The 57671-nt window shown below is 70.1% G+C and carries 47 protein-coding genes, 4 pseudogenes and 2 riboswitches (2 of these 53 only partly in view); of the genes and pseudogenes, 32 read left to right on the top strand and 19 right to left on the bottom strand.

Annotated elements, in window-relative coordinates:
• Both nadA and AC1VNH_RS04540 read right to left on the bottom strand, forming a co-directional pair.
• Positions 1–897, bottom strand: partial view of a quinolinate synthase NadA gene (gene nadA, locus AC1VNH_RS04545; RefSeq protein WP_483110103.1) — the 5' portion only. The gene continues 429 nt to the left of window position 1, outside the view; the window shows 897 of its 1326 coding nt (coding positions 1–897); it begins with the start codon at positions 895–897; its stop codon lies off the left edge, out of view.
• Positions 894–1652, bottom strand: a complete 759-nt coding sequence (locus tag AC1VNH_RS04540) for an NUDIX hydrolase (protein WP_483110102.1) — start codon at positions 1650–1652, stop codon at positions 894–896. Before AC1VNH_RS04540 ends, nadA begins: the two co-directional genes overlap by 4 nt.
• 110 nt (positions 1653–1762) lie before the next feature.
• On the opposite strand from AC1VNH_RS04540, the gene AC1VNH_RS04535 reads away from it, so the two are divergent.
• From AC1VNH_RS04535 to gcvP, 4 genes and pseudogenes are all read left to right on the top strand, one after another.
• Entirely contained in the window at positions 1763–2947 is a 1185-nt protein-coding gene (locus AC1VNH_RS04535) for a MarP family serine protease (RefSeq protein ID WP_483110101.1), read from the top strand.
• Positions 2948–3002: 55 nt separating this feature from the next.
• Positions 3003–3097, top strand: a riboswitch (glycine riboswitch).
• Positions 3098–3191, top strand: a riboswitch (glycine riboswitch).
• A gap of 39 nt (positions 3192–3230) precedes the next feature.
• Entirely contained in the window at positions 3231–4427 is a 1197-nt protein-coding gene (locus AC1VNH_RS04530) for a glycine cleavage system aminomethyltransferase GcvT (protein WP_483110100.1), read from the top strand.
• A complete protein-coding gene (gene gcvH / locus AC1VNH_RS04525; protein ID WP_137417423.1) occupies positions 4424–4804 on the top strand; it encodes a glycine cleavage system protein GcvH in 381 nt (126 codons plus the stop codon). Before AC1VNH_RS04530 ends, gcvH begins: the two co-directional genes overlap by 4 nt.
• A 53-nt stretch (positions 4805–4857) precedes the next feature.
• Positions 4858–7670: pseudogene (gene gcvP / locus AC1VNH_RS04520) on the top strand (aminomethyl-transferring glycine dehydrogenase).
• A gap of 63 nt (positions 7671–7733) precedes the next feature.
• Here gcvP and AC1VNH_RS04515 read toward each other — a convergent pair.
• Positions 7734–8744 (bottom strand): hypothetical protein, encoded by a 1011-nt coding sequence (locus tag AC1VNH_RS04515; RefSeq protein ID WP_483110099.1) that lies wholly within the window; start codon positions 8742–8744, stop codon positions 7734–7736.
• 288 nt (positions 8745–9032) lie between these two features.
• Complete coding sequence (locus AC1VNH_RS04510) at positions 9033–9863, bottom strand: CPBP family intramembrane glutamic endopeptidase (protein ID WP_483110098.1); 831 nt, start codon at positions 9861–9863, stop codon at positions 9033–9035.
• Positions 9864–9994: 131 nt separating this feature from the next.
• On the opposite strand from AC1VNH_RS04510, the gene AC1VNH_RS04505 reads away from it, so the two are divergent.
• The 8 genes and pseudogenes from AC1VNH_RS04505 (at position 9995) to typA (ending at position 19789) form a co-directional block, all read left to right on the top strand.
• Positions 9995–11746: an ABC transporter substrate-binding protein gene (locus AC1VNH_RS04505; protein ID WP_483110097.1), complete on the top strand. Its 1752-nt coding sequence runs from the start codon at positions 9995–9997 to the stop codon at positions 11744–11746.
• A gap of 195 nt (positions 11747–11941) precedes the next feature.
• The gene (locus AC1VNH_RS04500) at positions 11942–13558 is read left to right on the top strand and encodes a peptide ABC transporter substrate-binding protein (protein ID WP_460740584.1); all 1617 of its coding nucleotides are present in this window, start codon (positions 11942–11944) and stop codon (positions 13556–13558) included.
• A 164-nt stretch (positions 13559–13722) separates the two neighbouring features.
• Positions 13723–14652, top strand: coding sequence for an ABC transporter permease (locus tag AC1VNH_RS04495; protein ID WP_243227489.1), 930 nt, complete (start codon positions 13723–13725; stop codon positions 14650–14652).
• Positions 14642–14806: pseudogene (locus AC1VNH_RS04490) on the top strand (ABC transporter permease); the annotation flags it as partial. The gene AC1VNH_RS04495 and the pseudogene AC1VNH_RS04490, both read left to right, overlap by 11 nt.
• Before the next feature lie 151 nt (positions 14807–14957).
• Positions 14958–15590: an ABC transporter permease gene (locus AC1VNH_RS04485; RefSeq protein ID WP_483112690.1), complete on the top strand. Its 633-nt coding sequence runs from the start codon at positions 14958–14960 to the stop codon at positions 15588–15590.
• Positions 15587–17257, top strand: coding sequence for a dipeptide ABC transporter ATP-binding protein (locus tag AC1VNH_RS04480; protein ID WP_483112689.1), 1671 nt, complete (start codon positions 15587–15589; stop codon positions 17255–17257). Before AC1VNH_RS04485 ends, AC1VNH_RS04480 begins: the two co-directional genes overlap by 4 nt.
• A 101-nt stretch (positions 17258–17358) precedes the next feature.
• Positions 17359–17799 (top strand): PH domain-containing protein, encoded by a 441-nt coding sequence (locus AC1VNH_RS04475; protein ID WP_483110096.1) that lies wholly within the window; start codon positions 17359–17361, stop codon positions 17797–17799.
• A gap of 76 nt (positions 17800–17875) precedes the next feature.
• A complete protein-coding gene (gene typA, locus AC1VNH_RS04470; protein WP_243227493.1) occupies positions 17876–19789 on the top strand; it encodes a translational GTPase TypA in 1914 nt (637 codons plus the stop codon).
• A 7-nt stretch (positions 19790–19796) separates the two neighbouring features.
• Here typA and AC1VNH_RS04465 read toward each other — a convergent pair whose 3' ends face one another.
• Entirely contained in the window at positions 19797–20345 is a 549-nt protein-coding gene (locus tag AC1VNH_RS04465) for a helix-turn-helix domain-containing protein (protein ID WP_483110095.1), read from the bottom strand.
• 65 nt (positions 20346–20410) lie between these two features.
• Between AC1VNH_RS04465 and AC1VNH_RS04460 the strand changes: the two genes are divergently transcribed.
• The 7 genes from AC1VNH_RS04460 (at position 20411) to ddaH (ending at position 25513) form a co-directional block, all read left to right on the top strand.
• The gene (locus AC1VNH_RS04460; protein WP_483112688.1) at positions 20411–21109 is read left to right on the top strand and encodes an AzlC family ABC transporter permease; all 699 of its coding nucleotides are present in this window, start codon (positions 20411–20413) and stop codon (positions 21107–21109) included.
• A complete protein-coding gene (locus AC1VNH_RS04455) occupies positions 21106–21420 on the top strand; it encodes an AzlD domain-containing protein (protein WP_483110094.1) in 315 nt (104 codons plus the stop codon). The genes AC1VNH_RS04460 and AC1VNH_RS04455 overlap by 4 nt, the downstream gene beginning before the upstream one ends.
• A 34-nt stretch (positions 21421–21454) precedes the next feature.
• Complete coding sequence (locus AC1VNH_RS04450; RefSeq protein ID WP_483110093.1) at positions 21455–21832, top strand: histidinol dehydrogenase; 378 nt, start codon at positions 21455–21457, stop codon at positions 21830–21832.
• Between the two features lie 9 nt (positions 21833–21841).
• Positions 21842–22162 carry a ferredoxin gene (gene fdxA / locus AC1VNH_RS04445; RefSeq protein ID WP_137417408.1) on the top strand — a complete coding sequence of 107 codons (321 nt, stop codon included), beginning with the start codon at positions 21842–21844 and terminating at the stop codon, positions 22160–22162.
• Between the two features lie 8 nt (positions 22163–22170).
• Positions 22171–23283 (top strand): succinyldiaminopimelate transaminase, encoded by a 1113-nt coding sequence (gene dapC / locus AC1VNH_RS04440; RefSeq protein WP_483110092.1) that lies wholly within the window; start codon positions 22171–22173, stop codon positions 23281–23283.
• 167 nt (positions 23284–23450) lie between these two features.
• Complete coding sequence (locus AC1VNH_RS04435; RefSeq protein WP_483110091.1) at positions 23451–24749, top strand: citrate synthase; 1299 nt, start codon at positions 23451–23453, stop codon at positions 24747–24749.
• A 2-nt stretch (positions 24750–24751) separates the two neighbouring features.
• Positions 24752–25513, top strand: a complete 762-nt coding sequence (ddaH, locus tag AC1VNH_RS04430) for a dimethylargininase (protein WP_483110090.1) — start codon at positions 24752–24754, stop codon at positions 25511–25513.
• A gap of 5 nt (positions 25514–25518) precedes the next feature.
• Here ddaH and ppk2 read toward each other — a convergent pair whose 3' ends face one another.
• Positions 25519–26319 carry a polyphosphate kinase 2 gene (ppk2, locus tag AC1VNH_RS04425; RefSeq protein WP_483110089.1) on the bottom strand — a complete coding sequence of 267 codons (801 nt, stop codon included), beginning with the start codon at positions 26317–26319 and terminating at the stop codon, positions 25519–25521.
• On the bottom strand, positions 26316–27254 hold the full coding sequence (dapD, locus tag AC1VNH_RS04420) for a 2,3,4,5-tetrahydropyridine-2,6-dicarboxylate N-succinyltransferase (RefSeq protein WP_483110088.1): 939 nt from the start codon (positions 27252–27254) through the stop codon (positions 26316–26318). The genes ppk2 and dapD overlap by 4 nt, the downstream gene beginning before the upstream one ends.
• Positions 27255–27297: 43 nt before the next feature.
• Between dapD and dapE the strand changes: the two genes are divergently transcribed.
• From dapE to AC1VNH_RS04405, 3 genes and pseudogenes are all read left to right on the top strand, one after another.
• The gene (dapE, locus tag AC1VNH_RS04415) at positions 27298–28371 is read left to right on the top strand and encodes a succinyl-diaminopimelate desuccinylase (protein ID WP_483110087.1); all 1074 of its coding nucleotides are present in this window, start codon (positions 27298–27300) and stop codon (positions 28369–28371) included.
• Positions 28356–29561, top strand: coding sequence for a hypothetical protein (locus AC1VNH_RS04410; RefSeq protein WP_483110086.1), 1206 nt, complete (start codon positions 28356–28358; stop codon positions 29559–29561). The genes dapE and AC1VNH_RS04410 overlap by 16 nt, the downstream gene beginning before the upstream one ends.
• A gap of 68 nt (positions 29562–29629) precedes the next feature.
• Positions 29630–29797, top strand: a pseudogene (locus AC1VNH_RS04405) (DUF3117 domain-containing protein); the annotation flags it as partial.
• Positions 29798–29857: 60 nt separating this feature from the next.
• On the opposite strand, the gene AC1VNH_RS04400 reads toward AC1VNH_RS04405, so the two are convergent.
• Positions 29858–30496: an O-methyltransferase gene (locus tag AC1VNH_RS04400; RefSeq protein ID WP_243227505.1), complete on the bottom strand. Its 639-nt coding sequence runs from the start codon at positions 30494–30496 to the stop codon at positions 29858–29860.
• Between the two features lie 71 nt (positions 30497–30567).
• On the opposite strand from AC1VNH_RS04400, the gene AC1VNH_RS04395 reads away from it, so the two are divergent.
• Complete coding sequence (locus AC1VNH_RS04395) at positions 30568–30948, top strand: twin-arginine translocase TatA/TatE family subunit (RefSeq protein WP_243227506.1); 381 nt, start codon at positions 30568–30570, stop codon at positions 30946–30948.
• A 12-nt stretch (positions 30949–30960) separates the two neighbouring features.
• On the opposite strand, the gene AC1VNH_RS04390 is transcribed toward AC1VNH_RS04395, so the two are convergent.
• From AC1VNH_RS04390 to AC1VNH_RS04380, 3 genes are read right to left on the bottom strand one after another with little or no spacing between them, the layout of a single operon-like run.
• Positions 30961–32112, bottom strand: coding sequence for an Mrp/NBP35 family ATP-binding protein (locus AC1VNH_RS04390; protein WP_483110085.1), 1152 nt, complete (start codon positions 32110–32112; stop codon positions 30961–30963).
• Positions 32102–32701, bottom strand: a complete 600-nt coding sequence (locus AC1VNH_RS04385) for a DUF1003 domain-containing protein (protein ID WP_137419144.1) — start codon at positions 32699–32701, stop codon at positions 32102–32104. Before AC1VNH_RS04385 ends, AC1VNH_RS04390 begins: the two co-directional genes overlap by 11 nt.
• Positions 32701–33951, bottom strand: coding sequence for a magnesium transporter MgtE N-terminal domain-containing protein (locus tag AC1VNH_RS04380; protein WP_243227508.1), 1251 nt, complete (start codon positions 33949–33951; stop codon positions 32701–32703). The genes AC1VNH_RS04385 and AC1VNH_RS04380 overlap by 1 nt, the downstream gene beginning before the upstream one ends.
• Before the next feature lie 70 nt (positions 33952–34021).
• On the opposite strand from AC1VNH_RS04380, the gene AC1VNH_RS04375 reads away from it, so the two are divergent.
• Positions 34022–34648, top strand: coding sequence for a YflT domain-containing protein (locus AC1VNH_RS04375; protein WP_483110084.1), 627 nt, complete (start codon positions 34022–34024; stop codon positions 34646–34648).
• Positions 34649–34678: 30 nt separating this feature from the next.
• On the opposite strand, the gene AC1VNH_RS04370 is transcribed toward AC1VNH_RS04375, so the two are convergent.
• Positions 34679–36088, bottom strand: a complete 1410-nt coding sequence (locus AC1VNH_RS04370; RefSeq protein ID WP_483110083.1) for an aminopeptidase P family protein — start codon at positions 36086–36088, stop codon at positions 34679–34681.
• 33 nt (positions 36089–36121) lie between these two features.
• Positions 36122–37132 (bottom strand): endonuclease/exonuclease/phosphatase family protein, encoded by a 1011-nt coding sequence (locus tag AC1VNH_RS04365; protein ID WP_483110082.1) that lies wholly within the window; start codon positions 37130–37132, stop codon positions 36122–36124.
• 77 nt (positions 37133–37209) lie between these two features.
• On the opposite strand from AC1VNH_RS04365, the gene AC1VNH_RS04360 reads away from it, so the two are divergent.
• Complete coding sequence (locus AC1VNH_RS04360) at positions 37210–38079, top strand: PHP domain-containing protein (protein ID WP_483110081.1); 870 nt, start codon at positions 37210–37212, stop codon at positions 38077–38079.
• 24 nt (positions 38080–38103) lie between these two features.
• Here the strand turns inward: AC1VNH_RS04360 and AC1VNH_RS04355 are convergent, their stop codons facing one another.
• Positions 38104–39552 (bottom strand): DEAD/DEAH box helicase, encoded by a 1449-nt coding sequence (locus AC1VNH_RS04355; protein ID WP_483110080.1) that lies wholly within the window; start codon positions 39550–39552, stop codon positions 38104–38106.
• 175 nt (positions 39553–39727) lie between these two features.
• Between AC1VNH_RS04355 and AC1VNH_RS04350 the strand changes: the two genes are divergently transcribed.
• A complete protein-coding gene (locus tag AC1VNH_RS04350) occupies positions 39728–40444 on the top strand; it encodes a ferritin-like fold-containing protein (RefSeq protein ID WP_460740563.1) in 717 nt (238 codons plus the stop codon).
• A gap of 18 nt (positions 40445–40462) precedes the next feature.
• On the opposite strand, the gene AC1VNH_RS04345 is transcribed toward AC1VNH_RS04350, so the two are convergent.
• The 3 genes from AC1VNH_RS04345 to AC1VNH_RS04335 are packed head-to-tail and all read right to left on the bottom strand — an operon-like array spanning position 40463 to position 41396.
• Positions 40463–40873: a RidA family protein gene (locus AC1VNH_RS04345; protein ID WP_483110079.1), complete on the bottom strand. Its 411-nt coding sequence runs from the start codon at positions 40871–40873 to the stop codon at positions 40463–40465.
• 4 nt (positions 40874–40877) lie between these two features.
• On the bottom strand, positions 40878–41168 hold the full coding sequence (locus AC1VNH_RS04340) for a GlsB/YeaQ/YmgE family stress response membrane protein (protein ID WP_483110078.1): 291 nt from the start codon (positions 41166–41168) through the stop codon (positions 40878–40880).
• A gap of 3 nt (positions 41169–41171) precedes the next feature.
• Positions 41172–41396 (bottom strand): DUF3107 domain-containing protein, encoded by a 225-nt coding sequence (locus tag AC1VNH_RS04335; protein WP_137417388.1) that lies wholly within the window; start codon positions 41394–41396, stop codon positions 41172–41174.
• A 149-nt stretch (positions 41397–41545) separates the two neighbouring features.
• Here AC1VNH_RS04335 and AC1VNH_RS04330 point away from each other — a divergent pair, with 149 nt between their 5' ends.
• The gene (locus AC1VNH_RS04330; protein WP_483110077.1) at positions 41546–44677 is read left to right on the top strand and encodes an ATP-dependent helicase; all 3132 of its coding nucleotides are present in this window, start codon (positions 41546–41548) and stop codon (positions 44675–44677) included.
• Positions 44674–47940, top strand: a complete 3267-nt coding sequence (locus AC1VNH_RS04325; RefSeq protein WP_483110076.1) for a UvrD-helicase domain-containing protein — start codon at positions 44674–44676, stop codon at positions 47938–47940. Before AC1VNH_RS04330 ends, AC1VNH_RS04325 begins: the two co-directional genes overlap by 4 nt.
• Before the next feature lie 18 nt (positions 47941–47958).
• On the opposite strand, the gene AC1VNH_RS04320 is transcribed toward AC1VNH_RS04325, so the two are convergent.
• The gene (locus tag AC1VNH_RS04320; protein ID WP_483110075.1) at positions 47959–49209 is read right to left on the bottom strand and encodes a phosphotransferase; all 1251 of its coding nucleotides are present in this window, start codon (positions 49207–49209) and stop codon (positions 47959–47961) included.
• A 63-nt stretch (positions 49210–49272) separates the two neighbouring features.
• On the opposite strand from AC1VNH_RS04320, the gene nudC reads away from it, so the two are divergent.
• Both nudC and AC1VNH_RS04310 read left to right on the top strand, forming a co-directional pair.
• Positions 49273–50163, top strand: a complete 891-nt coding sequence (nudC, locus tag AC1VNH_RS04315) for an NAD(+) diphosphatase (RefSeq protein ID WP_483110074.1) — start codon at positions 49273–49275, stop codon at positions 50161–50163.
• Positions 50160–51920 (top strand): ATP-dependent helicase, encoded by a 1761-nt coding sequence (locus AC1VNH_RS04310; RefSeq protein WP_483110073.1) that lies wholly within the window; start codon positions 50160–50162, stop codon positions 51918–51920. Before nudC ends, AC1VNH_RS04310 begins: the two co-directional genes overlap by 4 nt.
• A gap of 720 nt (positions 51921–52640) precedes the next feature.
• Here AC1VNH_RS04310 and AC1VNH_RS04305 read toward each other — a convergent pair.
• A pseudogene (locus AC1VNH_RS04305) lies at positions 52641–53997 on the bottom strand (zinc-dependent metalloprotease).
• A 123-nt stretch (positions 53998–54120) separates the two neighbouring features.
• Between AC1VNH_RS04305 and AC1VNH_RS04300 the strand changes: the two are divergent.
• A complete protein-coding gene (locus AC1VNH_RS04300; RefSeq protein WP_483110072.1) occupies positions 54121–55242 on the top strand; it encodes a YlbL family protein in 1122 nt (373 codons plus the stop codon).
• Positions 55243–55305: 63 nt separating this feature from the next.
• On the top strand, positions 55306–57671 hold the 5' portion of the coding sequence (locus tag AC1VNH_RS04295) for a UPF0182 family membrane protein (RefSeq protein WP_483110071.1). 535 nt of this gene lie beyond the right edge of the window; 2366 of the gene's 2901 nt are visible here — the first part of the coding sequence; its start codon is at positions 55306–55308; its stop codon lies beyond the right edge, outside the window.

The raw sequence follows: 57671 nt of genomic DNA, 5'->3' as shown, positions 1-57671 counted from the left end.
CACCGAGCAGAAGCCGTGCCAGAGGATGACGCGGGCGTCGGCGAGCGTCTGCTCGTCGCTGCCGCCGAGCGGCTTCGTCGGGTTCCACATCGGCATCTGCTCGAGCGGCACGCCCATGGCCTTCGCGGTGTTGCGCCCGAGGTGCTGGTCGGGGAAGAACAGCACCCGACGGCCCCGCGCGAACGCCCACTCGAGTACCGTGCGCGCGTTCGAGGAGGTGCAGACGATGCCGCCGTGGCGTCCGACGAAGCCTTTGATCGCCGCGGACGAGTTCATGTAGGTCACCGGCACGACCGGCACGAGGCCATCGGCGTCGGGGGTGTCCATGTCGCCGTAGAGCTCCTCCAGCTGCTCCCAGCATTCCTCGACCTGGTCGATGTCGGCCATGTCGGCCATGGAACATCCGGCGGCGAGGTTCGGCAGGATGACGGCCTGATCGGGCTGTGAGAGGAGGTCGGCGGTCTCGGCCATGAAGTGCACGCCGCAGAAGACGATCGCCTCGGCGTCGGGGTGCTCGAGCGCGGCGTTGGCGAGCTGGAACGAGTCGCCCACGTAGTCGGCGTGACGCACGACCTCCTCGCGCTGGTAGAAGTGCCCGAGCACGACCACGCGGTCGCCCAGGGTCTCCTTCGCGCGGCGGATGCGGGCGTCGAGTTCGTCGTCGCTCGCGTCGCGGTATGCCTGAGGGAGCATGCCCTGGCGCGGGGAGCCGGTGGGGATCACATCGCCCATCGAGGCGCCGGGCCCGTATCCGGGGCGCGTATCGAAATCCCACGGGCCCGCCGCGAGGTCGGTGTTGCAGGTGGACCCCGACCCGGCGCCCGCGACGATCGCCTGGATCTCGTGATCGACGGACGGATCGATGGGTCGCGGCTGGATGGTCAGCGTCGTGCTCATGTCGTGCTCGATTCGTGACTTCGCGGGCGGCCGAGGGGGCCGCGATCGGCCAGCTCGACGTCCTGGTTGTAGCGGTACAGCCGTGCCGGCCGGTGGCTTCCGGTGCGGAACGACTCGGTGGGGATCAGGGTGTTGCTGTTCTCGACCTGCCGCCGGAAGTTGGCCGGGTCGAGCTTGCGGTCCAGGATCGCCTCGTTGACCTCGCGCAGATCGGCGAGGGTGAAGGCGTCCGGGAGAAGGCCGTGTGCGATGCGGCTATAGCCGACCTTGTTGCGCAGTCGCCACAGGGCGTAATCGACGATCGCGTTGTGGTCGAAGGCGAGGCCCGGAAGATCGGTCGCCGTGAACCAGTCGACGTTCTCGGGCGCGTCTCCCGCTGCGGCGTGCGCGGCGCTCTGCGCATCGACCTCGTCGGAGCGCAGCAGCGCCCAGTACACGATCGAGACGACGCGACTCGGCGAGCGGCCGATGTCGCCGAACGCGTAGAGCTGCTCGAGGTAGCTCGCGCTGAGACCGGTCGTCTCGGCGAGTGTGCGCGAGGCCGCCTCATCGAGGTTCTCCGAAGCATCCAGCCAGCCGCCCGGCAAGGCCCAGAGACCCTCGTGCGGATCGCGGGTGCGTTTGACGAGGGGGAGGACGAGCCGCGGATCCTCGTCGCCGTCACGCCGCAGGCTGAAGATCACGGTCGAGACCGCCACGCGCGTCTCGGGGGACTCGGCGTCGGCGGTGTCGGGAGAGGGGTTAGTTCGTGTCATGGTGACCTTAACTCGCCACGATCTTAATGTCATCGCGACCAGAAGCCAAATCCGTCGCCGGCTCAGGCGTCTCGCGGCGCCCTGTCAGCGCGGCCGCCTACGCTGACCGCATGCCGCCGATCGTGATCGACATCCTGCTGGTCGTGGTGCTGCTGATCGTGCTGATCCAGGGATGGCGGCGGGGCCTGCTGGCGAGCATCGGGACGATCGCCGGACTCGTGGTCGGAGCGGTCGCCGCGTGGTGGCTCGTGCCGGTGGTGTCCCGCTGGGTCCCCGATCCCGCCTGGCGCGGCTGGGCGGCGCTGGCCGTGGGGGTGGGGCTGCTCGTGCTGGGTGCCTCGCTCGGCGGAGCCCTCGGTCGGGCGCTGCGCCGGGGGGCGACGCGCATCCGCCTGCGAGGAATCGATCGGGTGCTGGGAGCCGGGGCCATGACGGTCGTCGCGGCCCTCGTGCTCTCGCTGGTCGGGCAGAGCGTCGCCGCCCTCGGCATCCCCTTCGTGTCCTCCGCCCTCGCATCCTCCGCCGTCCTGCGCACGATCGACACGATCACGCCGCGGCCCGTCGACGAGGCGTTGGCGCAGGTGCGCTCGGCCGTGCTCGACGACGGGCTGCCGCAGCTGGGTGCGCTGTTCGGAGAGCTGACCGCACCCACCGACGTGGCGCCGCCCGTGGACCTCGACGATCCCGCCCTCAGCACCGCGGCACAGTCGGTGGCGCGCATCGCCGGAACGGCGTACTCCTGCGGACGCAACCTCACCGGGAGCGGCTTCGTGGTGGCTCCCGATCGCGTCGTGACCAACGCGCACGTGATCGCGGGCGTCGAGCGTCCGATGGTGGAACTGCCGGGGCGCGCGGCGCGCGAGGGACGTGTCGTGTACGTCGATGCCACGGCGGATCTCGCCCTGATCGCGGTGGACGATCTGGATGCGGCCGCGTTGCCGATCGGCGCCGATCTCGGCCCCGGCGCCGCCGCCGTCGTGCAGGGCTACCCCTACGGCGGACCGTTCACGATGGGAACCGCCACGGTGCAGACGGTCGGCGTCGTCTCGGTGCCCGACATCTACGACCAGGGACGCGATCAGCGCGACGTCTACGCGCTGGCGGCCACGGTCCGCCCCGGTAACTCCGGTGGCCCGGTGCTGAACGCCGCGGGGGAAGCCGTGGGCATCGTGTTCGCGCGCGCCGACGACGGCTCCGAGATCGGGTACGCGTCGACCGCGACCGAGCTCGCCCCGCTCGTGCAGGCAGCGCCCACCCTGACGGATGCCGTCGGCTCCGGCGCCTGCGTGCCCTGATCGCTCGCGCGGGTGCGGCGGGCTATGCTGGCCCGACAACGTGAATATCGGCCCCACGACCGGTGCGGGAGAGCCTCGGAGATCTTGTCCGAGCACCGAAGGAGCAAGCCTCCCCGCCAATCTCTCAGGTACGCGTACCGCCCCGGTCGGGCGACTCTGAAAAGCGATCCTCGCGGATCCGCCGACGGTGAAAGATCGCGCTCCGCGTGTTCGAAACTCTCAGGCCCATGACAGAGGGGGAGTTCTCAGGCCCTCGCCTACCCGCACCCACCCGGGAGAACTCATGACCGATCCACGCTCCACCCCCCTCCGAGACCGCCACGAGGCGGCCGGAGCCGCCTTCACCGACTTCGGCGGATGGCTCATGCCCGTGCGCTACGGGTCCGATCTCGCCGAGCACCGCGCCGTGCGCGAGGCCGCGGGGCTCTTCGACATCTCGCACATGGCGGAGTTCCTCGTGACGGGCGCGCACGCGGGAGCCTTCCTCGACTACGCGCTCGCCGCCCGCCACTCGGGCATGCGGCTCGGAAAGGCGAAGTACTCGCTCGTGCTCGCCCCCGACGGCGGCATCGTCGACGACGTCATCGTCTACCGCCTGGCCGACGACTGGTTCATCGTCATCGCCAACGCGGGCAACCACGATGCGGTGGCGGAGGCGCTCGCCGACGCGCGCGCATCATTCACGCCGCCCGCTCCCGCCGTGAGCGCGGACGGATCGTTCGGATTCATCGCCGGGGTCCACGTCACGGTCGAGGATGTGTCCGACGGCTCGGCGCTGCTGGCCCTGCAGGGCCCGGCGGCGATCGCGGTGCTCGAGGCGCTGCCCGGTCTGGAACTCGCAGAACCCGCGCGTCGTCAGGGCGATGCCCCGACGCCGTGGAGCTTCGACGACCTCGGCTACTACAGTGTGCGCGCCGCGGACTTCGCCGGGCAGTCGGTGCTGATCCTGCGCACCGGGTACACGGGGGAGGACGGCGTCGAGATTCTCGTGCGACCGGATGCGGCAGCCGAGCTGTGGGACGCCCTCTTGGCGGCGGGGGAGCCGTTCGGCCTCGTCCCCGCGGGTCTCGCGGCACGCGACACCCTGCGCCTCGAGGCGGGGATGCCTCTTTACGGGCACGAGCTGAACCGCGATGTGCGGCCGGCGCAGGCCGGGCTCGCACGCGTGGTCGCCGACGACAAGGACACCTTCATCGGCAAGGGGGCGACCGAGCCCGCATCCGATGCGCGCGTCCTGGTCGCCCTCGTCTCGGAGGGCAAGCGCGCAGGGCGTGCGGGCTATGCCGTCCTCGACGCCGAGGGCACCGTGGTCGGCGAGATCACGAGCGGTGCGCTCAGCCCCACCCTCGGACATCCGATCGCGTTCGCCTACGTCGACGGCGACCGAAGCCCGATCGGCACAGACCTGTTCATCGATGTACGCGGCTCGCGAATCCCCGCGACCGTGACCGAACCGCCCTTCTACCGGAGGAAGAAATGACCGTCGATCCGACCACGCTGTCCTACACCGCCGAGCACGAGTGGGTGCTCATCGAGGGCGGCGTCGCCACCTTCGGCATCACGGACTACGCCGCCGAACAGCTCGGCGACGTCGTGTTCGTCGACCTTCCCGCAATCGATGCCCCGGTCGTCGCCGGGCAGGTGTGCGGCGAGATCGAGTCGACGAAGTCGGTGGGCGAGCTCTACGCCCCGCTCAGCGGACGCGTCATCCAGGTCAACGGGGAGGTCGACTCCGACCCCTCGCTCGTGAACGCCGACCCGTACGGCGCGTGGCTCGTGCGCATCGAGCTCGACGGCGAGAGCGCGCCTCTGCTCGACCGCGCCGGGTACGAGGCGCTCATCGAGGGCGCCGCGTGAGCGTTCCGTTCACCGAGCGTCACATCGGCACGGATGCGGCCGCGCAGCGGCACATGCTCGACACGCTGGGGTACGCGAGCGTCGACGAGCTCGTGCGCACCGCGGTCCCCGCATCCATCCATGCCGCCGCGCGGGCCACGAGCAGCATCCCGGACGCCGCCACCGAGGCGGAGGCGCTGACGGAGCTGCGCGCGCTCGCCGACGCGAACCGTCCGGCACGGCCGATGATCGGCCTGGGGTACTACGACACGTTCACGCCCGCCGTGATCGCCCGCAACGTCTTCGAGAACCCGTCCTGGTACACCGCCTACACGCCCTACCAGCCCGAGATCTCGCAGGGCCGACTCGAGGCGCTCATCAACTTCCAGACGATGGTGACCGACCTCACGGGCCTGGCGACCGCGGGCGCCTCCATGCTGGACGAGGCGACGGCCGTCGTCGAAGGGATGCTGGTCGCCCGCCGCGCCTCGAAGTCCGCGTCCGACGTCTTCCTGGTCGACGCGGACGCCCTCCCGCAGACCAAGGCGCTGCTGCACCACCGCGCCGCCGCGGTCGGCATTCGGATCCGCGAGATCGACACGCGCACCTGGGAGCCGGGCACCGCATCCGACGCCGTGTTCGGAGCGCTCGTGCAGTACCCGGCGGCGAGTGGCCGCGTGTGGGATCCCACCGAGCTCGTCGCCGCCGTCCAGGCACAGGGCGGGCTCGTGGTGGTCGCCGCCGACCTGCTCGCGCTCACCCTCCTGCGCTCGCCCGGCTCGTTCGGCGCCGACATCGCCGCGGGGACCACGCAGCGCTTCGGCGTCCCGCTCGGCTTCGGCGGACCCCACGCCGGGTACCTCGCCGTGCGCGCGGGACTCGAGCGTCAGCTTCCCGGACGCCTCGTCGGCGTCTCGCAGGATGCGGCGGGCCACCCCGCCTACCGCCTCGCGCTGCAGACGCGCGAGCAGCACATCCGTCGCGAGAAGGCCACATCCAACATCTGCACCGCGCAGGTGCTGCTCGCCGTGATGGCCGCGATGTACGCCGTCTACCACGGTCCCGAAGGCCTGCGCGCGATCGCGACGGATGTGGCCCGCAAGGCGCAGGCGCTCGCGGAGACGCTGCGTGCCGGCGGGCTCGACGTCGTGCACGACGCGTTCTTCGACACGGTGCGCGTGGTCGTTCCCGGCACCGCCGAGCGCGTGATCGAGCGCGCACGGCGCCGGGGCTACCAGCTCTTCTTCGCGGATGAGGCGACGGTGGGGATCTCGGTCGACGAGACGACCACGGCCGTCGACCTCGCTGCCGTGGCGGCCGCCTTCGGACTGCCCGACGAGACGGCGATCGACGTCGAGGGCGCAGCGCCCCTGGCCGGCGTCGCGGCCGGTCTCCACCGCCGTGACGAGTTCCTCACGCATCCGGTCTTCCACGCGCACCGCTCGGAGACGGCCATGATGCGCTACCTGAAGACCCTGGCCGACCGCGACTACGCGCTCGATCGCGGGATGATCCCTCTCGGCTCGTGCACCATGAAGCTGAACGCCGCCACAGAGATGGCCGCGGTCTCGTGGCCCGAGTTCTCGCGTGTGCACCCCTTCGCGCCGGAGGCAGATGTGCGAGGGACCCTCGCGCTCATCGAGCAGCTGGAGACCTGGCTCGCCGAGGTCACCGGCTACGACGCGGTCTCGCTGCAGCCCAACGCCGGCTCACAGGGGAGCTGGCGGGGCTGCTCGCGATCCGGGGCTACCACCTCGCGAACGACGACGCCCAGCGCACCGTGTGCCTCATCCCGTCGTCCGCGCACGGCACGAACGCCGCATCCGCCGTGCTCGCGGGGATGCGGGTGGTCGTGGTCGCGTGCGACGAGGCGGGAAACGTCGACCTCGACGACCTGCACGCCAAGATCGCGCAGCACGCGGCGGAGCTCGGTGCCCTCATGATCACCTATCCATCCACGCACGGCGTGTACGAGCACGAGGTGCTCGCCATCACGCAGGCCGTGCACGACGCGGGCGGACAGGTCTACATCGACGGCGCGAACCTCAATGCGCTGCTCGGCTTCGCCCGTTTCGGCGACCTGGGTGGCGACGTCTCGCACCTGAACCTGCACAAGACGTTCGCGATCCCGCACGGCGGGGGAGGCCCGGGTGTCGGACCCGTCGCCGCCAAGGCGCACCTCGCGCCCTATCTCCCGTCGCATCCGTTGGCACAGCGCGCCGACCACGCGGGCGGCTTCGTTTTCGAGGGCGGTCCGGTCTCGGCCGCGCCGTACGGCTCGGCGTCCATCCTGCCGATCTCGTGGGCGTACGTGCGGATGATGGGCGCGGCGGGCCTGGGCGAGGCGACCGGTGCCGCCGTGCTCTCGGCGAACTACATCGCCCACCGCCTGAAGGCGCACTTCCCGGTGCTGTACACCGGCGAGGCGGGGCTGGTGGCGCACGAGTGCATCCTGGATCTCCGCCCGCTGCGCGAGCGGACCGGGATCACGGTCGACGACGTCGCCAAGCGGCTGATCGACTATGGTTTCCACGCCCCGACGATGTCGTTCCCCGTCGCGGGCACCCTCATGGTGGAGCCCACGGAGTCCGAGGACCTCGGCGAGATCGAGCGCTTCATCGAGGCGATGATCCGGATCGCCGCCGAAGCGGAGCAGGTCGGTGCCGGGCACTGGCCGGCGGCGGACAACCCGCTCGTCAATGCACCGCACACCGCGCAGTCGGTCATCGGCGGCGAGTGGACGCATCCGTACTCGCGCGAGGAGGCGGTCTATCCCGTTCCGGCTCTCGTGCGCACGAAGTACTGGCCGCCCGTGCGTCGTATCGATAACGCCTACGGCGACCGCAACCTCGTGTGCGCCTGCCCGCCGCCGGAGGCCTTCGCCTGACCCGCCGCCCCACACCCTCCTCTTGAACCGCGAGACTGCATTTCGAGCACGAGATCACTGGGTTTACCCGTGATCTCGTGATGAAGATGCAGTCTCGCGGTGCGGTGAGCGCAGGGCGCGGGCGAGGGCATGGAGCGCCAGCGCGTCGGGCGCGCGTTCGCGGCGCACACCTGCCGCATCCAGGATCGCGCCGAGGCGTTCCGGCTCGCGGACGTCTGCCCATCCCCACCGCGCGAAGCCGTGGACGCGACGACGGATGCGGTCCTCCCGCCGCTTCTCGTCCTGCAGCGCGCGCACCGGGTCGCCGAAGCGGCCGTCGTACTTCAGCAGGCCGTCGGCCTCTCCCACGGCGCCGACCTCCGGCCAGGCGAAGTCGGCGCGGTCAGCGGCGACACCGCCGCCGTGCACGAGCCACTGCAGTTCGGGCGTCGCGAAGCCCAGCCACTCGATGGCGGCCCGGCTGAGCGATTCGAGCGTCGTCTCGGCGCGCGGATCCGCGCGATGCAGTGCCCACCGCGCGAGCCGACGGCCACGGCTCGAGGGTGCGAGCTCGTTGTGCGCCACGAGGATCTCCGTCGTCAGGTCCGGATGCGCGCGCAGGGCGGCGTCGGCGACGTTGAGCGCGAGGGCGGGGTTACGCGCCCGCGCCAGTGCGACAGCGGTCTCGATGGGCCCGGTCGTGAGGATGCCGCCTTCATCCGTGACCTCGACGCCGCCCCGGCACGTGTGGACGCGCACCCCTTCGGCATGCCGTGACGTGCCGTCCGCCGGCCTGAGGATGTGCACCTCCGCGGCTTCGCCCACGAGCGGGATGCCGCGCAGCGCCGCCGCCGACTCGAGTGCGAACACCGCATCCGGGATCAGAAGCGCCACGGCGTGCACGCGGGCGAGGTAGCGATCCCAGGGTGCGAGGGTGCTCCACGCCAGCGCCGGGGCGTACACGCCGCGGTGCACGCGCACGATGTCACCGCGGCGCAGCGCGAGGTCGGGGCGGTGCATGTCGTGCGCGCGCAGCAACGGCGCGGGAGAGGGGAGCAGCTGCGCTCCGGTGCGCAAGGGAATGGGCTGGGTCATCGCCCCACGCTGCGCGCATCGGCTGCTCCCGCGCGGGGATGATCCCGCATCCGTGCGCGACACCCCGGCCCCGAGCGGCTGTGCAGGCCCGGTCCCGGGCCTCGGTCCGCGCCTGCAGCCGCGCCCCCACCGTCCTTTGACCCCGCGAGACTGCATCTTCGGCACGAGATCACTGTCATTACCCGTGATCTCGTGCGGGAGATGCAGTCTCGCGGGAGAGAGCTGGCGGGAGAGGGGAGGCGGGATGAGAAGGGAGGAAGGTGCGGGAAGAGGGGGGAGGGGAGGCGGCTAGAAGATGCCGGGCCAGAGGGATGCCACGAGGGGGTAGCCCACGAAGGCGAACACATCGATGAGGGTGTGAGCGATGACGAGCGGCATCACCCGGCCCCAGCGCCGGTAGCACCAGCCGAACACGACGCCCATCGCGAAGTTGCCGACGACGGATCCGACGCCCTGGTACGCGTGGTACGCCCCACGCAGCGCCGCCGTGGCGAGGATGATCGACCACCAGCCCCAACCGAGCCGGCGCAGTCGGTCGAAGAGGTAGCCGAGGAAGATGACCTCCTCGGTGAGGCCTGCGCGCGCGGCGGAGAGCAGCAGCAGCGGCACGGTGTACCAGGCCGCATCCAGCGGCGAGGCGACGACGCCGACCGTGATGCCCGCGAGGCGCCCGGCGACGTAGAGGGCGATCCCGGGGATTCCGATGATCGCGATCAGGGCGACACCGAGTCCGAGGTCGCCGCCGAAGCGGCGGAAGTCGAGGCCGATCCGCCTGAGCGCGCTCGTCCCCGGCTCCCAGAGCAGGTAGACCACGAGGGCGACGAGCGCGAGAGAGAAGAAGATGTCGAGCAGCTGATAGAGCGCGTCCCACAGCGCTTCGGCGTCGCGCGCGGGGTTCAGCTGCGTCTGCTGCGAGGAGATCGCCTGATTCTCCTGCAGCGAGCGCTGCAGCGTGCGGATGAAGGAGAGCACCGAGTACAGCGCGGATTTCCCGACGGTCACGGCGAGCACGAGCCAGATCTCCCACCGCACGCGCGAACGCTCGAACCCTGCGGCACGCGGCGGATCGAAGGCCCTCACGGTGCGCCAGAACGGTTCGCGCGCGGGCAGGGTCGTCATCCGCTCAGCTTGGCATAGCGGATGCGGACCGAGCTCGCTTTCGAAAGCGCTCAGATTGCGCGCATAGGGTGTGTGCGGCTTACGCACACGACCGCGGCGGGCTGCCCTGCCGCCGCGGAGAAGGAGGACGGATGCGGCGTCGCGCGCTCGTGACCACCCTGGCCGTGATCGCTCTGCTGGCGGGCGTGGTGGTCGGCTGCGCGCCCGAAGGTAACCGAGTCCGCCCCGGCTCGTCCCTGACCGTCGCCACAGCCGCGCCCGCGACCTCGCTCAACCCGCTCGTGCAGGGGCAGGACACCGCCGCGGATCGCGATCTCTCCGCGTTGACGTCGGGCAGCTTCTGGCAGCGGGAAGCCGACGGCACCCGCTCGGCGAACGAACGTTTCGGCACCGTCCGGGTGCTCTCCGGCGACCCGGTCACCGTCCGCTACACGCTCGACGGCTCGGCGAAATGGTCCGACGGAGCAGCGGTCGACGCCGCGGACCTGCTGCTCGTGTGGGCTGCGCGCACGACGCACCGCACGGATCCCGCGGGCGAGACGCACTGGGATGCGGGCGCCGGAGACGGTCAGGGTCTCGACCTCGTCTCCCAGGTACCCCGGATCGGCGACGGCGGACGCAGCCTGACCCTGGTCTACGACACGCCCTATGCGGACTGGCAGGTCGCCTTCGACGCGCCGCCGGTCGCCGCCCACGTGCTGGTCGAGCTCGCCTACCCGGGGCGCTACGAGGATGCGGCGGCAGCCAAGACGGCGTTCACGGATGCCGTCGAGGCAGGGGATATGGACTGGCTCGCGCCCGTCTCGCGCGCCTTCCGTGAGGACTTCCGCCTCGACGGCGACCTCCCGGATGCGGCCCGGGTCACGGCGGGCGCCTATGACATCGCGCGCATCGCCGATGATGGCGCAACGATCGATCTCGTCGCCACCGATCGGCCGAGTGCCGCGCGCATCGAACGCGTGCGGGTGCACGCGATCCCGGACCCTGCCGAACGCGTTGCGGCCGTCGCCGGCGGCGCGGCGGATCTGGCCGCGGCGGCGGCGGCGGCGGAGGAGGACCTCGTCCACGCGGCGGCCGCAGCAGACGGCTCGCGTGTGGCGCCGGGGGAGGCGTACGACCATCTCGATCTGCAGACCGCGGGAGGCGGAGCGTTCGACCCCGCCTCCTATGGCGGGGATGCGGAGCGCGCGCACCGTGCCCGCGCCGCGTTCCTGGCGACTGTTCCGCGCGAAGAGATGCTGGGGGAGCTCATCCACCCCTTGCTCGCCGACGAGCCGCTGCGGTGGGGCATGATCGAGGCCGCGGAGCCGGAGCCCGCCCCGACGCCCTCGTCGACTTCGGGCGGTGCGGACACGGAAGCGACGGATGCGGCCGGGCTGACCGTCCGCGTGCTGTACCCGGCGGGCGACGCGCGCCGCGCGGCGGAGTTCGCGCTCATGTCCCAGTCGGCCTCACAGGCGGGCGTCACCCTCGTCGACGTGTCCTCGCCGGACTGGGAACGGATCCTCCGTGAGCAGCCGGACGCCTATGACGCGGCCCTGTTCGCGTGGAGCCCCGACCCCGCGGCCACCGTGGCGGCGGCGACGGTGTTCCACACCGCGGCGGCGCAGAACGCGTACGGCTGGAGCGACGAGTCCATCGACGCGCTCGTCGTCGATGCCTCCTCCACCCTGGACGCCACACAGCGCGACCAGCTTCTGTCCCAGCTGGATGAGGCAGTATCCAGCGAGGCATGGGCATTGCCGCTGTTCGCCGTGCCGCAGCTCACGGTGTGGTCGCACGCACTCGAGGCTCCTCCGGCCGAGGTGTCGGCCAACCGCATCCTCTCCATGTTCGCGATGTGGCAACCCTCACCCGACCCGCCGACACCGAGGGCGGAGTAATTCCGGCCCGCGTGGCTGGCTGCGCTCGGCGGGCTTGAGCAATCTGCTCGGTTCGTGCGGGGGTTCGTTAAGGGTGTGTAACTATTCGCGCGGTCGTTTTGACCAAGCCGGGGGACGTGCTTAATGTTTCGGTATCCGCGGCTCGATGTTCACACAGCTCGTCGTGCCCGCATCATCCCTTTCACAGGAGGAACAGTGAAGCGCAGCAAGATCGCTCTCGCGAGCGTGGCGCTGGCCGGCATCGGGGCTCTCGCCCTGGCCGGCTGCGCGAGCGGCGGCGGCTCGACCGAGCCGACCGGCGGCTCGAGCGACGCCATCGTCAGCACCAACGGGTCCGAGCCGGAAAACCCGCTCTTCCCGGCGAACACGAACGAGACCGGTGGTGGCAAGATCATCGACTCGATCTTCGCCGGCCTGGTCTACTACGACGCCGACGGCAACCCGGTCAACGACATGGCCGACTCGATCACGGTCGATGACCCCCAGAACCTCACGGTGAAGATCAAGGAGGGTCAGAAGTTCACCAACGGTGAGGAGGTGAACGCCGACAGCTTCATCAACGCCTGGAACTACGGCGCCAAGCTCTCCAACAACCAGAAGAACTCGTACTTCTTCGAGGACATCGAGGGCTTCAGCTACGACGAGGACACCGAGCTGACGGGTCTGAAGAAGGTCGACGACCTCACCTTCACGATCGCGCTCAACAAGCCGGCCTCCGACTTCGCGCTGCGCCTGGGCTACTCGGCGTACTTCCCGCTGCCCCAGGCCGCGTTCGACGACCCGACCGCCTTCGGTGAGAACCCGATCGGCAACGGCCCGTACAAGCTCGCCGGCGACGGCGCGTGGCAGCACGACGTCGAGATCAACCTCGTCAAGAACGACGACTACACCGGTGGCCGTCAGGCCCAGAACGGTGGCCTCGACATCGTCTTCTACGCTTCGCAGGATGCGGCCTACGCCGACCTCCTCGCGGGCAACCTCGACGTGCTCGATGCGATCCCGGCCGCCTCGCTGGCGACCTACGAGTCGGACCTGGGCGAGCGTGCGGTCAACCAGCCCGCCGCGATCTTCCAGTCCTTCACCATCCCGGAGAAGCTCGAGCACTTCTCGGGCGAAGAGGGCAAGCTGCGTCGTCAGGCGATCTCGATGGCGATCAACCGTCCCGAGATCACCAAGACGATCTTCCAGGACACCCGCACGCCGGCCAGCGACTTCACCTCGCCGGTCATCGCCGGCTGGTCGGACTCGCTCGAGGGCGCTGACGTGCTCGAGTACAACGCCGACAAGGCCAAGGAGCTGTGGGCCGAGGCCGACAAGATCTCGCCCTGGTCCGGCACGTTCCAGATCGCGTACAACTCGGACGGCGGCCACCAGGAGTGGGTCGACGCCGTGAGCAACTCGATCAAGAACACGCTCGGCATCGACGCGTCCGGCGCTCCGTTCGTCGACTTCGCCTCGCTGCGCACCGAGGTCACGAACCGCACCATCACCACCGCGTTCCGTACCGGTTGGCAGGCGGACTACCCGGGTCTGTACAACTTCCTGGGCCCGCTCTACGCGACCAACGCGTCGTCGAACGACGGAGACTACTCGAACCCCGAGTTCGACAAGCTCCTGCAGGACGGCATCTCCAACACCGACCCTGAGGCGGCGAACGAGGACTACCAGAAGGCACAGGAGATCCTGCTGCAGGACCTCCCGTCCGTTCCGCTCTGGTACTCGAACGTGAACGGCGGCTACGCTGACACGGTTCAGAACGTCCAGTTCGGTTGGAACTCGGTTCCGCTGTACTACGCGATCACCAAGGGCTGAGCCCGAAGGATCGCAACCGCGAGGCGGTGACGATCTCGTCACCGCCTCGCGGCCTGTCCAGACACCCACCCGCTCACACCCGCGGGGTGGTGGTCTCTACGGGCGAGCCGATCAGCGCACCGACCGTGCGAGGATCGTCTCGGCCATTTTTCGGAGGGAGAGGGATGCTCGCTTACATCCTCAGACGCATCCTGCAGGTGATCCCCGTGTTCATCGGATCCACCCTGCTCATCTATTTCCTGGTCTTCGCGATGCCGGGCAACCCGATCCTCGCGCTGTTCGGCGACAAGACGCCGAACCAGGCCGTCATCGACGCGCTCGAGGCTCAGTACCACCTGAACGAGCCGTTCATCGTCCAGTACTTCTACTACCTCCTGGGCATCTTCCAGGGGGATCTCGGCACCACGTTCTCGGGCCAATCGGTCAACGACGTCCTCGCCCGGACGCTGCCTGTCACCGGCCGCCTCGCGGTCATGGCGATCGCCATCGAGTTCTCTCTGGCCATCCTCATCGGCACGATCTCGGCACTGCGCAAGGGCAAGATCTTCGACAACGTCGCGCTGGTCATCTCGCTCATCTTCGTCGCCATCCCGATCTTCGTGCTGGCCTTCGTCGCGCAGTACTTCCTCGCGATCCAGCTCGGCTGGTTCAAGCCGACGGTCGGGTCGCAGAACGACTGGGGTGATCTGTGGCTCCCCGCCCTCGTGCTCGGCTTCAGCCTGTTCGCGACCAGCATGCGCCTGATGCGCGGCTCGGTCATCGACACGCTCAACCAGGACTGGGTGCGCACCGCCTACAGCAAGGGTCTTCCGCGCCGGCGCGTCATTCCTGTCCACGTGCTGCGCAACTCCCTCATCCCCGTCATCACCAACTCGGCGACCAACTTCGGCGTCCTGCTGGTGGGTGCCACCGTCACCGAGGCGATCTTCAACGTCCCCGGCGTCGGCAACACGCTCTTCCAGGCGACGCTGCGTCACGAGGGCCCCACGATCGTGTCGTTCGTGACGGTCTTCGTGATCATCTACGTCCTGGTCAACCTGGTGATCGACCTGTTGTACGGTCTGCTCGACCCGAGGATCCGCTATGTCAAGTAACTCCGATCTGCCGACGCACTTCGTCGCAGAGGTCAAGGAGACGGCCATCACCGTCGACGCCGTGCGCGTCGACGAGAAGCCGTCCAGTCTCTGGCGCGACGCCTGGCGCGACCTGCGCAAGCGTCCCACCTTCTGGATCTCGCTCCTGGTGGTCGCCGTGGTGCTGCTGATGGCCATCTGGCCGACGCTCTTCACCCAGACGCCGCCGAACGACAACTGCCAGCTTCTCCAACAGCAACGGCGGGCCGCAGGCCGGTCACCCGCTGGGCTTCACCTTCCAGGGCTGCGACATCTACGCACGCATCGTGTGGGGCTCGCGCACCTCGCTGTCGGTGGGTCTGATCTCGACCATCATCGGTTCGACCATCGGCCTCGTCATGGGCGCTCTCGCCGGCTTCTACGGCGGATGGCTCGACTCGCTGCTCTCGCGCGTGGGCGACATGTTCTTCGCGATCCCTTACATCCTGGCCGCTGTGGTCGTCATGAGCGTGTTCGCGGACTACCGCAACGTCTTCACCCTCTCGCTCGCCATCGGCGGTTTCGCCTGGGCCTCGACGGCGCGCGTGGTTCGCGCCGAGGTGCTCAGGGTGCGCCAGGCGGACTTCGTGACCGCCTCGAGAGCCCTCGGACAGAACCGGTTCCAGGTGCTCGTCTCGCATGTCGTGCCCAACGCCATCGCGCCGCTGCTGGTGATCTCCACCCTCAGCCTCGCCGCGGCCATCGTCGCCGAGGCGACCCTGTCGTTCCTCGGTGTCGGACTCGGCTCGAGCGTCATGTCGTGGGGCGCGGACATCAGCGGGGCGCAGTCCTCGCTGCGTGTCGCCCCGATGGCGCTCATCTACCCGTCGATCGCGCTGACGGTCACCGTTCTCGCGTTCATCCTGCTGGGCGAGCTCATCCGCGACGCCCTCGACCCGAGAGCGAGGGCCCGCCGATGAGCGACACCGCCGCCACCCCGTTGCTCAGCATCCGCAACCTCCGCGTCGCCTTCGACACGCAGTCGGGAAGCCGCGAGGTCCTGCACGACGTCAGCCTCGACGTCTTCCCCGGCGAGACCGTCGCCATCGTCGGCGAGTCCGGCTCGGGCAAGTCCACGACCGCCTCCGCCGTCGTGAACCTGCTGCCGGGCACGGGGCACGTCACCCAGGGCAGCATCACCCTGGACGGTCGCGAGCTCACCACGCTGAGCCGCACGCAGCTGGAGCGTCTGCGCGGTCGCGAGATCGGGTACGTCCCGCAGGACCCGATGTCGAACCTCAACCCGGTGTGGTCGATCGGCTTCCAGGTCAAGGAGGCGATCCGTGCGAACGGTATCGCGACCAGCCGCAAGGAGATCACCGAGCGCGCGATCGAGGTCCTCCAGCAGGCAGGACTGGCGGATGCGGCCAAGCGTCTGCATCAGTATCCGCACCAGTTCTCCGGCGGCATGCGTCAGCGCGCCCTCATCGGCATCGGTCTCGCCGCCGACCCGAAGCTGCTGATCGCCGACGAGCCCACCTCCGCGCTGGATGTGACCGTGCAGCGGGTGATTCTCGACCACATGGCCTCCCTCACGCGGGAGAAGGGCACGTCGGTGCTGCTGATCACGCACGACCTGGGCCTCGCGGCCGAGCGTGCGGAGAAGATCATCGTCATGCAGAACGGCGAGATCGTCGAGTCCGGTCCCAGCCGCGAGATCCTGCAGAACCCCATCCACCCGTACACGCAGCGCCTCGTCGCCGCCGCTCCCTCGCTCGCGTCGCAGCGCATCCAAGCCGTCGCCGAGCGACGCGGCATCGAGACGACCGAGGACATCCAGGACCTCACGCCCGCGATCCGGGTGACGGACCTGACCAAGGAGTACAAGATCCGCCAGGGCGGCTTCCGCAGCGAAGCCTTCCGTGCCGTCGACGGGGTCTCGTTCGAGATCCCGCGCGGCAAGACGCTGGCCCTGGTCGGCGAATCCGGCTCCGGCAAGTCGACCGTCGCGAAGATGGTGCTCAAGCTCGAAGAGCCCACCGCGGGATCGATCGAGATCGACGGCACCAACATCGAGAAGCTCTCGAACCGGCAGGCCTTCGCGCTGCGCCGCCGGATGCAGCCGGTGTTCCAGGACCCGTACGGCTCGCTCGACCCGCTGCGCAACATCGGCAACACGATCGCGGAGCCGATGGAGATCCACAAGGTCGGCGACAGCGCCTCCCGTCGCACGCGCGTCCGGGAGCTGCTCGACCAGGTCTCGCTCCCGCAGGAGCTGGCGACCCGGTATCCGAACGAGCTCTCCGGCGGTCAGCGTCAGCGCGTGGCCATCGCCCGTGCGCTCGCGCTGAAGCCCGACATCGTCGTCCTCGACGAGGCGGTCTCGGCCCTCGACGTGCTGGTGCAGGACCAGATCCTGCAGCTGCTCGCCGAGCTCCAGTCAGAGCTCGAGCTGACCTACCTCTTCATCACCCATGACCTCGCCGTCGTGCGCGTAGCCGCCGACATGGTCGCGGTCATGGAGAAGGGGCGGATCGTGGAGCAGGGCACGGTCGACGAGATCTTCGCCAACCCGGCCGAGGAGTACACCCGTCGCCTCCTGGATGCCATCCCCGGCGCGACCATCCCCCTCGGAGGCGGCAACTGAACCGCACCGTCTACCGGTCGACGTCGGCGACCGTCGGGATCATCATCTCGGCGGTCGCCGCCGCCTTCCTCCTCGGCGACGCTCTGATCCGCGCCGGAATCGTGAGCGCGCTCCTGCTCGCCCCGTGGATCCTGCTCGCGCTGTGGGCGATCTACGTCGGCGTCTTCGCGTCGAGCGTGACCAGCTCCGCCGACGGCTTGCGCGTACAGAACTTCCTGCGCATCACCCGCATCCCCTTCTCCGCTGTCGCCGACATCCGCATGCGCTATCAGCTCGTGATCGAGACGACCGAGGGGCGCACGATCACCTGCTACGGGGGACCGGTGTCCGCCCGCAGCGGCTCACGCCGTTCCTCGAGCGACGATCGTCCCGCAACCGGTTCGCGAGACGCCGAGCGCATCATCGACGACTGGCAATCGGCCCTCGAACCCACGGCGGTCCCCGCCCCAGTCCGGCGGATGTGGGACGTCCCGGCACTCGTCTCGTTCATCGCCCTCGTGGTCTGGGCGGGCATCGCCGTGGCGGTCGCGGGGGCCGGCTGACCGCGGTGCAGCCTCCTGCGGTAGACTGAAGGGCCCGGAGTCCCGGGTCACCCTCCCTCACTGCAAGGAAACCTGTATGGCGCGCGCCCTCCGCTCCGATCTGCGTAATGTCGCGATCGTCGCCCACGTCGACCACGGCAAGACGACTCTCGTCGATGCCATGCTCCGTCAGACGGGCTCGTTCGGTGAACACGCGCACGTCGAAGAGCGCGCGATGGACTCCAACGATCTGGAACGTGAGAAGGGCATCACGATCCTCGCCAAGAACACGGCGATCACGTACAACGGCATCCACACCGACACCCCGATCACGATCAACGTGATCGACACCCCGGGTCACGCCGACTTCGGCGGCGAGGTCGAGCGCGGCCTGTCGATGGTCGATGGCGTGGTGCTGCTCGTCGACGCGTCCGAGGGTCCGCTGCCCCAGACCCGCTTCGTGCTGCGCAAGGCGCTCGAGGCGAAGCTTCCGGTCATCCTGCTCGTGAACAAGACCGACCGCCCCGACGCGCGCATCGCCGAGGTCGAAGAAGAGGCTCACGACCTTCTGCTGGGTCTGGCCTCCGACCTGCAGGACGACGTGCCCGACCTCGACGTGGACGCTCTGCTGGACGTCCCCGTGGTCTACGCGTCCGGTCGGGCCGGTGCCGCGTCGCGCACGCGCCCCGAGAACGGGTCGCTTCCCGACAACGAAGACCTCGAGCCGCTGTTCGAGGCGATCCTCGAGCACGTGCCGGCGCCGTCCTACGACGACGAGGCGCCGCTGCAGGCGTGGGTCACCAACCTCGACTCCAGCCCGTTCCTCGGACGCCTGGCTCTCCTGCGCGTCTTCAACGGCACCCTCAAGAAGGGTCAGACCGTCGCCTGGGTCCGCCACGACGGTTCGCACTCGAACGCGCGCGTGACCGAGCTGCTCAAGACGAAGGCTCTCGAGCGCTTCCCGGCCGAGTCCGCCGGCCCCGGCGACATCGTCGCCATCGCCGGCTTCGAAGACATCACGATCGGTGAGACCATCGCCGACCCCGAGGACGTCCGCCCGCTGCCGGCCATCACGGTCGACGACCCGGCGATCTCGATGACGATCGGCACGAACACCTCGCCGCTCATGGGCAAGGTCAAGGGTCACAAGCTCACGGCTCGCATGGTGAAGGACCGTCTCGACCGGGAGCTCATCGGAAACGTCTCGCTCAAGGTCGTCGACATCGGCCGCCCCGACGCCTGGGAGGTGCAGGGGCGCGGCGAGCTGGCGCTGGCGATCCTGGTCGAGAACATGCGCCGCGAAGGCTTCGAGCTCACCGTCGGCAAGCCCCAGGTCGTCACCAAGCGCGGCGAGGACGGCAAGCTCAAGGAGCCGTTCGAGCACCTCACCATCGACGCCCCCGAGGAGCACCTCGGCGCGATCACGCAGCTCATGGCCGCTCGCAAGGGCCGCATGGACAACATGACGAACCACGGCACCGGCTGGGTGCGCATGGAGTTCGTCGTGCCCTCGCGCGGACTCATCGGCTTCCGCAGCGAGTTCCTCACCATCACGCGCGGCACGGGTATCGCCAACGCGATCTCCCACGGCTACGACGACTGGGCCGGCTCCATCACGACGCGTCAGAACGGCTCGATCGTCGCCGACCGCCAGGGTGTCGTCACCCCCTTCGCGATGATCGCGCTGCAGGAGCGGATGAGCTTCTTCGTGCAGCCGACCGAAGAGGTCTACGAGGGCATGGTCATCGGCGAGAACTCGCGCGCCGACGACATGGACGTCAACATCACGAAGGAGAAGAAGCTGACGAACATGCGTTCGTCGACCTCGGACTCCTTCGAGTCGATGACGCCGCCGCGTGTGCTGACCCTCGAGGAGTCGCTCGAGTTCGCCCGCGACGACGAATGCGTCGAGGTCACTCCTGAGAAGGTGCGTATCCGCAAGGTCGTGCTCGACGCGACCGAGCGCGGCCGCGCCGCATCGCGCCTGAAGCGCCAGGACGCCAACGCCTGAGCGTGACCTAGCGGACCTCGGAGACGAGGACCGCGCTGGTGTCGCGGGTGAGCGCCTCGAAGATGTGAGGCGCATCCCCGCGATACCGCAGGTAGTCGCCCGGCGAGAGCTCGACGGGGGAGTCCGCCGGTCCGGCGGCGGCGCGTCCGGTGATCAGCACGACGTGCTCGATGGTCCCTGCGGCATGCGGCAGCGACCGCCGCGGTTCTCCCGGATCGGCGCGCAGCAGGTAGAGGTCGCTGCGCGAATGCGGCGACCCGGCCGCGAGCAGCAGTGCACTGTACGGGGAGTCGGCCGCGCGGATGCCGTCGTCCGAACGCGCGCGGATGAGGCGCGGGGTGTCGTCGGGGTCTTCGACGAACACCGCGAACGGTACGCCGAGCGCGGTCGCGATGGCCCAGAGCGTCTCCACGCTGGGGTTGCCGGAGCCCGACTCGAGTTGTGAGATCGTGGCCTTTCCCACTCCCGCGCGGCGCGCGAGTTCGGAGATGCTCACGCCCGCGCGTTCCCGTTCGCGGCGGAGAGAGCGGGCGATGCGTGGACCTATGGTCTCCATGCGGTCAGTATGACGCACGATTGTTCGGTTTGACGAACATTCCCCCCGACGGACATTATGTGGTGATGGATGCGGAGAGCCTGCCCGACCCCGGCCGTCGCGCGGTGCGTCAGGGGCTCGCGGTCGCCGTGGCGACGAGCGCATACGGCATCTCCTTCGGCGCCCTCTCGGTCGCTGCGGGCCTGGATGTCTGGCAGACGTGCGTGCTGAGCCTGCTCATGTTCACCGGCGGTTCGCAGTTCGCCTTCGTCGGCGTGATCGCCGCCGGCGGGATCGCCGCGGCCCCCGCAGCGATCGCCTCAGCGGCACTGCTCGGGGTGCGAAACGTCGCGTACGGCATGCGGATGTCGCCGCAGTTCGACGGGGTCTGGCGCAAGATGGCCGCCGCCGGGTTCACGATCGACGAGTCGACGGCCGTCTCGCTCGCACAGACCGACACACGCGCCAAAGCGATCGGCTTCTGGGTCACGGGCATCGGCATCTACATCGGCTGGAACATCTCCACGCTCGCGGGTGCGTTGCTGGGCGACGTCCTGGGCGACCCGCGCGCGTACGGACTGGATGCGGCCGCCGCCGCGGCCTTCCTGGCGCTGCTGTGGCCGCGGCTGGCGGGACGGCAGGCGATCGCCGTCGGCATCGCCGCAGCCGTCGTGGCGACGGTGCTCACCCCCGCCCTCATGCCGGGTGTCCCCGTGCTGATCGCTGCCCTCGTGGCGATCGCGGTCGGATGGGCTGATCGCCCCGCTGCGAAGGCGGCATCGTGACGCTGTGGAACGCGGTCCTCCTCGCCGCGGTGATCTGTCTCTCCCTCAAGGCGGTGGGTTACGCCATCCCGACGCGCTTCGTCGAGGCGCCGAGGCCTGCGCGCATCGCCGACCTGCTCACCGTGGCGCTTCTGGGCGCGCTGGTCGCCGTGCAGGCACTGGGTGCGGGGCAGGCGATCGTGATCGATGCCCGCGTGCCCGCGCTCCTGGTCGCCGCAGGGCTCCTCGCGCTGCGCGCCCCGTTTCTCGTCGTCGTCGTGGCCGCGGCCGCCGTCGCGGCCCTCCTGCGTCTGGCCGGCTGGGCGGGCTGAGAACACTCCCGCCCGCGGCGACTAGGATCCCGGGGTGGGCTCGCTTGTATCTCGTATCGCCGGTTGGGCGATCGCTCTCGTCGTCGGGGTCGTCTACGGTGCCGCCGGGTCGTTCGCGCACGCGGCGATGATCGGCCCGGTTCCCATCGGGCTCTCGCTCGGGGTCATCGGAGCGGGCGCGCTGCTCATCGCCGTGCGGCTGCTGACAGGGGACAGATGGACGACTCTGGCGGCCGCACTGGGCATGATGGTCATCACGTACGTTTTCGCCCAGCCGTCCACAGGTGGGTCGGTGCTGTTCACCGTGCAGCACGAGACGCTGGCGCTGATCTGGATGGGAGCCGTCCCGTTGATCGCCGCCATCGTCGTGGCATGGCCGCGTGCGCCCCGACGAGCAGCCGAGGCGAACTAGACTGGTTCCGTGACGTATGTGATCGCCCTTCCGTGCGTCGATGTCAAGGATCGCGCCTGCATCGACGAATGCCCCGTCGACTGCATCTATGAGGGCGATCGTTCGCTCTACATCCACCCCGATGAGTGCGTGGACTGCGGAGCGTGCGAGCCGGCATGCCCCGTCGAGGCGATCTACTACGAGGACGACCTTCCCGAAGAGTGGCAGGACTACTACAAGGCCAACGTCGAGTTCTTCGACGACATCGGCTCGCCCGGCGGCGCGGCCAAGGTCGGCGTGATCCACAAGGACCACCCGGTCATCGCCGAGTTGCCGCCCCAGGGCGAGTGATCGCCTAGATGAGCGTCGCCGACCTCGCCGATTACCCCTGGGACGCCGTCGCACCGTACGCCGAGACCGCACGTCGGCATCCTGACGGCATCGTGGATCTCTCGATCGGCTCTCCCGTGGACCGCACTCCTGCGGTGGTCGAAGCCGCCCTCGCGGCAGCGACCGATGCGCACGCCTACCCGCAGACCGTGGGCACGCCCCCGCTGCGCGAGGCGATCGTCGACTGGTACGCCAGGCGCCGCGGTGTCGCGGGTCTGACGCCCTCTCACGTGCTGCCGACCGTCGGTTCGAAGGAGCTCGTCGCGCTGCTTCCGCTGCTGCTCGGGCTCGGCCCGGGCGACACCGTCGTGCATCCGGTTGCGGCGTACCCGACGTACGAGGTCGGCGCACGCCTGGTCGGTGCCACGGCGGTGGCGGCCGACGATCCCGCTTCCTGGCCGGAGGGCACCAAGCTCGTCTGGATCAACTCTCCCGGCAACCCGGACGGACGCGTGTGGAGCGTCGAGGAGCTGCGCCGCGCGCGAGAGCGCGCCCGGGAGCTCGGGGCGGTCCTGGCGTCCGATGAGTGCTACGCCGAACTGGGGTGGGATGCGCCGTGGGCTGATGCCCCCGTGCCGTCGGTCCTGGATCCCGCCGTGGTCGCCGCCGATCTCTCCGGCGTCCTGTCGGTCTACTCGCTGAGCAAGCAGTCCAACCTCGCGGGGTATCGTGCCGCCTTCCTCGCGGGCGATCCCGCGCTCGTGGCGCGACTGCTGACGGCGCGCAAGCATCTGGGTCTCATGCTGCCGGCTCCCGTGCAGGCGGCGATGGTCGCCGCGCTGACCGACGACGCGCACGTCGCCGCACAGAAGGCGCGCTACGGCGCCCGGCGCCAGGTGCTGAAGCCCGCCGTCGAGGCCGCCGGCTTCCGCGTCGACCGCAGCGAGGCCGGTCTCTATCTCTGGGTGACACGCGGTGAGGACGCATGGGACAGCATGGCGGCCCTGGCCGAACTCGGCATTCTCGCGGGTCCCGGGCACTTCTACGGGCCGCACCACACCCAGCACATCCGGCTGTCCCTCACGGCGTCGGACGAGCGGATCGCCGCGGCTGCGGGGCGCCTCGCTACTCTTGGCTCGTAGCTTTTCTCCTACGAATCTCTCGTTCCTTTGGCGCCAGTCACCGTAGGCTCCGGCCACGGCTAGGCTGTAATCGCAGGGGCGCGCCGACACGTAGCGTGCCCGGGCAGGTCGCCACCGGCGACCGAGGATCCCCACCTTTCGCCGACGATCCATCGCAAGGAGGCGCCGTGACCGAAGCCGGCTCGCAGCAGAAGACCGCACGTCTGACCGTCGCAGAGCACACCGCGGAGCTGCCTGTGCTGACGGGCACGGACGGTGCGCCCAGCATCGATGTGTCGTCGCTGACGCGTCAGACCGGGCACACGACCCTCGACTACGGGTTCGTGAACACCGCGGCGACGAAGTCCGCGGTGACCTTCATCGACGGCGACGAGGGCATCCTCCGTTACCGCGGGTATCCCATCGAGCAGCTCGCGAAGAACTCGACCTACCTCGAGGTCGCCTGGCTGCTCATCTACGGCGAGCTGCCCAGTGCGAGCGAGCTCGAGGACTTCGACAACCGCATCCGGCGTCACACGCTGCTGCACGAGGATCTGAAGCGCTTCTTCTCCGCGCTGCCGCACACCGCGCATCCGATGTCGGTGCTGTCGGCTGCCACGGCGGCACTCTCGACGTACTACGAGAACCAGTCGGATCCTCACAATCCCGAGTTCGTCGAGCTCAATACGATCCGGATGCTCGCGAAGCTTCCCGTCATCGCGGCCTACGCCCACAAGAAGAGCGTCGGTCAGGCGTTCCTGTACCCCGACAACTCGCTCAGCTTCGTCGACAACTTCCTGAAGCTCAACTTCGGCGTGCTCAGCGAGCAGTACGAGATCAGCCCGGTCATGTCGCGCGCGCTCGAGCGCCTGCTGATCCTGCACGAGGACCACGAGCAGAACGCCTCGACCTCGACCGTGCGCCTCGTGGGCTCCACCGGGGCGAACATCTTCTCCTCGGTCTCGGCGGGCATCAACGCCCTGTCCGGGCCGCTGCACGGCGGCGCGAACGAGGCCGTGCTCGACATGCTGGGCCGCATCCGCGACTCCGGCGAGAGCGTGCAGCGCTTCGTCGAGCGGGTCAAGAACAAGGAAGAGGGCGTGAAGCTCATGGGCTTCGGGCACCGCGTCTACAAGAACTACGACCCGCGCGCGAAGCTCGTCAAGGAGTCCGCCGACGAGGTGCTCGCCGAGCTCGGCGTCAGCGACCCGCTGCTGGATCTCGCCAAAGAGCTGGAGGAGATCGCCCTGCGCGACGACTACTTCATCTCCCGCCGGCTGTACCCCAACGTCGACTTCTACACCGGCGTCATCTACAAGGCGATGGGCTTTCCGACCCGCATGTTCACCGTGCTGTTCGCGATCGGCCGTCTTCCGGGGTGGCTCGCGCACTGGCGCGAGATGAACCAGGACCCGCAGACCAAGATCGGTCGCCCTCAGCAGCTGTACGTGGGCGCTCCCGAGCGCAACTACCCGGGCGTGAGCTGACGATGCCGCGGCTTCTCGTCCGGCCGCCGTCGTCGCGACTGGCCGAGGGGGAGCTCACCCACCTCGAGCGCGTACCGGTGGATCCGGCGCTCGCGCGAGAGCAGTGGGAGGCGTACGTCGACGTGTTCCGCTCCCGCGGGTGGGAGATCCTGACCGTCGCCGAGGCAGATGAGCAGGCGGACGGGGTGTTCGTCGAGGATGCTGTGGTCGTCTTCGGCGATCTGGCCGTGCTCTGCCGCGCCGGCGCGGACTCACGCCGGGGAGAGCGCCCCACGATCGAAGCCGCGACCGCCCGGACGGGGCTCGAGACCGCGGAGATCGTCGCGCCGGCGACACTCGACGGCGGCGACGTGCTCAAGATCGGCCGCACCGTCTACGTGGGGCTGTCGGCGCGAACGAACGAAGACGCCGTGGGGCAACTGCGCGCCTTGCTCGAACCGCGCGGCTGGGTGGTGCAGGGTGTCCCCGTGACACGGGTGCTGCACCTGAAGTCCGCGGTGACCGCGCTTCCGGACGGCACCGTCATCGGCTATCCGCCGCTGGTCGACGACCCCGAGGCTTTCCCGGCGTTCCTGCCGGTGCCCGAGGAGCATGGCACGGCCGTCGTCGTGCTCGACGAGAAGACCGTGCTCATGTCGGCGGACGCCCCCGCATCCGCCGCGCTCTTCCGGGAGAGGGGCCTGGAGGTCGTCACCACCCCCGTGACGGAGTTCGAGAAGCTCGAGGGCTGCGTCACCTGTCTGTCGGTGCGGCTGCGCGACTGACGCCGTCAGCGCTCCAGGGTGGCGGCGTAGTCGGGCACCATCGCGTCCGCGCTCCGCGGCGGACGCTCGTAGCCGCGTGAGGCGGGTCGTTCGGGGATCTCGACTCTCTCGTGGGGGACCGGCTGCCAGGGGATCCGCTCGAGCAGATGGTGGATCATGTTGATCCGCCCACGACGCTTGTCCTCGTTGTCGACCTCGTACCAGGGCGCCTCGGGGATGTCGGTGTGCACGAGCATCGCGTCCTTGGCCCGGGAGTAGTCCTCCCACTTCGTGATGGAGAGCACATCGTTCGGGCTCAGCTTCCAGCGCCGCATCGGGTCGCTCGCCCGGGAGCGGAAGCGTGCCTCCTGCTCGACGTCGGACACGCTGAACCAGTACTTCAGAAGGAGGATGCCGTCCTCGACCAGCATCCGCTCGAACAGCGGCGCCTGGTGCAGGAACCGCTGATACTCCGCTTCGGTGCAGTAGCCCATCACCCGCTCGACGCCCGCGCGGTTGTACCAGGAGCGGTCCATCAGCACGATTTCGCCCGCCGCGGGCAGATGCGCGATGTAGCGCTGGAAGTACCACTGAGACTTCTCACGATCCGTCGGCGTCGGCAGCGCCACGATGCGGCTGACGCGCGGATTCAGGTACTCCGACACCCGCTTGATCGTCGAGCCCTTGCCCGCCGCGTCGCGACCTTCGAAGATCACCACGACACGCGCGCCGGTCGTCTGCACCCACGCCTGCATGTCGACGAGCTGGGCCTGCAGGCGCGCCAGCTCGCGCTCGTAGAGCTTCTTCGGCAGCCGCGCCGCGCTCATGCGTGCAGCGCCTCGTTGAGGGTGACGCCGACGCCCGCGCGTCGCACGGCTTCGATGGCTCCCGTCACCGAGTTCCTCCGGAACAGGATACCGTCGCGTCCGGACAGCTCCGCGCCCTTCACGACCGGTCGGGAGCCGTCGGCGCCCGGCTGCTCGTCTGCGAGCACGATCTTGGACCCCGCCGTGACGTACAGTCCGGCCTCCACCACGCAGTCGTCGCCGAGCGAGATGCCGATCCCGGCGTTCGCGCCGAGCAGCGTGCGCGAGCCGATCGAGACGCGGTGCGTGCCGCCGCCCGAGAGGGTGCCCATGATCGATGCGCCGCCGCCGATATCGCTGCCGTCACCGACGACGACGCCCTGGGAGATCCGGCCCTCGACCATCGAGGCGCCCAGGGTTCCCGCGTTGAAGTTGACGAATCCCTCGTGCATCACCGTCGTGCCGGGGGAGAGGTAGGCGCCCAGGCGCACGCGCGAGGCGTCGGCGATGCGCACCCCGGGCGGCGTGACGTAGTCGAGCAGCCGCGGGAACTTGTCGAGGCTGTGCAGCTGGATGCCGGCGCGGGTCAGCGCCGGGCGCAGTCGCTCCGCGTCTCGGGGGTGCATGGGCCCCGCGGTCGTCCACGCGACGATCGGCAGATGGCCGAAGATGCCGTCGAGGTTGATCTCGTTCGGAGCCACGAGGCGATGGGAGAGCACGTGCAGGCGCAGGTAGGCGTCGATCGTGGACGCAGGAGCCGCATCCGCATCGATCGTCAGTTCGACGGGAGCGATCGTGACCCGGCGGCGGGCGTCTTCGCCGGCGTACTCCGCGAGCTCCGCCGCCGAACCGGTCTGGGCCTCCGCCGCCACGGTCGGGAACCACGCGTCGAGAACGGTACCGTCCTCGCTCGTCGTCGCCAGACCCGTGCCCCATACCGTGCGCATCATGCTCATCCCCTCAGGTTATCGGCCCGAACAGCCTCGTTAGACTGAGGCCATGCCCGAGCTGGATCTGTCCGCGTCCGCCGTCGAGCTCACGCAGGCGATCTGTGACATTCCGAGCGTTTCCGGGGACGAGGCGACGCTCGCGGATGCCATCGCCGCGGCTCTGGCGCCCCTGCCGCACCTCGAGGTCTTCCGCGACGGCGACACGATCGTCGCTCGCACCCGCCTCGGCAGAGCGCAGCGCGTCGTGATCGCCGGTCACATCGACACGGTCCCCATCAACGACAACCTCCCGACGCGCCTGATCGACGACGAGGGGCGGCCTGCCCTCTGGGGACGCGGCACGGTCGACATGAAGGCGGGCGTCGCCGTCCAGCTGAAGCTCGCCGCCGAGCTCACCGATCCTCGCGTCGACCTCACCTGGATGTGGTACGACCACGAGGAGGTGGAAGCCTCCCTCAACGGGCTCGGTCGGGTGGCGCGCCTGCGCCCGGACCTCTTCGAGGCGGACTTCGCGATTCTGGGCGAACCGTCGAACGGTCAGGTCGAGGGGGGCTGCAACGGGACGCTGCGCGTCGTGGCGCGCACGCACGGCGTCCGGGCCCACAGCGCTCGGGCCTGGGTGGGGGAGAACGCGATCCACGCCGCCGCCCCGATCCTCACCCGTCTGGCCGCGTACGAACCGGCGACGATCGAGGTCGAGGGACTCGCGTACCGCGAGGGTCTGAACGCCGTCCGCGTGACCGGCGGCGTGGCGGGCAACGTCATCCCCGATCTCTGCGAGGTCGAGATCAACTACCGCTTCGCGCCGAGCAGGTCGGTGGCGGAGGCGGAGGCCCACGTGCGCGAGGTGCTCGAAGGCTTCGAGGTCGAGCTGACGGACTCGTCCGCCGGCGCCCGACCGGGCCTGGATGCCCCCCTCGCGCAGGAGTTCGTGCGCGCGGTCGGTGCGCAGCCGCATCCGAAGTACGGCTGGACGGATGTCGCGCGTTTCTCGGCGCTCGGAGTCCCCGCGGTGAACTACGGCCCGGGAGACCCGAGCCTGGCGCACCACGATCAGGAGCGCGTTCCGATCGCGCAGATCGAGGACGTCGAGCGCGGGCTGCGCACGTGGCTCAGCAGCTGACCCGCATCGGCCGCTGGCCGGTCGCGGTCCGGATCGGGCTCATCTACCTCGCCGCGCGTCTGGTGACGCTCGGGTTCTTCGCCGTCGCCTCTTCGCTGTCGACCCCGGCATCCCGGTTCGGCGTGGACCCCGGCATCGGCAAGCTGCTCATGGGCTGGGACGCGCAGTGGTACTGGGTCGTCGCCGCCAACGGATATCCCTCGCCCCTGCCGCTGACCGAAGCGGGACAGGTGGCCGAGAACGCGTGGGCCTTCCTGCCGCTGTATCCCTGGGTGTCGCAGGGAGTCGGGTTCTTCGTCGGCGGGTGGCAGGTGGCGGGGCCGGTTGTCGCGCTCGTCGCCGGCTACTTCGCAGCGCTCGCGTTCTATCGCCTGATGCGTCGACGTCTGGACCGCTCGACCTCGACCTGGGCGGTCGTCTTCTTCGTGGCGGGACCGCTCGCCGCCCTCTTCCAGATCGCGTACGCGGAGTCGCTGTTCCTCCTGTGGCTGATGCTGGCTTTGGACGCCCTGCTCCGGCGGCGTTACGTGTGGCTGTACCTGCTCATCCCGCTCATGGGATTCACGCGCCCCGGCATCCTCGCCTTCGCCCTCACGCTCGGTCTCGTGGGCATCTGGCGATGGATCCGCCGGCGCGTGGACCCCCTCCCTGTGAGGGAGGTCGTGCATCTGGTGGCCCTCGCCGCTCTGGCGAGCCTCATCGGCTTCTCCTGGCAGGTGATCGCGGCGGTCGCGACGGGCGATCCTGCCGCATATCTCGCCACCGAACTCGCGTGGCGACGCAACTGGATCCCGGATGCGGCCGCACATTTCTTCCCCTTCGACGGCTTCCTCGCCGGCACGGCCTTCTGGGCGCGGCTGTGGGGGTGGCCGCTGTGGCTCGGGTTCGCGCTGCTCGCCGTGATCGTGGTCGTGGTGGCCGCCGTGCTGGTGTTCGCGCCGGGCGTGCGACGGCTCGGGATGGAGATCCGCCTCTGGTCGGCGAGCTACCTGCTGTACCTTCTCGCCGTCTTCTTCCCGCAGTCGAGCACCTTCCGGCTGCTCGTTCCGCTGTCGCCTCTCTGGGGTGCGGTCGCCGTCGGGCGACATCCGGCCTGGCGCATCGGCATGCTCGTCGCGGGACTGGCGGGACAGTGGTGGTGGATCTACAACATGTACGCGCTCGGGAACACGCTCTGGCAGATCCCCTGAGGACAAGCGTCGGGCGCGCTCTCACGCACGATAAACTGGGAACTCACCATTGACGAAGAGGAGCCACGATGGCAGCCATGAAGCCGAGAACCGGAGACGGGCCGATGGAGGCTGTGAAGGAGGGGCGCCTGATCATCGTTCGTGTTCCGCTCGAGGGCGGCGGGCGTCTTGTGGTGTCGGTCAACGACGCCGAGGCCAAGGAATTGCACGACGTGCTCGCGGGGGTCGTCGGCGCCTGCGCTGTTCACTTCCTACTTCACTGCGGCCGGTCCTTCGGGATCGGCCGCAGTGGCGTGTCAGCGGCTCTCGTCGATGGTCGTGAGCTGCAGGAGTCCTTCGCCGACGATCGACAGCGCGCCGATGACGGCAGGAGAGGACTGCGTCTCCTGGATGAGCGACCGGTAGGCGGTCGTCACGGGATCGCGGCGCACCGGATCGGCGACGGCGCCGCCGGCGAGGATGCGGGGCACGAGCACGAGCCCTCCCGGCCGCACCAGGCGCAGGCCGTGCTCCACGTACTCGATCACGCCGTCCGCATCCGCGTCGACGAGCACGATGTCGTAGGAGGCTTCGTTCATGCGCGGCAGGACATCGGAGGCGCGGCCGGTGATGAATCTGGCGCGAGCCGGAGCGATGCGCGCGTCCGAGAACGCGCGACGGGCGGCCTGCAGATGCTCGGGCTCCTTGTCGATGGTCGTGAGGATGGCCCGCGGCGCCCCGTGCATGAGCCACAGCCCCGACACACCCGCGCCCGTGCCGATCTCGACGATGTTGAGGGCGCGTGAGACCTGGGCGAGCAGTGCGAGCTGCGCCCCGATCGGCGGGCTCACCGGGTCGGCGCCCAGTTCGAGGGCATGCGTGCGTGCGCGGGCGATCGCGTCGGGTTCGACGGTCGCCTCGCGGGCGAATCGATCGCTCGCGTCGTGTCCGGCCATGGTGTTCCTCCTCGGCAAGCCTACGGTCGCCGATGGGCGGCGGCGGTCAGGCGCGGCGGTAATCTGAAGGCATGGTGTTCGGGCTCACGATCGAGAAGCTGCTGGTGATCGCCGTGATCGCCGCGTTCCTCATCGGACCCGAACGTCTGCCCCGGTACGCGGAGGCCCTGGCGCGGTTCACGAACCGCTCGCGCGAGTTCCTGCGGGGTGCGCGCAGCCGCGTGAAGGAGGAGATGGGCCCCGAGTTCGACGAGGTGGACTGGCGCAAGCTGGATCCGCGTCAGTACGACCCGCGGCGCATCATCCGCGAGGCGTTGCTGGACGACCCGCCCACGGCGACCGTGCGTGCGGCCGGTGCCGCCGCAGCGGCGACCATGTCGACGACACGTGCCGCGGAGAGCTTCGACCTGGAGTCCGGGGAGCAGCCCCCGTTCGACGACGAGGCGACCTGACGTCTTCGGCGCTCAGCTCGGGGTGACGGGCAGCGGTCTGCCGGAAAGCGAACGTCCGGATCGCAGGATGCGCTCGGCGACCTGCTGGATGGCGGCCGAGGCTGCGTCCTCCGGAGCGCGGCGTACGACCGGCTCGCCCGCGTCCCCGCCGCTGCGCAGTGCGGGGCTCAGCGGAACACGCGCGATCACCTCTACCGTCTCAGCGTCGGTGCTCAGCTTCCCCGCGATGCGGTCACCGCCGCCTGACCCGAACAGGTCGAACGTCGTGCCGTCGGGGAGGGTCATGGCGGTCATGTTCTCGACGACCCCCAGAACGCTCTGTCCCGTCTGCCTGGCGACCAGCCCGCTGCGTGCCGCCACCTCGGACGCGGCCGCCTGCGGAGTGGTGACGACCAGGACGTCGGCGTGCGGGAGCAACTGCCCGATCGAGATGGCGATATCGCCGGTGCCCGGCGGCATGTCGATGAGCAGCACGTCGAGGTCGCCGAAATACACCTCCGTGAGGAACTGCTGGATCGTGCGGTGGAGCATCGGCCCTCGCCACGCGACGGCGCTGCGGGCGGCGCCCTCGGGCAGGAACATGCCGATGGAGACGACCTTCACGTCGAAGGCGACCGGAGGGACGATGAGATCGTCGATCCTGGTGGGTCGCACACTCGCGCCGTCGGCGTCGACGAGTCCCAGCAGCGCCGGGATCGAGAAGCCGTGCACGTCCGCATCCACGACGCCCACGCGTCTGCCGCGATCCGCCAGCGCGACGGCGAGATTGGCGGTGAGCGTCGACTTGCCGACGCCCCCCTTGCCGCTCGTCACGGCGATCACACGCGTCAGCGACTCAGGGGTGAAGGGGTTGCCGCGCCGGCGGCCGCCGCGCAGACGGGTCGTGAGCGCCTCACGCTCCTCGGGGCTCATGACGCCCAGGACGACCTCGACCGGGGCGTCGCCGACGATGCGCTCGGCGGCGTCGCGCACGTCGCGTTCGATGCGATCGGATGCGGGGCAGCCGACGATCGTGAGGGCCACAGCGACGCGCACGCCGCCGTCAGCGCTCTCGCTGACCTCGCGCAGCATGTCGAGGTCGGCGAGGCTGCGTCTCAGCTCGGGATCGGTGACGGCGCCGACCGCCTCCCGTACCCGGGCGACGCGGTCGGTCTCAGAGTTCACGGGCTTCGCGCTCCGCCTTCTCGCGGCGTTCGGCCCGACGGCGCTTCTCCTCGCGCTCCGCGCGGACCTGCTCCGGCTCCTCACCGGCGCCGTGCGCCTGCAGATCCTCCAGCAGCGCGCGTAGCTCGTCGCGGAGCACCTCGCGCGTCACCGACTCGCTCGAGACGTCGGTCAGCGCCATCCGCAACGCGACGATCTCGCGGGCGAGGTACTCGGTGTCGGCGAGGTTGCGCTCCGCGCGCTGACGGTCCTGCTCGATCTGCACCCTGTCTCGGTCGTCCTGTCGGTTCTGCGCGAGCAGGATGAGCGGGGCGGCGTAGGAGGCCTGCAGCGAGAGCACGAGGGTCAGAGCCGTGAAGCCGTTGTCCGAGGAGTCGAAGCGCAGCTCCGGCGGCAGGATGGTGTTCCAGGCGAGCCAGGCGGCGCAGAACGCACTCAGGCCCACGAGGAACCACGGGGTTCCCATGCCGCGGGCGATCACCTCGGTGAAGCGGCCGAACCGGTCGCGTGAGGGCTGCGGGGACCGCGACAGCATCCCACCCCGCCCGCGGGGTGCATCCAGCGCCCCCTTGCGAGGCGATCGGGCCATCATTGCGGCCGTCCTTCCGAGTCACCGGTGCGCCAGTCTTCAGGAAGCAGATAGTCGAGCACATCGTCGACGCTGACGGCGCCGACGAGGCGCTGTGCGGAGTCGACGACGGGAACCGAGACGAGGTTGTAGGTCGCCAGCAGACGCGCGACGACGGCAGCGGAGGCGGTGGCGGGCACGGGCTCGAGCGAATCGTCGAGCAGCGCGCCGAGCCGCTCGTGCGGGGGATAGCGCAGCATCCGCTGGAAGTGCACCGTGCCGAGCAGTCGGCCGGTGGGCGTCTCGTAGGGAGGGAGCGTCACGAACACGGCGGCAGCGAGGGCCGGGTGCGTCTCGTGGCGGCGGATGAGCGCGAGCGCCTCGGCGATCGTGTTGTCCGCGGACAGCACGATCGGCTCGGGCGTCATGAGTCCGCCCGCGGTGTCCGGCCCGTACTGCAGGAGGGCGCGCACGTCCTCCGCCTCATCGGGCTCCATGAGCTCGAGCAGCTCCTCGCGCTGCTCGGCCGGCAGCTGGGCGAGCACGTCGGCGGCGTCGTCGGGCTCCATCGCGTCGAGGATGTCGGCCGCGCGCTCGTCGCCGAGAGCCTCGAGGATGTGCACCTGCTCCTCTTCCGGCATCTCTTCCAGGGCGTCGGCGAGGCGGTCGTCGGGAAGCTCCTCCGCGACCTCGAGGAGGCGGTCTTCGGGGAGATCCAGCAGGGTGTTGGCGAGGTCGGCGGCCTTGAGTTCGGCGTAGCTGGCGACCAGCCGTTCCGCGGACTGCGCCTCGCCGCGGGTCTGGCCGTCGTTGACGTCGTGCCAGGAGGCGAAGGTGGTCGCGCCCTTCGCGAAGGGCGACGGGCTCGTCTTGGGCTTGCGCAGGAAGAGCTGGGACACGTCCCATTCGCCGAGGCGGTTGCGTTCGATCGCGACATCCTCGATGACGGCCTGCCCCGAGCCGTCGCGCAGTGACACCTTGCGCCCGACGAGTTCCGCCAGAACCCGCACCTCGCCGCCGCGCTGCTGGAAGCGGCGCACGTTGATGAGGCCGGTGGTGATCACCTGGCCGGTCTCGATCGAGGTGACCCTCCCGATCGAGACGAAGACATGGCGTCGTCCGGGGATCTCGATGACGAGGCCGATCACGCGGGGAGCGTCGTCGGCGCGGTAGATCACGACGACGTCGCGCACACGGCCGAGTCGGTCACCGGCGGGATCGAAGACCGCGCATCCGGCCAGACGCGCGACGAAAACCCGCTGTGTGCTCACTCGTCCAGCCTAGCCCCGGGCTCGATGAGCACGCCGGGAGCGCTCCGGTTCGGCGTGGGAAGATGGGGTGATGAGCAACCAGGGTGCACCGTTCTCGCAAGGCTCCGCCGAGACGGGCGAGACCGTCGCCTCGTTCACGCATTACGAGGGGGCGCAGAAGGCCGTGTCCGCTCTCATCGCCGCCGAGGTGCCGGCCAAGGAGATCGCGATCGTGGGTGCGGGTCTGCGCTCGATCGAACGCATCACCGGCCGGCTCGGCTACGCCACGGCCGCCAGGTCGGGCGCGATCAACGGCCTCATGCTCGGCGTGCTCTTCTCGTTCATCTTCGTGCTCGGCTCGCCCACGGTGCAGATCCAGGCGTTCGTGGGCGTGCTGCTGGTCGGCATCGCGATCGGCATGCTGCTGAACATCCTGATGTTCTCGATCGTGCGCCGTCGGCGCGACTACGCCTCCGTCATGCAGGTCGTCGCGGACCACTACGAGGTGAAGGTGGCGCCCACGAGCGTGCACAAGGCGCGTACCGCGCTCGGCACCGCGCCGACCGCGGCGCGTCCGGCCTCGGCAGCGCCGCGCAGCGACACTCCACCGCGTTACGGCGAGCGGATCACGCCCGGTTCTCCGTCGCCCCAGACGCCGCCCGTCGAGCGGCCCGCCACGCCAGGGGCGCAGCCGGGCCAGGACGACGACCGCGCCTGAGCGCGCCGCATCCGGCCCGACCGCCCTCCGTCAGCTCGACAGGCGAGCGATCCACGCCTCGATCTCATCGGCGGTGCGAGGGATGCCCGCGGACAGGTTGACGGGGCCCTCGGCCGTCATGAGGATGTCGTCCTCGATGCGCACCCCGATGCCGCGCAGTTCCTCGGGGACGGTGAGGTCGTCGGCCTGGAAGTAGAGGCCGGGCTCGATCGTGAAGACCATCCCCGGTGCCAGCTCGCCCTCGTAGTACATGTCACGGCGCGCCTGTGCGCAGTCGTGCACGTCGAGGCCGAGGTGGTGGCTCGTGCCGTGCACCATGTATCGCCGATGCTGGCCGCCGTGATCGGCGTCCAACGCCTCCTGGGCCGTGACCGGGATGAGGCCCCACTCGGCAACACGGGCGGCGATGACCGACATGGCCGCCTCGTGGATCTCGCGGAACTTCACGCCGGGGCGAGCGGCGGCGAACGCGACGTCGGCGGCCTCGCGCACGGTCTCGTACACGCGGCGCTGCACCTCGGTGAAGCGCCCGTTCACCGGCAGCGTGCGGGTGATGTCGGCGGTGTAGAGGCTGTCCACCTCGACACCGGCGTCGATCAGGATCAGATCGCCCGGCAGAACGCGGCCGTCGTTGCGGGTCCAGTGTAGGTAGCAGGCGTGTGCCCCGGAAGCGGCGATCGTGTCGTAGCCCTCCCCGTTGCCGTCACTCCGAGCTCGCTGGTGGAAGACACCCTCCACGACGCGTTCGCCGCGAGGGTGGGTGACGATGCGGGGAAGCTCTCGGACGATGTCGTCGAAGCCGGCGCCGGTGACATCCACCGCCAGCTGCAACTGGGCGATCTCGTGTTCGTCCTTGATGAGGCGCAGCTCCGACACGATGCGGCTGAGCTCGGCGTCCTCGTCGACCACGCGGTCAGCGTCGCTCGCGGTGAAGGCATCGAGATGAGCCGTCGCGATCGCGAGATCCGCCGCGACCTGCGCCAGCGAGGGGCGCGGACCGATCCAGAACTCGCCCACACTCGCATCGGCGTAGAACTCGCTCGTGGTGCGGTCGGCGCGCTCGCGGAAGTAGAGCATCACGTCGTGGCCCTCGTCGCCACGGGGCTCGAAGACGAGCACGGAACCCGGTTCGCTGTCCGCGCCCCATCCGGTCAGGTGGGCGAACGCGGAATGCGCACGGAACGGGTAGTCGGTGTCGTTGCTGCGCTGCTTCAGCTCGCCCGCGGGGATCACGAGGCGCGAGCCCGGGAACAGCGCGGAGAGTGCGACGCGACGTGCGGCGGCGTAGGCCGCTTCGATGCGCGGCGGAGCGATCGTCTCCGGGGGCTCGGCCCATCCGGTCGAGATCGTCGACAGGAATCCCTGGGGGAAAGGCTGCTTGCGGTTCGAGACGACCGGCTCTTCAGCGGTCGAGGGTGAGGTGTCCGTGGATTCCGACATGGCTCCAGTCTCCCACCCTCCTCGACGGCTCGCTCAGCCGGTGCGCTCGTACTGCACGACGAGCGGCCGATGGTCGCTGCCGGCGTCGTCCATCCCGCTCAGCACGACAGAGCCGGTGGGGGTCCACTGGGGCGTGGCGAGCACGTGGTCGATCGGCGCGCCCGCCAGGGCGGGGAGGTCGGTGGGCCAGGTGCCGACCGAGCCGTTGCCCGTCTGCGATGCCGCATCCCGGCAGGCGCCGAGCGTTCCGCCGTCGGTTCCGAGTCCGGCCATGTGATCGAGGGTCGCGTTGAAGTCGCCCGCCATGATGACGTCCCCGCCCGCGCACTGGTCGGCGAGCCACTGCAGGTCGTGGCGCCAGTGCTCCATCTGATCCTCGCGAGGCGCGACCGCGTGGGCGGCGACGACGGTGGGACCGTTGCCGTCTGTCGGCATCGCGACGGCGCTGGGCACCGTGCTCGTGCCCTCCTGCGAGGAGGCGATGACGGAGTAGGTGCCGAGCGACGGGCTGATGAGCAGCGTCGTCGAATCCGCCGCCCACCCGTCGGTGCCGTACTCGGTGTGGTGCGCCCACATGGGGCTGCCGAGATCCCGCATCGCGACCGCGACTTCGGCGCCCGTCTCGATCGTGGTCTCGGGAAGGCTCACGATGTCCGCGCCCATGGCGATGGCGGTCTGCGCGATCGTCTGCGGCGAGGTGGCATCTCCGGCGGTGTTCCAGGTCATGACCCGGATGCTGTTCTCGGTCTTCGCGGGCAGCGCCGTCGTGCCCGTGCCGCGCGAGACGATGATCGTCGCGTTGGCGCCGACGGCGAGCACCGCGACCAGAGCGACGGGGAGCACGACGCGACGCACCGGACGAGCGGCCGACAGCAGCAGCGCGACGACGGCGAGAGCCGCGAACGCCAGCGCGACGAGGGATCGGAACGACACGATCTGGGTGAGCGGAAAGGTCCGCGAGAGGCGGAAGAACTCCGGCCAGGTGAGGACGGCCGCCGCGATCGCGCAGAGCAGGCTCAGCAGGATTCCCAGCAGACGTGACACCCTCCGAGCCTAGGCAGCCGACCTGAGCGTCGGCCGCACGCAGCAGGGCGCACCAGCGTGCGCGGTACGCTCGGGGGATGAGTGCAGACGGCCGCGTATCGACGCCTGCCGACCTGCATCTGCACTCCACCCGCTCGGACGGCACGGAGTCGCCGGCCGAGGTCATGCGCCAGGCGCGTGCGGCGGGGCTGGCCACGGTGTCGCTCACCGACCACGACACGACGGCGGGGTGGGCCGAGGCGGCAGACGAAGCCGTGCGACTGGGTATGACGTTCCTGCCGGGGATGGAGATGAGCGCACGGCAGGGCTGGCGCAGCGTCCACGTCCTCGCGTACCTGTTCGACCCCACGGACACGGCGTTGACGGCGGAGCTCGCCCGCATCCGGGACGATCGCATCGGCCGCGCGGAACGGATCGTGGCGAGCCTCGCGCGCGACTACGACCTCACCTGGGCGGACGTACTCGCCCAGACGGGCGCCGGGGCCACCGTGGGGCGCCCGCACATCGCGGATGCACTCGTCGCGCGCGGGATCGTCTCCGATCGCGGTGCCGCGTTCGACGGCGTGCTGCACCCGCGCGCGGGTTACTACGAGCCGCACTACGCGCCCGACCCGCTGACCGCCGTCGACCTCGTGGTGGCCGCGGGCGGTGTGCCGATCATCGCTCACCCGACGCCGCACGGTCGCGACCGGATGCTGCCGATGCCCGTGATCGACGAGCTCATCGCGCACGGGCTGGGCGGTTTCGAGATCGAGCACCGCGAGAACACCTCCGACGGCAAGGCGGTGCTGCGCCGCGTCGCGGAAGAGAACGGGCTCATCGTCACCGGTTCCAGCGACTATCACGGCGCGGGCAAACCCAATCGACCGGGCGAGAACACCACGTCGGCCGAGATGCTCGCGCGGATCATCGCCCGCGCAAGCGGCAGCGCGCCGATCCACCCCTGAGGGGGACCGGCGCGCTGCGAAGCGTCAGGCGGACGGGGCCGATGCGTCGGGGCGGGGGCCGCGGCGACGCCGGCGACGCCGTGCGGCCGGCTTTCCGTCGTGGTGCTCGGCACCGCCACCGTCGTGCGTGCCGCCGCCGTCGGTGCGGGGGCTCTCGGAGCCGGATGCGGCGGGGGCGGCGGACGCATCGGAGTTCGCGCCCGTGCGCCGGCGACGGCGCGTGCGGGGAGCCGCGTCCGCGGCGGGCGCATCGCCCGACACGGTCGTGACGGTCGCCGTGGCGGGAGCCTTGCGCAGACGTCCCTTCGTTCCCTCGGGGATGTCGAGGTCGGCGAACAGGTGCGGGCTCGACGAGTAGGTCTCGACGGGCTCGGGCTGTCCGAACTCGAGTGCGCGGTTGATGAGGGCCCACTTGTGCAGGTCCTCCCAGTCCACGAAGGTCACCGCGATGCCGGTGCGGCCGGCGCGTCCGGTGCGGCCGGCGCGGTGCAGGTAGGTCTTTTCGTCGTCCGGGATGGTGTGGTTGATCACGTGGGTGACGTCGTCGACGTCGATGCCGCGCGCGGCCACATCCGTCGCGATGAGGACGTCCTTCTTGCCCGCCTTGAACGCCGCCATCGACCGCTCGCGCGATTCCTGGCTCATGTCGCCGTGCACAGCGCCGGCGTTGAAGCCGCGGTCGTTGAGCTCGTCCACCAGTCGCTGCGCCGCGCGCTTCGTGCGCGTGAACACGACGGTCTTGCCGCGGCCTTCGGCCTGCAGGATGCGGGCGATGATCTCGTCTTTGTCCAGGCTGTGCGCGCGGTAGACCAGGTGGCGGATGTTCGCCTGTGTCAGCCCCTCATCGGGGTCGTTGGCCCGGATGTGGATGGGGTTGGACATGAAGCGTCGCGCGAGCGCGACGATCGGCCCGGGCATCGTCGCAGAGAACAGCTGCGTGTGCCGCACGGCGGGAACCTTGGAGAAGATCTTGTCGATGTCGGGCAGGAAGCCGAGATCGAGCATCTTGTCGGCCTCGTCCAGGACGACCTCTGTCGCGTGGGAGAGATCGAGCAGACGCTGGTTCGCGAGGTCGATGAGCCGGCCCGGCGTGCCGACGACGATCTGTGCGCCGGCCTTGAGCTGGTCGATCTGGCCCTCGTAGGCCTTGCCGCCGTAGATGGCGACGACGCTGGTGCTGCGGCCGGAGGTCAACAGGTCCATGTCCTCGTAGACCTGCACCGCGAGCTCGCGGGTGGGAACCACGATGAGAGCCTTCACGCCGGGCTCCGGCGAGGCGCCGAGGCGCTGCACGACGGGGATGCCGAAGCCGAAGGTCTTGCCGGTGCCGGTCTTGGCCTGGCCGATGATGTCCTGCCCGGGCAGGGAGAGCGGAATGGTCTGCTCCTGGATGGGGAACGCGTCGGCGATGCCGCGAGCGGCGAGAACGTCGACGATGTCCTGGTCGACGCCGAGCTCGGCGAAAGTCGTCACAATATGCACCTGTCTGGTTGTGGGCGCGGAAGGCGCCGCCGGATGTCCGCGCCCTTGTCAGCCCCAGGCGCGCAGGTCCCGATCCGATGCCGGGACCCCACCAGGATACCGGAGCGCGCCCTCGGCTCCGCCTGGCGCTCCGGCGCGCGGGCGAGGAACCTTCTAGGCTGGTCGTGTGTGGGAATGGTTCCGACGTCGTTCGAGGCCCGCGGGCCGCACGCTGCGCCTGCGCTCGCGCGGGGAGTACGACGGCATCACACGCGTCGACTTCGCCGAGCTCGCCCCCGACACCGACACGTTCCTCGGGCAGGCCGCTTATCTTCAGCTCGGCTTCTTCGAGACCCTGACCGAACTCATTGCGCTGACTCCCGAACTCGCTCGCAAGGAGGCGATCTCGCGTGCTGCGGGCGCGGCGTTGCGCAAGCACGAGGAGCTCGTCGCCGTCATCCGTGATCGTGACGAGGATCCGACGGCCCTGATGCTGCCCTTCCGCGAGCCGCTCGACGCGTTCCGCGCCGAGGTGCACGGCGTGCGCTGGCCTGAGACGATGCTCTCGGTTCATCTGACCGCGGGCATGCTCGACGACTTCTACCTTGCGCTCTCGGCGAGCTACGGCGAAACGGGGCTCCGCGTCGCCCGCGCGCTGGAGGCGGACGATGCTCGCAGTGCGCTCGTCGACATCCTGCTCGAGACCCTCGGCGAGAGCGAGGAGTGGCCGTCGCTGCTCGCACTGTGGGGACGCCGTCTCGTCGGCGACACTCTGCTGATCGCACGCGCAGCGCTCAAGGGCACCGAGAACACGACGGCGATCCAGGAAACGGTCGAGCCCGTGTTCACCGAGCTGATGGCGGCGCACGCGCGCCGTATGGAGTCGCTGGGCCTGTCCTCCTGACCGGCGGCGCGGCCGGCCTCAGTCCGTGACGGCGGCGACCGCCTCGATCTCGACGAGCTGATCGTCGTAGCCGAGAACCGTCACTCCCATCAAGGTGCTCGGCGCATCGTGATCACCGAACGCGTCCCGGACGACCTCCCACGCCGTGACGAGGTCGCTCTGGCGTGCCGAGGCGACCAGCACGCGGGTGCTGACGACGTCGTGCAGTCCGGCGCCGGCGGCCGCGAGGGCCTCGGTGAGCGTCTGGATGCATCGAGACGCCTGACCGGCGTAGTCGCCCACCGCGACGGTGGAACCGTCGTCGGCGAGCGGGCACGCTCCCGCCAGGAAGATGAAGCGGGTGCCGGCGGGCGCGGTGGCGGCGTAGGCGTACTCGGCCACATCACTCAACTGCTGCGCGCGGATGAGGCGCACGGCGGAAGCGCTCATCGGTTCAGCCGATGTGCAGGCGCTGACGCTCGCGGGCGTCGTGCGCCGAGCGGACGCGCTCCAGCACCACGAGCACGGGCACGACGACGACCGGTGCGGCGACCAGCGTCGCCAGCCACAGCCAGGGCTCCGCCGTGGTGACCCCGGCCCAGGTCAGCGCGAGCCACACGGCCCCGCCGACGAACGCGCCGATCATCGGTGCGAGAGCGACGCCGCGCAGCTCACGACCGCGGAGGGCGAAGTGCGCCGCGGTACCCACGGCCGCGCCGTAGATCAGCGCGAGCAGGATCTCCATCGCTCAGGCGACGAAGCCGACCCGACGGGCCTCTTCGGTGCCGAGCTCGACATAGGCCAGGCTCGCGGCGGGGACGATGTAGGAGTTGCCCTTGGTGTCGGCGAACGACACGAACGGAGCTCCGGAGCCGAGCGCGTCGGCGAGCGACTTCTTCACGTCGTCGGCTGCCTGGTCGGTCTCGAAGTTGAGCTCGCGGCCGGTGTTCGCGATGCCGATGCGGATCTCCACGGATGTCGCCTCTCTCGTCTGTCTTCGGGGACGTTCCGACTCTACGGCACCGCAGAATGCCGACGCCCGGCGGGGCCGGTGCCGGTGCACGCTGTGGGCGAACGCGTCGCACCGGGCCGGTGTCGCCGGGGCGCGTTAGCGTTTTGCCGATGCCTCTTCTCTCCGCTTCCGCGAGCGCCGCGGCCGACGCCGAGCCGGTGTTCGAGGCGCCCGATTGGGACGCCTCGCAGCGAGCGGTGCTGGATGCGGACCCGGACCAGTCGCTGGTGGTCGTCGGTGCGCCGGGGTCGGGCAAGACCGCCCTGCTGATCGCCCGCGTGGCGCAGCTCACGGCTCGGGGGCTCGCCCCGGACGAGGTGCTGGCGCTCACCTCGACGCGCCAGAGCGCGACCGCGCTGCGCGACCGCCTCTCGCTGGCGATGACGGGCGCCCGATCGGGCGCGCCCGCGCGGTCGGTGGCCTCTCTCTCATTCGAGATCGTGCGCGCCCACGAGGTGCTCCGCCAGCGACCGGCTCCGCGTCTTCTGACGGGAGCGGACGACGATCAGATCGTGCACGACCTGCTGCGCGGCGACGAGCTCGACGAGCAGGACGGCGTCGCATCGCGCTGGCCGGAGGGCTTCGGTGCCGCGGTGCGCTCGTCGCGCGCCTTTCGCAGCGAGCTGCGGGCCTTCCTCGCCGAGTGCACGACCTGGGGCGTCGACGCGGCGGAGCTCGCCGCGTTGTCCGCATCCGAGGGCATACCGGTGTGGACAGCGCTCAGTTCGTTCCTCGTCGAGTACGACGATGCTCGCGGCCATCTGCGTTCCTCGCACCGTGACGCGGCGGGGTTGGTCGCCGAGGCCGTGGGACTGCTGGGTCGGCTCGATGCGACGGACCCGGCGCTCGCGGTGGTGCGGCGCCTGCGGGCCGTGCTGGTCGACGACGCGCAGGAGCTCACCCCGGGGGCTGTCGCCCTGCTGGAGGCTCTGCGCGAGCGGGGGATCGCGGTCACGGCCTTCGGTGATCCCGACATCGGCTCGGGCGCCTTCCGCGGCGCGCGTCCCGAGCACTTCTCGCGTCTGGCCGCATCCCTCGGACGCACGGCGGTGCTTGAGCGGGCTCATCGCGGAACCGTACTGCAGACGGATGCCGTGCGGCGGGTCACGAGCAGGATCGGCGCCGCGGGGGTCGTCGCCCACCGGCGGGCGCCGGAGGGCGCGCCCGCGGACGACAGTCTGCGCGTCTATCTCGCACGCTCCGCTCCCGAGGAGCACGATCTCATCGCGCGTGTGCTGCGCGAACGGCACCTGCGTGACGGGGTGGCGTGGGCGGACTGCGCCGTGATCGCACACGATTCGCGGCAGGTCGCCGCCCTGGAGGCGGAGCTTGGCGCGCGGGAGGTGCCTGCCCGCGCGCCGGGTCTCGTCGAACCGTTGGGAACGCGGGGGAGTGTGAGGCGCCTGCTCACGGTCGTCCGCGCGGCGGCGGAGGACATCGATCCGGCAGAGACCCTGCTGGCCGCCGGCTTCGACCCCGTCGATCTCCGAAGGCTCCGTGCGGCACTTCGTCGCGCCGAGGTGCTCGTGGCAGGCACGAGATCCGCCGCTCAGCTGCTCGCGGACGCACTGCGCGAGCCCGCGCGCCTGGAGGCGCTGGGAACGCGCGAGGGATCACGTGCGGCAGCGATCGCCGCGACGCTCGCGCAGCTGCGAGACGAGCTCCGCCGCGGGGCCGCCGCGCACGAGCTGCTGTGGACCGCCTGGTCGCGCAGCGGACTCGAGGCCGCGTGGTCGGCGCTCGCGCGCGGATCGGGTCCGCTCGCCGAGCAGGCCGACCGTGACCTGGATGCGGTCGTGGCACTCTTCCAAGCCGCCAAACGCTTCGGCGAGCGTGCCGAGGAGGGGGGTCCCCGCGACCCGATGGTCTTCGTGCGCGGTGTCCTCGACAGCGACGTGGCGGAGGACCTCTTCGCCCCGCCGAGCCGCCGGGAGCGGGTGCAGGTGCTCACACCGGCGGCGGCGTTGGGCACCGAGTTCGACACCGTCGTGATCGCCGGGATGCAGGAGGGCGTCTGGCCCAACACGCGTCTGCGCGGCACCCTGCTGCAGGCGTGGCGGCTCGCGGAGGCGCGTATGGGCGCGGCGGCCGCGAGTACGCGCGATCGGCGGCGAGAGGTGCTGCACGACGAGTTGCGTCTGTTCGCCCGGGCGCTGTCCCGCGCACGCAGTCGCGTGGTGGTGACCGCGGTCTCGGACGACGCATCGGTGCCGAGCCCTCTCCTGGAACTGCTGCCCGACGCCCAGCCGGCGCCTACCCGTCATCCACTCTCTCTGCGCGGACTCGTCGCCGCGCATCGACGCACGCTCACCACGGCGACCGCTCCGGCGGTCCGCTCGCACGCCGCCGGGCAACTCGTCCTGTTGGCCGACGCCCGGGTCGCCGGCGCTGCGCCCGCGCAGTGGTACGGCATGGCTGCGGCAACCTCCCAGGCGCCGCTGCACGACGCCTCCGAGACGTCCGTGCGACTCTCGCCCTCGCGGCTCGAGGCGCTGGAGACGTGTCAACTCGACTGGGTCATCGCGGATCTCGGCGGAGCGCGCACCCAGACGACGGCCGGCCTCGGGACGCTCCTGCACCACGCGATGGAGACCGCGGGACCGGACGAGGACTCTCTCTGGCGGGCTGTCGAAGAGCGCTGGGACGAACTGGAGTTCGATGCGCCGTGGCGCGAGTGCGTCGAACGCGACCGCGCGCGCGACCTCGTGCGGCGGCTCTCGGCCTACCTCCGGGACTTCGAGGCCCGCGGCGGGACGCTCCTCGGAGCGGAGTCGCGGTTCGAGGTGCCGCTGCCGCACCCGGCGGGCGACGACGCGCAGCCCATGGTGCTGTCGGGAACCATCGACCGCGTCGAGCTCCTGCCCGACGGCCGTGTGGAGATCGTGGACCTCAAGACCGGGCGCTCCGTGCCGAGCACGGACGAGAAGGTGGCCGACAATGCGCAGTTGGCGGCCTACCAGCTCGCGGTGGATGCGGGCATGGTGCCCGACGCGCAAGGGCGTGACAGTGCGGGCGCCAAGCTGCTGGTGCTGCAGCCGACGTCGTCGCGGTCGATCTTCGCGACGCCCACACAGCCGCCCCTCGACGACGCGGCGCGTGCTGCGTTCCTCGGCCGCCTGAACGCCGCGGCGACGGTGATGAGTGCGCGCTCCTTCGAGGCGCACTATGAGACGCACTGTCGCGATGACTTCTCGCACGGCGTGTGCCGCATCCACACCGTCGCGCCGGTGAGCGCGCCGTGACCGCGTTGATCAGTGCGGCGGCGATCGCCGCCGCACTCGGGCAGTTCCCGCCCACGGACGAACAGGCGGCCGTGATCGAGTCCGATCTCGAACCGGCGCTCGTGGTCGCGGGAGCCGGCAGCGGCAAGACCGAGACGATGGCGGGACGCGTCGTGTGGCTCGTCGCGAACGGTCTCGTCCGCCGCGACCAGATCCTGGGGCTCACCTTCACGCGCAAAGCGGCGGGGAAGCTGGCCGAGCGCATCCAGCGCCGGCTGGCGCGTCTCGCGGAGTTCGAGCGGCGCGGCCTGCTCGGCAGTCTCGAGGATCTCCACCGCCGCGGCGAGCTCGCGGGATTCGGTGAGATCGAGCGGTCCGGCGGATCCGACGACGATCGACGAAGACTGCTGGATCGTCTCGCCGAGGAGCGGATGACCGCCGCCGCGTCCGCCGACGACGCCGACGATCTGCTCGACCGGCCCACGGTCTCGACGTACAACAGCTTCGCCGACGGCATCGTCCGCGAACACGCGGCCCGCATCGGGCGCGATGCGGAAGCCGTCGTGCTGTCCGAGTCCGCCGCGTGGCTGCTGATGCGGAGCACGGTGCTCGCCTCGGACGATCCGGAGCTCGAGACGACGGAGGAGTCGCTGCGGACCCTCGTCGATCGTGCGCTGCGCATCGCGCGCGACGCCGTCGACAACCTCGTCGATCTCGATGACCTCGAGCGATTCCCCGAGACGTTCGCGCGCGTCGTGGACATCCCCTCGGAGAACGCGCGCACCACGGTCTACAAGGACGTGCTGGACGACGTCGCCGCCGTCGGCAAGCTCTCGCTCTACGCACGCCTCGCCCGCGAGTACGACCAGAACAAGCGCCGGACCGGGGTGATCGACTTCGCGGATCAGGTGGCCGGCGCTTACGAGATCGTGCGAGGCGATCCGCGACTGGTCGAAGAGCTGCGTGACCAGTACCGCGTGGTGCTGCTGGATGAGTATCAGGACACCTCGGTGGTGCAGAGCCTTCTGCTGTCGACGCTGTTCGCCGACTCGGCGGTCATGGCGGTGGGAGATCCTCACCAGGCGATCTACGGGTGGCGCGGTGCGAGCGCCGGCAACCTGGCGGGGTTCGGCGCGTCGTTCTTGGCGCACGGCACGTGCGCCCGTTTCGACCTGCTCACGAGCTGGCGCAACTCCCCGGCCGTGCTGAACGCGGCCACCGCCGTTCTGGCGCCGCTCGCCGAACGCAGTGCCGTCGCCGTGGGCACCCTGCGCGCGAGGCTCGGGGCAGACGACGGACGGGTCGAGATCGTGACCGAGCCCGACCTGGAGAGCGAGGCGGATGCGGTCGCACGCTGGTTCGCCGAGGTCATCCGAGAGCGCGGGGCCCAGGGACGTTCCACGACCGGAGCCGTGCTCTTCCGTGCCAAGAAGCACATGCCGCGATTCGCCGAGGCGCTGGCCCGCCACGGCATCCCGCATCGCGTTCTCGGCCTCGGCGGACTGCTGAGCACCCCCGAGATCGTCGACATCGTCAGCGCGTTGCGCGTCGTCAGCGATCCGACGCAGGGCTCCGCCCTCATCCGTCTGCTGAGCGGTCCGCGATGGGCGATCGGGTTGGCGGACCTGTCCGCACTGAACGATCTCGCCCGACGGCAAGTGCGCCAGCAGGCCGCCGGCGAGGGCGAGCCGGACCTGCTGGCGCGGCTGCGTCAGAGCGCGCGCGCCGAGACCGGATCTCTCATCGACGCCCTCGATCTGTTCACGAGACTCCGTCCGGACCACGCCTGGTTCCAGACGTTCACTCCCACCGCACGCGACCGACTGCGAGAGGCGGCGGCGGTGTTCGCCGGGCTCCGGCAGGTGGCGGCGACCCTGCCCCTGACGGAGCTGGTGCGGGCGATCGAGGTGGAGCTGCGACTGGACGTCGAACTCGCCGCCAACGAGAGCCGCGGACCGGCGCGGACGGCCACCGCCCAGGTGCGGGCGTTCGTCGACGAGGTCAACGCATTCCTCGCGGCCGACGAGCACGGTTCTTTGACGAGTCTGCTGGCTTGGCTCGAGCACGCCGAGCGCAGCGACGACCTGGCCCCCCGGAGCGATCCGCCGGAGTCCGACGTGGTTCAGTTGCTGACGATCCACGGTTCGAAGGGGCTCGAGTGGGATGCGGTCGCGGTCGTCCGGCTCGTGGAGGGCGAGCTGCCCTCCACGCCGAAAGAGATCAAGGGCTGGCTCGGCGCGGGGGTCTTGCCCTACGCCTTCCGGGGAGACTCCGCCTGGCTGCCCGTGTATTCATGGCAGGGTGCCGAGAGCCAGCAGCAGCTGCGCGATCGCCGCACCGCGTTCGTCGGGGCCCACCGTGAGCGCGCGCTCGAGGAGGACCGGCGTCTCGCATACGTGGCGGTCACACGTGCCCGCGACCACCTGCTGCTGAGCGGATCGCCGTGGGCCGGCACGACGCGGCCGCGGAGCTGCAGCCGGTTCACGATCGAGATCGCGCAGGCGCTCGGCCAAGACGATCCGCGCATCGATCCAGGGGAGAACCCGCTGGCGGATGCGGCTCGCACGATGCACTGGCCAATGGACGCGCTGGGGTCGCGCCGAGCGCGAGTGGCCGCCGCCGCCGCGGCGGTGGAGGCAGCCCGCGAGGATCCGGGTGAGGCCGACGACGAGCTCGCGCTGCTGCTGGCCGAGCGCACCGAACGCCAACGGTCCGCCCGTTCGGGGGCGCCGGTGCGCATTCCGGCATCCGCGTACAAGGACTTCGTCACGGATTACGACGCGGCTGTCGCCGCCCTCGAGCGCCCCATGCCGGAGCGGCCCTATCGACAGACCTCGCTCGGCACGCGGTTCCATGCGTGGGTGGAACGTCGTTCCGGAGTGAGCGCCTCCGCCTCGCTCGACGACCCGCTCTGGACGCCCGACACCGAGCAGAGCGGGGACGACGCGGACTTCGAGCGGCTCATCGAGATTTTCGAGGCGAGCGAGTGGGCGCCGCTCCAGCCGATCGAGGTCGAGACGGAGATCGACTTCCGCTACATCGGCATCGACGACCGCCCCCACGTCGTGGTGTGCAAGCTGGACGCGGTCTACCGCCGGGGCGATCGCATCGAGATCGTCGACTGGAAGACCGGTCGTGCCCCGCGGTCGGAGTCCGAGCGACGCGAGCGTCTGGTGCAGCTCGAGTTGTATCGTCAGGCCTACCACGCCCGGCACGGTGTTCCGATCGAGCAGATCGACGTGGCGCTCTACTACGTCGCCGACGATCTCGTCATTCGCGACTGAGCCGATGCTCGCGTCTGCTCAGCCCTCGGTCCATCGGCGCAGCGCCTCCCGGGATGCGCGTGCGGTCTCTTCGCGGCTCTCGTCGTCGTCCTCCGCCGTGTCGGCGGTATCGTCGTGCGCCGGCTGCGGCCTGGCCGTCCAATCGGACAGATCCACTGGCAGCGTCGGCATGCCCTCCGCGGACGCCGGTCCCTGACGATCCTCCTCCTCGGCGAGGTAGGCGCCCAGCTCGACCGGGTCGTATGCGTCGGTCTGCATCGATGTCTGCCCGCCCGCGGGCTCGGTCTCCGGTACCCGCCCGAGAAGCGCGATGGCATCCTCGACGTCGGCGGAGACGCCGCGCACGAGCTCGGTGCCCGCGGTCGCATCGGCGAGGGACGCCAGGAGCTTCGCGGCGTCCTGGACCACGAACTCATCACCCTGGTCGACGCCGTGCACCAACCACTTCGCGAACTCGAGCTCGGCGAACAACCGCGCCCGGGCGATCAGGGCAGGGTCCTGCGAACGGTGCGACGCCGCCGTGTAGCCGTCGTGAACACCCTCGACGGATTCCGGCGCGGAGCCCAGCCATCGAAGGTCCACGGCGGGATCCCCGATCGACAAGCCCTGCCAGTCCAGAAGGGCGACCACCTCGGGAGTCCCGTCGACGTCGTCGAAGACGAAGGAGGACACCTCGAGCCCGTCCAGGACGACGGTGGGCTCGTACCGCCACGCCGCGTCGTCGTCGATCAGACTCAGCCAGCGCTCCCGGAGCTCGGGAACGAGGCGGCCCGTGTCGTCGGCGCGCTCGACGAGGCGCCGTGCGTCGGTACGCACCTGCTGCGCAGAGCGCACCGGATACCCCTCGGCGCGGATCACGGTCACGGGGAGATCGTGTACCGCGGCGATGGCCCGTCCGACCAGCCCGGTGAACCCGGGGCCGGGCGGCAGATCGGCCGCATCGACGCGGTAGCCGACGAGGTAATCGGTGACGATGACCTGCTCGGAGCCCATCGTGGTCTCGCCCAGCACCGTGGGCGCCTGGAAGGGGAGCAGGCTTCGCACACCGGCACTCAGTGATGACAGCACGCGGGCATCCGCGCGCGCCGTGCGGCCGGCCTCGTCGTCGCCCGCGACGCGTACCACGACGTGGCGGCCGTCGGCGAGCTCCACCAGTGCCGCGGCGGTGCCGGTCTCGTCCGCGCTTCCCAACCGTCCCGCGCTCACGACGACGGCCTCCGGAAGAGCCGCCGTCACCGACGCGGCTAGAGTGAGAGGTGAGCGTGGCATGCACCCAGGGTAGGCGTCCACCCCCGGCCCGAGCCCGTCGCCACGCCCGTCGAGGAGGTATCGGTGAGCGTTTCCGACACCGGTGCACAGGCTCTGTTCCCGCTCCGGCGCGCCGCGGAAGAGCGGCAGGAACCGGCGCTGGTCGACAGACTGCGCGCCGACGAGACCACCCTCGCCCTCGCTGTGGCGGGCGACCTCGTCTCGATCTCCGGCAGTGCGGAGGAGCCTCGTCTGCGCCTGGTCGCCGCGGCCGGAGTGGCCGCATCCGAGTGGGCCTTCCTCGGGCGTACGGTCGACGGGCGGGGCGTCCTTGCAGCGGTGACCGAGACCGTCGCCGAGCCCTTCGCCCGGCTGCGGGAGATCGGCGGGCTTCTGCCGGAGGCGGAATCGGATGCGGCGACCACCGCCGTGGCGCTGAGCAGCTGGCTGCGCGAGCAGGCGTACTGCCCGTACTGCGGAACACGTACCGAACTGCGACAGGCGGGCTGGGCGCGTCACTGCCCGCGGTGCGGACGCGAGCACTTTCCGCGAACGGATCCCGCGATCATCGTCGCCGTGCACGACGCCGACGACCCGGACCGGCTGCTCCTGGGCAGCAATGCCGCCTGGCCCGCCGGCCGGTACTCGTGCTTCGCCGGGTTCGCGGAGGCGGGCGAGTCGCTGGAGGACGCGGTGGCCCGCGAGGTGGCGGAGGAGGCGGGGGTCGAGCTCGTCCGGGTTCGCTACCGCGGATCCCAGGCCTGGCCGTATCCTCGGTCGCTCATGCTCGGCTTCCACGCTGCCGCGCGGGTCGCCGATGCGGCCCGCCCGGACGGTGACGAGATCGTCGAGGTCCGCTGGTTCACCCGCGAGGAGATCGGGGACGCGCTCGAGGGCAGGGGAGAGGTCGTGCTGCCGGGTTCCGCATCCATCTCCTGGCGTCTGATCCGCGACTGGTACGAGGAGCGCGCATGAGCGTCGACATCCTTGCCGATCTCGACGAGCAGCAGCACGCCGCGGTCATGGCTGTGCGCGGCCCGGTTCGGGTGCTGGCGGGAGCGGGCACGGGCAAGACCCGCGTGATCACACGCCGCATCGCCTACGGCGTCGACAGCGGCACGTACTCACCGGGCCGCGTGATGGCACTGACCTTCACGGCCAAGGCGGCGGGCGAGATGCGCGGACGTCTGCGCGCGCTCGGGATCGTGGGTGTCGCCGCGCGCACGTTCCACGCCGCGGCACTGTCGCAGCTGAACTACTTCTGGCCGCAGGTGGCGGGTGCCCCCGCACCGCGCATCATCGACAACAAGGTGCGGCTGCTGGCGCAGGCGGCCGAGCAGCAGCGGCTGCACCTCGACACCGCGACCCTGCGCGACGTCGCCTCCCACATCGAGCAGCGCAAGGTCGCGATGCAGCGGATCGAAGAGATCGGAAGCACCCGTCCGGTCACCATCGGCAGCCTCGACACCGGTCAGATCCGCGATCTGCACGCCGCCTACGAGAAGCTGAAGGACGAGCGTCACCAGCTCGACTTCGAGGACGTGCTGCTCGCCTGCGCCGGCATGATCGAGGCGGAGCCGCGCGTCGCCCAATCGGTGCGCGAGCAGTACCGGCACTTCACGGTCGACGAGTTCCAGGACGTCTCGCCGCTGCAGAACCGGCTGCTCGAACTGTGGCTCGGAGAGCGACGCGACCTGTGCGTCGTGGGCGACGCGAGCCAGACGATCTACTCCTTCGCCGGGGCGCGCGCCGATTACCTCCTGGACTTCCCAAGACATCATCCCGACGCGCGCAGCTTCACGCTCGAGCACAACTACCGCAGCGACCAGCCCGTGCTCCGCGTGGCCAACGCCCTCATGCGCGGTCGTCCGGGCGCGCTGCAGCTCGTCACCGAACGCGGCGCGGACTCCCCGGTGCCCACGGTGACCCGCTTCGACGACGACGCCCACGAGGCGGCAGGTGTGGCCGCCCGCATCCGGGCGCAGCTCGACGACGGCGTGGATCCCCGTCAGATCGCCGTGCTCTACCGGGCACACGCCCAGTCGGCGGAGCTGGTGACGGCGCTCGCGGATGCGGGTGTTCCCACCAGCGTGATGGGCGGCAAGCGCTTCTTCGACCTGCCGGAGGTGCGTCAGGCCGTCATGGCGCTGCGCGCTGCGACGGTCGCCCCGATGCAAGGGGGCTTCCGTGACACGGTGCGCGACGTGCTCCGCGGATGCGGGTACACCGACGAGCCGCCCGCCGTCGGTGGCGCACTGCGCGATGCGTGGGAAGCGCGCGCCGCACTGTTGGCGCTCGCCGAAGAACAGCCGGAGGACACCACGCTGCGCGCATTCACGGACGACCTGATGGCCAGGGCGCGCGACCAGCACGAGCCCTCGCTGGCGACGGTAACTCTCGCGACGCTGCACGCCGCGAAGGGTCTCGAGTGGGACCACGTGCATCTCGTGGGACTGTCGGAGGGATTGCTGCCGATCTCCTACGCGCAGGGATTCGAGCAGATCGATGAGGAGCGGCGGCTGGCGTACGTCGGCATCACGCGGGCCGCGCGAACGCTGTCGCTCTCGTGGGCATCGCAGTCGGCGCGGCAGACTCGGCAGCCGTCGCGCTTTCTGCAAGAGATCGGCACGCGCACGCTGGATGAACGACCGGCCAGGCCGACTGCCGGTGGGGCGAGGAAGCAGCGAACGTCATCCGGCGCCGCGCGGCCGACGGGCGCAGCTGACCGGTGAGCAGGCGCGCGGTGTAGGCGACCGCCTCGGCAATCAGCGCCGCCGCGACCGGCGGGGCTGGTTGGGACATGCGCTGCGCCGCGATGCCCGGCCAGGCCGCATCCTCGTCACGACGGTGCGCCGCATCACAGGCGAGGCACGGCCCGTCGCCGGGAGTGATCAGCGGCCCCACGTGCACCTGGTCGCCAGCGAGGGTGATCGGTAGATGCGATCGCTCGTCGCGCAGGTGCCCGAGATAGCGTCCGGGGTCGGCGACGAACGACTCCAGCATGACGACCGTGCAGTCCTCGTCAGGGTCGGTCACGAGCTCCACCGAGGTGTCGAGCAGCCGGATCACGGCGACGGCTGTGGCCCCGTCGATCGCGTCGGAGACCTCGAATCCCACGCGCGTGCGGGGAGCGTCCGAGCACAGCACGGGCGCGAGCTGCTCCAGCATGCCCGCGACCGCGGCCCGGTCCGCCCCGAGCGAGGCGGCGAGCGTGATCGCGTCGTTGGAGCTGATACCCGTGCGAAGCGCATGCACGAGCCATTCGTGCCACGGCTCGGCCCGGGCGATCACGGCGCGCGCCTGGTCTCCGAACTGCAGCGTGCGCTCGTCGCGCCAGACCGGCGGATAGGCGGGATCGAGTCGGAGCATGCCCCGATTCTGTTCCCGTCGACACGGACGCCGTGGTTGTCCACACCGCCCGACCCGCATCGGGGTCGGTTGGGGAGGAGAGATCAGACGGGCCGGGGGCCTTCGGGCCCCTCACCGCCCTCCTCCTCGGCGAGCAGTTGCTCGAGGGCCTCGTCCATCGCATCCCGCTGCGGGGCCTCGCCCCGCGCGCGTGCCGACAGCCGCTCGATCAGCACGGTCGGGTCGTCGATGTCGGCCGCGCCCGGAAGCAGGTCCGGGTAGTCCCAGAGGGCGTCGCGACCGGCGACACCGACGGCGTCGGTGACCTGACGCCACATCGCGGCGGCCTCCCGCATCCGTCGCGGACGCAGCTCGAGGCCGACGAGGGAGCCCAGTGCCTTCTCGGCGGGACCGCCGACCGCGCGACGGCGCCGGACGACCTCCGCGATGCGGTCGGCGCTGGGCAACCGGTGGGTCGCGTCGGCCGTCACGATGTCCACCCAGCCTTCGATGAGAGCCAGGAGTGTCTCGAGGCGAGTGAGGGCAAGGTCCTGCTGCTCCGTGCGCTCGGGAAGCAGCGCGCCGCTCTCGAGGGCCTGGCGCAGTTCCTCGGGCTGGCTGGGATCGAAGCGCTCCGCGAGCTCTTCGAGTCGGCTCGTGTCGACGTGGATGCCGCGCGCGAACTCGGTCACCTGAGCGATGACGTCCAGGCGCAGCCAGCGGGCGTGGCGGAAGAGACGGGCATGGGCCAGCTTCCCGGGTTGCGACGTACAGTGCGAGCTGGTCCTCCGGGATCTCCAGGCCCTGGCCGAAATCGGCGAAGTTCTGCGGCAGGATCGCCGCGGCACCGGCGGGCATGACGGGAAGTCCCACGTCGCCGCCGCTGACGACCTCCATGGACAGACGCCCCACCACCTGGCCCAGTTGGGTCGCGAACAGCGAGCCGCCGATCGAGCGCATCATGCGTCCAGCCCCCTGGAGCATGGACTGCATCTCTTCGGGCGCCTGCTCGGCCAGCGTGGCGGTGAGAGCATCGGCGATGCTCGTGGCGACCGGCTCGGCGAGCTCGCGCCAGACCGGCATCGTCGCCTCGACCCAGGCGCCGCGGGTCAGAGCGCGCGGCGCCTCGGCGAGCTCGGAGATCGTGGTGGCCTCGCCCAGCCACAGCGTGGCGAGCGAGAAGGCCTGGTCGAGATCGCTGCGCGAGCCTGCGGCCACGCCGAGGTCGCTCTGGTTCGCGATGTGCAGAGCCTGTCGCTCCGCCGCATCCCACGCGATCGAACCGTCCGAGCTCGTGAAGGCGCGCTGCATCTGGCCCATCATCTGCTGCATCATCGCGGGGTCGATGCCCATCTGCTGGAGCTGTCCCAGTTGTTCCGGGTCGAGACCGTCTGCTCCGAACAGCTGGCGCAGCAGTTCCTGGAACTGGTCTTCGGGGTTCCGGTCGTCCTCGTCTGCCACGTCAGGCGCCTTTCAGCCGGGGGATAACGTCCCGTTCTACGCTAGTCGTAGGGATACATCGCACAGCCGGGCGAGCACGACTTCGCCGTACGCCGGCCGCGAACGGCCGACGGAAGAGGCACAGTGACATTGTTCGAGACCCCGGGCGTCATCGCGCCCGAGCCGCCGCGTCGACGCATGCCGCGGGGCGCGGTAGCCGGTATCTGGGCGCTGGTCGTCGCCCTGCTGGCGCTGCTGGCGATGTCGTTCCTGCCGAGCCCGTACGTGATCGAGCGTCCCGGTCCCGTCTACAACACGCTCGGGGAGGTCACCGACGCCGACGGCAAGGACGTGCCGTTGATCGCCATCGACGGTGCCGAGACCTATCCGACGGACGGATCGCTGGACCTGCTCACCGTGCAGGTCGTCGGCTCACCCGAGCAGCGGCTGTCCTGGCTGGACGCGGCCGTCGCCTGGTTCGACCCCACCAAGGCGGTGGTCCCGATCGAGCAGATCTTCCCGACGGGGCAGACCAGCGAGCAGCGATCGGAACAGAACACCGCGATGATGGTGGACTCGCAGGCGGATGCCACCGCCGCTGCGCTCACGCATCTCGGCTACGACGTGAGCCCTCAGCTGCAGGTCACCGCCGTCGCCGACGGATCGCCCGCGAGCGGTCAACTCCAGGCGGGCGATCGCGTCCTCCAGGCGAACGGCACGGCCGTCACGACGGCCGACGGCCTGCGCCGCATCATCAACGACGGTGCGGGCGCGCCTGTCCAGATCCTCGTCGACCGCGGCGGCGCCCAGGAGAGCGTCACGGTCACGCCGCAGGAGGGAACCGGTGACGCGGCGGGCATCTGGCAGATCGGGATCACCCTGACCGTGTCCTACACGTTCCCCTTCGACGTCCAGGTGCAGCTCAACAACGTCGGCGGGCCGTCGGCGGGCATGATGTTCGCGCTGGGAATGATCGATCAGCTCACTCCGGGCGAGCTCAACGGAGGCGCGCAGGTCGCCGGCACCGGCACCATCACGGCCGACGGCGAGGTGGGCCCCATCGGCGGCATCCGCCAGAAGCTCTGGGGTGCGCACGACGCCGGCGCGCAGTACTTCCTCGCGCCCGAGAGCAACTGCGACGAGGTGGTCGGCCACGTTCCCGACGGTCTCCGCGTCTTCTCGGTGTCGACGCTCGACGACGCGGTCGACGTGCTCGATGCGATCTCGTCCGACGCCGATCTCGACGCGCTTCCCACCTGCAGCTGACCGATCGCCGTGCATAGCGGGCTCACGGCGACCGCCGGCGTATGCCCCTCGTAGGATGAAGGGGTGACTTCGACCGCAGCGCCGACGCCCGTCCCTGTCAACCGATCCCGGCGGGTGATCGCGATCTCGCTTGCCGTCATCGCGGCGCTCGCGGTGGGGTTCTTCCTCTTCGCGAGCCTCTACGCGGACTGGCTCTGGTACGACCAGCTCGGCTACTCGACGGTTCTGACCACGCAGTGGCTCTGGCGCGCCGCGATGTTCGTCGTCGGTTTCCTCGGGATGGCCATCCCGATCTGGATCACGATCCAGCTCGCCTATCGGCTCCGACCGGTCTACGTGCGACTGAGCTCCCAGCTCGACCGTTACCAGGAGGTCGTCGAGCCGCTGCGTCGCCTCGCCATGTGGGGGATCCCGGTCTTCTTCGGCTTCTTCGCCGGTTTCGCGACCTCGGCGCAGTGGGAGACCGCGGCGCTCTGGCTGGGCGGCGTCCACACCGACACCGCAGACCCGCAGTTCGGCATGGACACCGGCTTCTACCTGTTCGCGCTGCCGTTCTACCAGGGCGCCGTCGGCTTCGCCTCGGCGGTCGTCCTGGTGGCACTGCTGGTCACCGCGCTCGTGTCCTACCTCTACGGTTCGGTGCGCATCGGCCAGCGTGAGCTGCGCATCTCCAAGCCCGCCCGCATCCAGCTCGCGATCATCGCGGGCCTCTACCTGCTGCTGCAGGGAGCGAGCCTGTTCCTCGACCGCTTCGGCACCTTGACGCAGGCGGGCGACCGCATCACGGGTGCGAGCTACACGACCGTCAACGCGACGATCCCCGGCCTCACGATCCTCTCGATCGTCGCCGCCTTCGTCGCCGTGCTCTTCTTCGTCACGGCCGTCATCGGACGCTGGCGCTACCCGCTGATCGCGACCGCCCTGCTGGTGGTCACCTCCCTCGTGGTGGGGGTGGCGTACCCGTGGATCCTCAACACGGTCCAGGTGCGGCCCAACCAGCGCACGCTCGAGATGCCGTACTTCGAGCGGAACCTCGAGGCGACCAAGACGGCGTTCAACATCGAGGGTCTCGACACGACGTCGTACGACGCGAAGACCGATGCCGAGCCCGGCCAGCTGCGCTCGGACGCCGAGACCACCGCATCCATCCGCATCATGGACCCGGCCATCATCCAGCCGACCGTGCGTCAGCTGCAGCAGTACCGCCCGTACTACCGCTTCGAAGACCCGCTCGATGTGGACCGGTACAAGATCGACGGTCAGACGCAGGACACCGTGGTCTCGGTCCGCGAGGTGAACACCGCGGGCCTCGGCGATGCGGCTTCCTGGCAGAACTCCACCCTCGTCTACACCCACGGTTACGGTCTCGTTGTCGCCAAGGGCAACGAGCGGACGACCGACGGCGACCCCGTCTTCATCGAGGGCAGCATCCCCGCATCCGGGTTCCTCACCGACGAGAAGTACGAACCGCGGATCTACTTCGGCGAGAACTCGCCCGCGTACTCCATCGTAGGTGCGCCCGAGGGCACGACGCCGATCGAGCTCGACTACCCGTCGGCGAGCGACGGCGGCAACGACACCCGCACGACCTTCGACGGCGACGGCGGCCCGACCATCGGCAACATGTTCAACCGTCTCATCTACGCACTGAAGTTCCAGTCGGAGCAGATCGTGTTCTCCGACTCGATCAACGAGAACTCGCAGATCCTCTACGACCGTGACCCCGCCGTGCGCGTGCAGAAGGCGGCGCCGTACCTCACGCTCGACTCCGACCCGTATCCGAGCGTCGTGGACGGCCGCGTGGTGTGGATCGTCGACGGCTACACGACGAGCGACCAGTACCCGTACTCGACGGCGACGAGCATGTCGCAGGCCATCGAGGATGCGAACAACCCCACTCCGCGCGTCGCGCTCGACAACGTCAACTACATCCGCAACTCGGTGAAAGCGACCGTGGACGCGTACGACGGCAAGGTCACGCTCTACGCCTGGGACGACACCGATCCGCTGCTGCAGGCGTGGCAGAACGTCTTCCCGACGACGATCAAGCCGGTCTCGGACATGTCCGCCGACCTGATGAGCCACGTGCGCTACCCGACCGACCTGTTCAAGGTGCAGCGCGCGATGCTCGGCGAGTACCACGTCGACACGGCGCAGTCGCTCTACGAGCGCGACAACGCGTGGTCCACGCCGGCCGACCCGCAGAACCCCGACGTCAACCAGCCGCCGTACTACCTGAGCATGAAGATGCCCGGTCAGGACGAGCCGAGCTACTCGATGTTCACGAGCTTCATCCCACAGTCGACGGGCACGGAGTCGCGCAACGTCCTCATGGGATACCTCTCGGTGGACTCGGATGCGGGCAGCCAGGCGGGCGTGAAGAGCCCGGACTACGGCAAGCTCAGGCTCTTGGAGATCACGGCGGGCGC

The sequence above is a fragment of the Microbacterium sp. KU4F genome (genome assembly GCF_056868075.1).
This window is presented reverse-complemented; position numbering and strand designations above follow the sequence as displayed.

What these genes read in the sequence shown, in the direction of transcription:
- AC1VNH_RS04540 (WP_483110102.1), bottom strand. Translation starts at nt 1,652, where the DNA reads ATGACACGAACTAACCCCTCTCCCGACACCGCCGACGCCGAGTCCCCC.
- AC1VNH_RS04535 (WP_483110101.1), top strand. Translation starts at nt 1,763, where the DNA reads ATGCCGCCGATCGTGATCGACATCCTGCTGGTCGTGGTGCTGCTGATC.
- AC1VNH_RS04530 (WP_483110100.1), top strand. Translation starts at nt 3,231, where the DNA reads ATGACCGATCCACGCTCCACCCCCCTCCGAGACCGCCACGAGGCGGCC.
- gcvH (WP_137417423.1), top strand. Translation starts at nt 4,424, where the DNA reads ATGACCGTCGATCCGACCACGCTGTCCTACACCGCCGAGCACGAGTGG.
- AC1VNH_RS04515 (WP_483110099.1), bottom strand. Translation starts at nt 8,744, where the DNA reads ATGACCCAGCCCATTCCCTTGCGCACCGGAGCGCAGCTGCTCCCCTCT.
- AC1VNH_RS04510 (WP_483110098.1), bottom strand. Translation starts at nt 9,863, where the DNA reads ATGACGACCCTGCCCGCGCGCGAACCGTTCTGGCGCACCGTGAGGGCC.
- AC1VNH_RS04505 (WP_483110097.1), top strand. Translation starts at nt 9,995, where the DNA reads ATGCGGCGTCGCGCGCTCGTGACCACCCTGGCCGTGATCGCTCTGCTG.
- AC1VNH_RS04495 (WP_243227489.1), top strand. Translation starts at nt 13,723, where the DNA reads ATGCTCGCTTACATCCTCAGACGCATCCTGCAGGTGATCCCCGTGTTC.
- AC1VNH_RS04480 (WP_483112689.1), top strand. Translation starts at nt 15,587, where the DNA reads ATGAGCGACACCGCCGCCACCCCGTTGCTCAGCATCCGCAACCTCCGC.
- typA (WP_243227493.1), top strand. Translation starts at nt 17,876, where the DNA reads ATGGCGCGCGCCCTCCGCTCCGATCTGCGTAATGTCGCGATCGTCGCC.
- AC1VNH_RS04465 (WP_483110095.1), bottom strand. Translation starts at nt 20,345, where the DNA reads ATGGAGACCATAGGTCCACGCATCGCCCGCTCTCTCCGCCGCGAACGG.
- AC1VNH_RS04460 (WP_483112688.1), top strand. Translation starts at nt 20,411, where the DNA reads ATGGATGCGGAGAGCCTGCCCGACCCCGGCCGTCGCGCGGTGCGTCAG.
- dapC (WP_483110092.1), top strand. Translation starts at nt 22,171, where the DNA reads ATGAGCGTCGCCGACCTCGCCGATTACCCCTGGGACGCCGTCGCACCG.
- ddaH (WP_483110090.1), top strand. Translation starts at nt 24,752, where the DNA reads ATGCCGCGGCTTCTCGTCCGGCCGCCGTCGTCGCGACTGGCCGAGGGG.
- ppk2 (WP_483110089.1), bottom strand. Translation starts at nt 26,319, where the DNA reads ATGAGCGCGGCGCGGCTGCCGAAGAAGCTCTACGAGCGCGAGCTGGCG.
- dapD (WP_483110088.1), bottom strand. Translation starts at nt 27,254, where the DNA reads ATGAGCATGATGCGCACGGTATGGGGCACGGGTCTGGCGACGACGAGC.
- dapE (WP_483110087.1), top strand. Translation starts at nt 27,298, where the DNA reads ATGCCCGAGCTGGATCTGTCCGCGTCCGCCGTCGAGCTCACGCAGGCG.
- AC1VNH_RS04400 (WP_243227505.1), bottom strand. Translation starts at nt 30,496, where the DNA reads ATGGCCGGACACGACGCGAGCGATCGATTCGCCCGCGAGGCGACCGTC.
- AC1VNH_RS04395 (WP_243227506.1), top strand. Translation starts at nt 30,568, where the DNA reads ATGGTGTTCGGGCTCACGATCGAGAAGCTGCTGGTGATCGCCGTGATC.
- AC1VNH_RS04385 (WP_137419144.1), bottom strand. Translation starts at nt 32,701, where the DNA reads ATGGCCCGATCGCCTCGCAAGGGGGCGCTGGATGCACCCCGCGGGCGG.
- AC1VNH_RS04375 (WP_483110084.1), top strand. Translation starts at nt 34,022, where the DNA reads ATGAGCAACCAGGGTGCACCGTTCTCGCAAGGCTCCGCCGAGACGGGC.
- AC1VNH_RS04370 (WP_483110083.1), bottom strand. Translation starts at nt 36,088, where the DNA reads ATGTCGGAATCCACGGACACCTCACCCTCGACCGCTGAAGAGCCGGTC.
- AC1VNH_RS04360 (WP_483110081.1), top strand. Translation starts at nt 37,210, where the DNA reads ATGAGTGCAGACGGCCGCGTATCGACGCCTGCCGACCTGCATCTGCAC.
- AC1VNH_RS04345 (WP_483110079.1), bottom strand. Translation starts at nt 40,873, where the DNA reads ATGAGCGCTTCCGCCGTGCGCCTCATCCGCGCGCAGCAGTTGAGTGAT.
- AC1VNH_RS04340 (WP_483110078.1), bottom strand. Translation starts at nt 41,168, where the DNA reads ATGGAGATCCTGCTCGCGCTGATCTACGGCGCGGCCGTGGGTACCGCG.
- AC1VNH_RS04330 (WP_483110077.1), top strand. Translation starts at nt 41,546, where the DNA reads ATGCCTCTTCTCTCCGCTTCCGCGAGCGCCGCGGCCGACGCCGAGCCG.
- AC1VNH_RS04320 (WP_483110075.1), bottom strand. Translation starts at nt 49,209, where the DNA reads ATGCCACGCTCACCTCTCACTCTAGCCGCGTCGGTGACGGCGGCTCTT.
- AC1VNH_RS04310 (WP_483110073.1), top strand. Translation starts at nt 50,160, where the DNA reads ATGAGCGTCGACATCCTTGCCGATCTCGACGAGCAGCAGCACGCCGCG.